The organism is Amycolatopsis sp. CA-161197, from assembly GCF_050942255.1.
GTDB lineage: Bacteria > Actinomycetota > Actinomycetes > Mycobacteriales > Pseudonocardiaceae > Amycolatopsis.
The window spans coordinates 6477952-6535622 of sequence record NZ_CP192059.1 but is presented as its reverse complement, the minus strand read 5'-3'; the positions used below and the strand labels follow the sequence as shown (position 1 = coordinate 6535622).

Here is a 57671-nt window from a genome sequence, read left to right as displayed (position 1 = left end):
TTCGAGCACTCCGTCCACGTCCAGCGCGCACACCGCACCGTCCGAAGTGGCCTGCACTCCGGCCAGCAGCACTTCCCGCAGGTAGTGCTGGACGGCTCGCGCGCCGGCGCGGTGGACGGGGTGGCCCTGGCGTTCACGGTTCCACAGGTGCACGAGTTCATAGAGCAGGAACCGTTCCGGGTCGCACGGCAGCGCCCGGCGCAGCGACTGCGCGAACGCGGGGTCGGTGCTCCCCGGGTCGATTCCGGCCAGGTCGTACACCGGGTCGTAGCAGGCCAGATCGGTGTTGGCGAAGTCGCGGACATCCGCGTCCACTTTGTACAGTCCTGCGGTGCCGCGAAACCAGTGGCCGAGACCGGTCGCACCGTCGACCACGGAGGGCTCGGCCACCTCGCACAGACGGCGGATCAGAGGATCGAGCAGGACGGGCCGCAGCACCACGCCGGCGCGGCCGTAGTTGCGCTCCACCACGCGGCTCGCCGCCTCCCACACCGGTTGCCGGCCGACCAGCCCGGCGGCGTGATCGGCTCCGGCGGGCATGGCGGCCGCCCGGTCGCGGACGTAGCCGGCCAGCCGTTCCGCGTCGGTGGCGTCCGCGTGCCGGAGCTTCTGCTCGGCCGGCAGCCAGTCACGGAACACGATGCCGTCGATGAAGCCGTAATTGTGCGGCAAGTGCTGGGACACCGCGTGTGCGACGGCGAGCGAATGCCTCCCGAAAAACCCCAGGCCGGCCCCGGCGGCCACGATGCGCCGGGATTCTCCGTCAGGCAACCCGACGTCGAACACTGCGCGGGCGTGCTCCCGCCCCCGGGATACTCCGGTGTTCGGCACCCGGCTGACCGAACGAACGGGCCGGCCCAGGAGCGCGGACAGCGACCGCACCACGGCCTCGGTCTCGAGCCGGTCGTGGATCGCCCAGTCGCGATAGGGCAAGGTGATCGAGTCGTAACTGCCCAAAGTGGCCGGCGGGGTGTCGGCGAACAGCGGGAGCAGCAGTGTGACAGCGCTTTCGGGGACTCCGGCCCGGCAGACGGCGGCCGCGACGTCGGCGATGGACTGTCCGGTCTCGGGCGGATCGTCGACCACGGCGATCCTGCCTCCGCGCTGGGCGGCCGACCGCAGCAGCGCGCGCAACCGCGGCCGGAGCCGGTGGCCCGGTCGTACCGAATCGGCGTGGACCTCTCCGTAGCCGGCGTCGCGCAATGCGGCGGCGACGAGCGGGGCGAGGTAGTTGCCTGAAGTGCGCACCCCCAGGACGACGACGGGCCGTCCGCGGTCCGGATACCGCAGCCGCAACCGCGTCGCGAGTGCGACCATGTCGGCCGGCTCCTGATCGAAACTCCGGAAACACGACGGGATCCGGAGGATCGCGCTGGTGAGGTGGCGGTCCAGCGAAGCGAGCGAGGCCCGCAGGCGGACAGCTGCGCTCGCCCACGATTCGAATTCGCCCTCGGGTGTGTCGGTGACCACCTGCAGGGCGGCTGCGTCGCGCAACCTCGCGGCGGCGTCGCGCCAGCGCACGGCCTCTCGCTCGCCGGCGCGTGAGGATCTCGCCATTTCGCCGGCAGCGGCGACCCGGCCCAGCAGATCGGGAACCACCGTGGCTGTGTTCCGCTCGCGAAAGTACTCGCCGGCGCGACGCAGGGCGAGGGTGTCCCGTTGGAGGTGGTCTTCCACGATCTGCACCGCGGCCGCAGCGAGCAGGTAGGTGTCGAGAATGTCCCGTCCGGCCACGCGATCGATCAGCCGGTGCGCGATCTCGGTCAGGTCGGAGAGCAGGTCGGCCACGACGAGCAGGTCACTGTCGAAGGTCGGTTTCCTGTCGTCCGAATGCCTCATCGATGAGCCGCCCAACTTGATGTTCGATGCGTTTATCAACGGAATTCTTCATTACCCGGCATTCGCTCTTCCGGTTCCGGCCGTTACAGCGAAAGCCCGGATCGGACGGACCTTTGTGGAGGAAATATTCAACGATCTTGTGTAACCCTTGCAGTGAACCGGACGAATTACCAGGTACGCCACGTGCCGGCAAAGGTCGTGGGCGAGGAGCGAACGGGGCCGCTTGATGCATAGGCAACGTGTGAAAATTTGGTCGGACCAGCAGGTGGACGTTCCGGCCGTGAACGGTTTGGTGAAGGTGATCAGCCCTGCTCCTCGGGAAGCGTGGGCGACGATCATGCACGGTGATCCGTACGCGTTGGAAAGTCAATCACCGGAATGGGCCGACGCGATGTGCGAAGCTCACCAGTTGCGGGACGTGAGCAGGCTGTACGAAACGGCCGAGGGGCGCACGCTCATCCTGCCGATGCTTCGACGTCCGTTGGCGACCAGGTTGCTCACGGCGGAGGAGTCCAATCCGCCGGCGTGCGGGCTCGGGGGGCTCCTCGCGGTGGGTGGCACACAAGCCGGCGAGGTCAACGCCGTGCTGAGGGACCTGGCGACGCGACGCGTTGTGGTCCAATCCGTGTCGCCGGGCCCGCTCGAGGTGGGCATGTGGCGCGACGCGCACCACCCGCGGGCCGTGGTCCACCAGCACCACGTGCACCTGCTCGACCTGCAGGGCGGATGGGACGAGGTGTGGGCGCGGCGTTTCGCCAAGACCTCCCGGCGTGGTGTCCGGACCGCGGAGCGCAAGGGCGTCACGGTGGAACACGGCACCGGAGCCGAGTTCGTTTCGGAGTTCTACGAGCTGATGGAACGCGGCGTCCTGCGGTGGGCTCGCCGGCAGCACGAGCCGACGTGGCTCGCGAGGCGACGGTTGCACCGGCGGGATCCGCGCGAGAAATTCGAGGCGATCGCCCGTCGCCTCGGCGAGCGCTTCCAGGTGTGGATCGCCCGCGCCGACGGCCGGCCCGCCGCGGCCTGCCTGGTGGTGCGGGGCTCCAATGCACATGACTTCCGCGGGGTCATGGACGAACGGCTGAAGGACTACCGGGCCACCGACTTGCTGCAGGCGCGGGCGATCCAGGACGCGTGCGAGGCCGGGTGCCGCTACTACTACCTCGGCGAATCCGGCACCGGAACGCTCGGCCAGTTCAAGGAACGTTTCGGCGCGCGCCGCATTGTGGCTCCGGAGTTCCGCTTCGAGCGGCTTCCGGTCACCCGGGTCGAACGGGAGATCAAAACGGCGGTCAAGAAGATCATCCGGTTTCAGGATTGACTCTCGGCGTCACAGGTGCCGGATCATCCGAGCGTGGACAGCAATGCGGTGAGCGCGGATTTCTCGGCGTTCGGGTCCGGACTTGTCGCCCGAAGCCGGCGGAGCACGGTGTCGATCTTGCCGTCGATGGCGGTCCAGGTGGCTTCGTCCCGGGGTTTGAGGCGGGCTTCGGCGTTGTCCCAGCCGGTTTCGAGGTCGTCGACGCGGGAAGTCGCGCCGGATTGGTCGCCGGTGTTCAACCGCTGCAGAGTGTCCTGGGTGACGGTCCGGAACTCCGAGAGGTCGCCCAGGGGAGTGAGGTGCGTTGTCCGGCCGCCTGAGGATGCCGGCTGTCCGGCGACCGGTGCGGGCGTGTCGTCCTGGAGTGCGGACTTTCGCACCGAGTACCCGATTCCCGAGGCGACGAGGACGAGGGCGACGACCACGACGGTCTGCCACAGGCCACCTCGGGTCCTCGCCGTGGCCGGGTCAGCGGCTGCGTCGCGGGGAGTGACGTCGGTCTTCGTCACGGACAAGTAGAGGACGACGGCGATGATGCCGGCCACGAAGATGGCGCTCGTCAGCGTCGTTCCGAGGCCCAGACCACCCTGGCCGGGCGACTGGGAGAGGTAGTCGCCGATCGACGCTCCCAGCGGGCGGGTCAGGATGTAGATGAACCAGAACGCCAGGACCGGGTGGAGCCCGAATCGCCATCCGATCGAGAGGACCGCGATCAGGGCCGCGACGATCGCTCCGGTCACCAGGTAGCCGAGGCCGAGCACTTCGGCCATGAGGTCGCCGGTCGCCGTGCCGAGCGCGAAAGTGAAGAGAATCGCGAGCCAGTAGAAGGCCTCGCGGTGCCGAGTGACAATGGAATGGATGGACAACGTTTTCTCGGTGGCGTACCACGCCAGGAAAGTGATGGCGAGCAACGCGCCGAACACGAGTGTGCTGGCTTCCAGCGGTACGCCGATGCTGTCGGTCAGGTTGTCGGTGACCAACGTGCCGAAGACACTCACCAGGGCCACCGTCAGCCAGTACTTGCCCGGCACGTACTGCTTCGCGTTGAACTGGAGCACCAGGGCGACGACCAGGAGGGCGCCCGTGACGAGGGAGACTCCGGTGAGGCCGAAGTTCAGGTTCACGTTCAAGAAGTCGGCCGCGGATTCACCGACCGTGGTGCAGAGGATCTTGACGATCCAGAAATACAGGGTGACTTCGGGAACCTTGTTGAGAAGCCGTTGGTTCGGTGCGAGCGAGCTGTGTGCGGTCATGGGCTCTTTCGGGTCGGTTCGCCGCCGCGGCGGAGATCTGCGCGACCTGAAGGAATCGCGCCGGGAAAAACCGGTCGCGAAATGCAGTATCGCTTCATGGCCCGTAAGATGCTAGGGGAAACCCGATTAAGGACCGGCTGGGACGCGGTTAGCGTCCAGTAAAATCGTCCGGAGATGCGCCCGTTGTTTCGTCCCATTCACATTTACGGGTGTGGGGCCGTGCTCAGGCGGGACGCACCAGGCCGACCTCGTAGGCGAGCACGACCGCCTGGACGCGGTCGCGGAGTTCCAGCTTGTTCAGGATGCGACCGACGTGCGTCTTGACGGTGGCCTCGGACAGCACCAGCTCCTCCGCGATCTCCGCGTTGGAGAGGCCGCGGGCGAGCTTGGTCAGCACTTCCCGTTCGCGGTCGGTGAGCCGGTCCAGCCCACGCTGCGTGACCGCACGGGGGTTCCGGCCGTCCTCGTGCGGTTCGGGGATCCGGTCGGACACCGCGTCGAGCAGGCGGCGGGTCACGGTCGGCGCGACCACCGCGTCGCCGCTGGCGACCGCGCGGATGGCGGACAGCAGGTCTTCGGGCGGGACGTTCTTGAGCAGGAACCCACTGGCGCCGGCCTTGAGCCCGGGAAAGGCGTACTCGTCGATGTCGAAGGTGGTCAGGATGAGGACGCGGGAGCGGGGGTGGTCCTGCACGATCCGGCGCGTCGCGTCGATCCCGTCGACGCCCGGCATCCGGACGTCCATCACGACGACGTCCGGGTCGAGTTCGGCGGTGCGGCGTACCGCGGCGGCGCCGTCCGCCGCTTCGCCGACGACTGTCATGTCCGGCTGGGAGTCGAGCACCAGCCGGAAACCCAGCCGCAGCAGGGCTTCGTCGTCGGCCAGCAGGATCCTGATCACGGGGTCACCTCGGCGGCAGTGTGGCCGGTCTCGAGACGGGCGGCGACCCGCCAGCCCCCGGCGACGCGGGGTCCGGCCACGACTTCGCCGCCGAACACCGCGACGCGCTCCCGCATGCCGCTGAGTCCGTGACCCGGGGCCGGCGTGTCCGGCCCGGGCTTCGTGCCGGCCCCGTCGTCGACGACTTCGAGGATCACGGAGGGTTCGGCGTAGGTCAGGTGCAGGCGTGCTTCCGAGGGGCCGGACGCGTGCTTGAGCACGTTCGTCAGCGCCTCCTGCGAGACCCGGTAGAGGGCCAGTTCCGCCGTGGGCGTGAGGGGGAACGGCTTTCCGGTCACCGTCCAGGAGGTCGGCAGGCCCGCCACCCGGACCTGGTCGACGAGCTCGTCGATCTGGGCGATGCCGGGTTGCGGTGCGCGGGGGCTCTCCTCGCCCCGGCCGCGCAGCACGCCCAGCAGCCGGTGTATCTCTTCCAGTGCCTGCCGGCCGGTCGCCGCGACCAGGCGGGAGGCGGTCTCCGCGTCGCCGGCATCCGTGCGCGCGGCGAAGGCCGCGCCGTCGGCGAGGGCGACCATCACCGAGAGGTTGTGCGCGACGATGTCTTGCATCTCCCGGGCGATCGTCGCCCGTTCCTTCGCCGCCGCGATCTGCGACTGCTGGTCGCGCTCGCGTTCCGCACGGATCGCGCGATCCTGCAGAAAGGCCAGGTAGGCGCGCCGGGTCCGGATGTTGACCCCGAGGACGAACGCCGCGACGACAACCGCGGACACGAACACGAACCGCGCGACGGTCTCGGCGGGCTCGTCGCGGCCCGCCACCTCGAACGCAATCAGGACAGCGAGCACGAGCAACGCGAACCGGGCGCGCCGGCGGTCGGCGTAGGCGCCCACGGTGTAGACCGCCACGAGCACGGTGACCACCACCGGCGGGAACGCCGGCCCGAGCGCGCCCTCTGCCATCGACAGCCCGCTGACCGCGGCGAGCACGGTCAGCGGGTAGCGGCGGCGGAACGCCAGCGTCGCCGTCATCAGCACGCCGACGGCGACGAGCGGTGGCCGCAGTTCGGGATGCACGCCCCGGTGCTCGGTCAACACCGCGAGCGGGAGCAAGACCACGGCCAGCAGCACGTCGACGGCCATCGGGTGGCGCCCGGCCCACGCCCGCAGCTGCTCGGCACCGGGCAGGCTGGAGAGCAGTCCGTGTTCGGACACGGGCCACGCGGCGGCTGCGTCGGTCATCGGTCCATCATCCCCTGGCGCGTCGGCTCAGGCGTCGCGGCGCTTGAGCAGCACCCCGGCCAGCACCAACGCGACCGCGACATATCCGCAGAACACGGCGAAACCGGTCCACGGTGCGAGCATCGTGCTGTCGGGCCGGACGGCCAGCAGGGCCTGGCCGGCGTTGCTCGGCAGGTAGGGCACGACGTGCGGGGCCCAGCTGTCCGGCAGCGCCTCCGCGATGCCCGGCAGCACGAGAAGGAGCCCGAACAGCGTTGCGATGGCACCGGCCGTGTGGCGGATCAGCCAGCCGAGCGCGACCCCGAGCAGCCCGACCAAGGTCAGGTACAGGCCGACGCCGAAGACGGCGCGGAACACGCCCGGTGCCGACAGGGAGGTCTCGATGTGCTGGGAGCTGAGGAACGCCTGGCCGCCCAGGAACGCGGCGAACGAGCTGACCGTGCCGACCACGAAGGCCACGACGGCGAACATGCCGGCCTTCGCCCAGAACACCGGAAGCCTGGTCGGTACGGCGGAGAAGGTGGCCCGGATCATCCCGGTGCCGTACTCGCCGGAGACGATCAGCACTCCGAGCACGCCCAGCACCAGCTGGGCCAGCACGTAGCCGCGCAGGCTCACGTCCGTGGGGTCGAAGTGCAACTTGGCCTGCGGCCGCATCTCCGGCCAGCGCGACGCGTCGGCCGCGGAGAAGATCCAGCCCAGGGCGACCATCCCGACGATGGTGACCGCAACGGCGATCGGTGACGAGCGCAGCGACCGGAACTTCAGCCACTCCGACCGCAGGACGCCGGCCAGGGTCACCTTCAGCCCGGGCAGGGCCGCGGCCTTCGGCGCGCCCGCTTGGGGGGTGACGGGGATCGTCGTGGTCATGACACGCGCCTTTCCTGTGCGGCCTCGACGACCCGGTACTCCAGGGCGTCGTCGGTGAGCTCCATGAACGCTTCCTCGAGCGAAGCCTGGACCGGCACCAGCTCCTCGAGCGGGATGGAGCCGTCGCAGGCGATCCGGCCGATCTCGGCACTGCTGCGGCCACTGACCTCGAGCAGGTCCGGTTCCACGCTGGTGACGGACACGTCGGGGCCGGTCAGCAGGTCGCGCAGGTCGGCCGCCCGGGCGGTTCGCACTCGCACCGCGTTCCCGGAGGCCCGGCCGATGAACTCGCTCACCGACGTCTCGGCGATCAGGCGCCCCTTGCCGATCACGATCAGGTGTTCCGCCGTGAGCGCCATTTCGCTGAGCAGGTGGGAGGACACCAGAACCGTCCGGCCCTCGGCGGCCAGCTCGCGCAGCAGCTTGCGGATCCAGAGAATGCCCTGCGGGTCGAGTCCGTTGACCGGCTCGTCGAGCACGAGGGTGGCCGGGTCACCGAGCAGTGCGGCGGCGACCCCGAGACGCTGGCCCATGCCGAGGGAGAAGCCGCCGACGCGCTTGCCCGCCACGTCGGCGAGGCCGACCAGCCCGATCACCTCGTCGACGCGCCGGCGGGGAATGCCGGTGGTCAGGGCGAGCGCGAGCAAGTGGTTGTAGGCCGACCGTCCCGTGTGGACGGCCTTCGCCTCCAGCAGCGCGCCGACCTCCCGCAGTGGCGCGACGTGCCGGTCGTAGCGCTTGCCGTTGACCGTGACCGTGCCGGACGTCGGCGCGTCGAGACCCATGATCATCCGGATCGTGGTGGACTTCCCGGCGCCGTTCGGGCCGAGGAAACCGGTCACCGCACCGGGCCTCACCGTGAAGGTCAAGTCGTCCACGGCCACCTTCTCGCCGTACCGTTTGGACACTGCCCGTGCTTCGATCATGCCGCCTCGTTCCGTTCCGCATACTGAGCGGATCGAAATCTAGGCCGCGCACCGGCTTCCGGCCGACGCCCGCAGGGCCGATTTCCGGCCGGCCTGGATGCGACTTCCGGCGTAGCTGCTACGCCGGAAGTCGCATCGAGGCTGACCTGCCGGCCCACCCGCGTCCGTCGACCCGCACCCGTGCGCGGGCGTGCCCGAGTTGATGCCCGGCGGAGGTCGCCCGGCCCTGATCACCCGCCTCGTGACTCGCGCTCAGGCGGCCGACGCTATTCGGCAGGGAATGTCGGTGTTCTCGTCCGTGTGGTAACTCGCGCACACCCGGTGGTAGCCGTCAGCGATCTCCAAAGCGATGCCGAGGCGCAGGTCGCCGCGCACCAGCAGGATCGGCGAGAGATCCTTGCGGTCGTGGATCTTGCGCAGGTCGGAGCTCACGTGCGGGTTGTCGACCGGTAGCAGTGCCAGGCCCGCGGCGCGCAGGATGTCCTTGGCCTTGAAGAAGGCGGCGTTGCGGCCGTCCTTCAGCTCTTCGATGAGGTGGTCGACGAGGTCGGTGCCTGCGATCAGGGCGAGGTACGAGGCGGCAGCGGGGTAGTCGTGGTGCTGGGGTTCGTCGAGCCAGGTCACGGTGGTCATGTGTCAGGCCTTTCGATTGTCGAACGCGTCCAGAGCCGCGCCCGCGGTGTCGAAGTAGCTGTCCGCGCCGATCGTCCGGGTCAGTCCGTAGCGGTCCAGTTGCGTGCGGACCTCGGGCAGGACGCCGGAGAGCACGAGGCGGGTGCCGTGCGTGCCCAGGCGTTTGGCGACCGTGGACAGAACGCCTGCCGAGGTGTAGTCGACGTCGCCGACGGCAGCGCAGTCAAGACAGAACCAGGTCACGGTGGGGCCGTCGGTGAGCAGCGTGGCCACGTCGGTGCCCAATCGCATGGCGTTGGCGAAATACAGGCTGCTGCCGAAGCGGTAGACGATCATGCCTTCGGTGGTGCGGCGGCCGGGCGTGACAGGCTCGGGTTGCCAGTGACCTGCCGGAGATTTGACCAGAACGCCGCTGTGCGGGCGGTAGCTGTGCCGCAGGTGATCGACGACGGACACGATGATGGCCAGCACGACGCCCTGCTCGACGCCGGTGAAAACCACGGCGGCCGCGGTCAGCAAAGCCACCACGAATTCCGCGCGCCGAACCCGGAAGATGCGGCGCATCCCGGCGATGTCGATCAGGTCGACGCCGATCAGGAACACCACGGCTGCCAGCGCCGCCAGAGGCAGCGCGCCCAGCGGACCGGTCAGGAAAACGAGCACCACCACGGCGATCACCCCGGCGGCCAGGGGAGCGATCTGGCTGCGCCCGCCCGCGCCGTCCACGATCTGCGTCTTGGTGGGGCTGCCGTTGACGACGAAGGTGCCGGTGAACGCCGCGGCCACGTTCGCCGTGCCGAGGCCGACCAGGTCGGCGTCCTCGTCGACGGTTTCCTCGTAGCGGGCGGCGTAGGCGCGCGAGGTCGCGGAGCTCTGCGCGAGGATCACCACGAACATCGACACCGCGGTGCCCAGCAACGCGGACATGTCGTGCAGGTCGAAGGCGGGCAGCGTGACGTGTGGGATGCCCTCCGGAACCGAGCCCAGGACGGCGACCCCGTGCGCGGACAGGTCGACGAGCTCGCTGACCACGATCGCGCCGATGACGGCGATCAACCCGCCCGGCACTTTCTTCGCCACGAGGCGGACTCCGACGACCACGACGACCACCGCCGCGGACACCAACGCCGCCGCGGCATTGGTCTGGCCGAGCGCGCGAACGAGGTTGATCAGCTTGGGCACGGTCTGGCCGCCGCCGGCGTCCACGCCGAGCATGTCGGGCAGCTGGCCCGCCGCGACCTGGATGCCGACTCCGGTGAGAAAGCCGACCAGGACCGTACGGGACAGGAAGTTGGCCAGGAAGCCGAGCCGGATCAGCCGGGCCAGCAGCAGCATCGCGCCGACCAGCAACGCGGCCGTGCCGGCGAGCCGGACGTAGGCGGCCGAGGCGGGGACGGCCAAGGTGGCCAGACCGGCCGCGAGGATCGCCGCGGTCGCCGAGTCCGCGCCGACCACCAGGTGCCGGGACGCGCCGAACAACGCGAACAGCACCACCGGCACGAGCATCGTGTACAGGCCGGTGACCGGCGGCATTCCGGCGATCTTGGCGTAACCGAGCACCTCGGGGACGGCCAGCGCGGCCAGCGTGACACCGGCCAGCACGTCGGTACCCAGGGCACGCCGTCGGATCGGCAGGATCCCGGCCAACAGCGGGATCCGTCGTGCGCGGCTGGGCGCCGGCCTGTCCTGATCGGTCATCTCCGCGATTGTGGCACGCGGGTTGGCGCGATGAGGAAGATCTTCGCTGCCGCCGGGCGGTCTCCTGTGGCGATCTTCGGTCGGCAGCGCACTGACTCGACGAACGCGCGCCGACGCCGACGAGATCGAGCGTGGCTGAGCGCTGAAGGTCGGCAACCACAACGCGATATTTGCAACAGATGCGCGGTCGCGGAAGAAGAGCCGGGTGCGGAGGCCGGATCGAAGGAGTACACAGTGGACGCTGGCCACGTCGCGGACACGGCCGTCACGGACCACCCGCTGACCGGTCACGCGACGACTGGGTGCTTCGCCACGGGGATGGCGACGGCGAACCCGGTGCCGCGCCGGTGTCCGGCGGCTTGACCCGGAGGAATACTCGCAGGCGTACCCGAGAATCTGCCGATCACCTCGGCCGGGGCTTCAGGATCAGGTCCGTCGTCAGGCGGATGTGATCGGCGAGAGCTGTGACCGGTCTAGGACATTGCACAGCGCGCTCGCACAGTCTCGGGTGACACCTTCAGCGCGTTGCCGATGACCTGCCCGTCAGGCATGCAGGAAGTACAGGATGGTCGTGACCACGGCGGTTCCCAAGAGGACACCGCGCAGCAGCCAGGCGGGAAAACGACGGGCCAGGTAGGCGCCGGCGAAGGCTCCGGCCACGGCGCCGGCCAGCATGGCGGCGAGCAGGAGCGGGGCGCTCAGTGCGTTCGAGGCGATGAGGAACAGCACACTCGAGCTGACAAAGATCGCCGCGAGTTGGGTGACGCGCATCGGGTTGCTGACCGCCGTGTCCAGGCCGAGGCCGATGCTCCACAGGGCCACCGTCAGGATGCCTACGGCTCCGCCGAAGTATCCGCCATAGACGGCGAGGAAGAACTGTGCGATCAGGACCGCTCGTGAACTCATGCCGACCGAGCGGCCCAGCACGCTGCTCACTGCCCTGGAGACGTGGCGGCCGACGGCGAGGGTCACGGTGGCGAAGGCGAGCAGCCACGGCGCCGCGGCGTCGAATGACGATGCGGGCAGCACCAGCACCAGGCCGGCACCGACGCCGCTGCCGATCACGCTGACCGTTGTCAGCTTCTTCGTGGACGTGGGCCCGACGGGGGTGAGGTCGCGTCGGTACATCCACGCGCTGGCCACGGCGCCGGGTGCGAGCGCGATCCGCGCCACCGCGTTGGCCGTCACCGGCGGCATTCCGGCGGCGACGAGCACGGGCAGCGCGACGAAGGTTCCTCCGCCCCCGATGGCGTTCAACGCTCCCGCGGCGACGCCGGCCAGCAGGATGAGGAAAGACTCGGTCACCTGCCGAGCATCAGCCACGGACAAGGGATTCCACAATGCGGAATCGACGTACCCAGCCTAAGGCTGTGGCTTAGGCTGCGGCCATGCGTTACGACTTGGACGACCTGCGGCTCTTTCTCCACATCGTCACGGAGGGGTCGATCACGGCGGGCGCCCATCGCATGCATCTGAGCTTGCCCTCGGCCAGCGCCAGAGTGCGTTCGCTGGAACACCACGCCGGTGTGGCACTGTTGGTCCGCGGTCGGCGAGGCGTGCGGCCCACGCCCGCGGGGACGACCCTGGCCCGCCACGCGCGCGACGTACTGGACCAGACCGTCCGGCTGGAAAACGCCGTCGCGAGCTACACCCGGTCTCCGGCCGCTCCGCTGGTTCTGCTGGGCGGGGGCTCCGCGATGCACCGGCTCGTGCCGCAAGCCCTGATCTCGTTCCTCGGCGCCCACCCGGACATCGATGTCACCGTGGCCGAGAGCCGCACTCCACAGACGGTGCGGATGCTGGCCGACGGAGAGGCCGATCTGGGGGTCGTCCTCGACGACGAGGCCGACGGCTGCGGCCTGCGGGTGGAGCCCCTCGGCGACGACTGTCTCGTCGTGATCGGCCAGGCCGGGGGGATCCTCGCCGGGCGGACTTCGCTGACCTACAGCGAGGTTGCCGAACACCCGCTCGTCGGCCTCGACGCCGACTCCTCGCTGCGCCGCTGGATCGAGAAGCACCTGGGGCCCCACGCCCCGGTGGTGCGCCACCGCACCACCGTCGCCAACCTGAGCGTCCTCGTCTCCCTCGCCGCCGCCGGCGTCGGACTTGCCGTCGTGCCACGTCGCGCCATCGACCCCGGCCAGCCCCTCGACGTGTGCGAACTGCAGGACCCCTGGGCCAACCGCCACCACCTGCTGGCCTGGGCCGTCAAGGAAGGCCCCGCATCGGCGGCCGCCGAAGCACTCGCCGAACACCTGCGCCGCGCTGCCTTGTCCGAACCTTCTCTCCGCAACGTGCACGCAGACCCCGCCGGCCGCCAATCCTTCGACGACGCCTGACGGAGCACCGGTCACAGCCAAGTTCTGCCCTCCGCCGGACCGGACCGGACCGGACCGGACCGGAAGAGCATCGAGCCAGACGACGGACACGAGCCTGCTGGTGCGCCGGCGCACAACACGGGGTGTTGCGACGCCGGCGCCGATGTGCGGGAGGCGAACGGGTTCAGTTATCGGTAAATCGTGGTCAGGTACGAAGGACGACCGGTCCGCCCTTGGTACCGGAGATGGCGTGCTCGAGTGCTGTCGCTGCCTCGGCCAGTGGCAACACGGCGCCCACCGACAGCGTCAGCCGGCCATCGCCCAGCAACGCCGAGAGCTCTACGAGCTGGGTGGCGTCTGGGCGCACGTAGACGTTGGTGACGCCGATGCCGCGTTCGGCCGCCGGCGGGTCGCCGGTGATGGTCGCCATCCGGCCACCTTCCCGCAACGCCGCGATGGTGGCGGTGCTGCCCCCGGGAACCGCGTTGAGGGCGGCGTCGGCGCCGAGGCCGCCGGTCAGTTCACGGACGCGGTCGGGCCATTCGCTGTCGTGGTAGTCGAGGACCTCGGCCGCTCCGGCCTGCGTGACCCGAGCGGCGCTCGACGGTCCCGCAGTGGCGATTACGCGGGCGCCACGCAGCGCGGCGAGCTGCACGGCCAATCCGCCAGTGGTGCTGCCCGCGCCGTGGACTAGCAAGGTCTGGTTCTCGGCGAGCTTGAGCGACTCCGACAGGACCTGCTCCGCGGTCAGGGCGGGAACCGGGAATGCGGCCGCCGTCTCCCACGACACGCCGGCAGGCTTCCGCGCGATCAGGCCCGCGTCCACAACCACGCGCTCGGCCCAGCAACCCTGGTGGCTCAGCGGAAGCGGGTGACCGAGGACCTCGTCGCCCGCCCGAAAGTCCGTGACCTGCGAACCGACCGCGACAACCGTTCCGGCGACTTCCACGCCCAGCGCCATCGGCGGTGTCAGCCCGACGTCCCACGCCCCCGTCCGCACGATGTTGTCCCAGTTGCCGACACCCGCCGCGGCAACCTCGATCACCACCTCGCCCGGACCCGGGGCATCAGGCTCGGGGAGGTCGAATACCTCGACCAGGCCACCGATTTCGCGCACACCAGCGGCACGCATCACATTTTCTCCATTTCATTTTGAACAATCCGATATTTGTCGGACCACTCGGCAACGAGTGCGCCTTCATCGGCACCGCCGAAAGTGTAAGCGGGCGATGTGATCGGTTGGACGTGATCGATGCGGACCAGAACCGCTTCGTGGGCGGGGTAATCCGGTCCGTTCAGGTCGAGCAGCCAGCTGTGCAGCCACTGGTGAATCGACGTTCCACGACCATGAATCGTCGCCCTTCCGGTGAAGCGGTAGCCTCGTCTTCGGAGGAAGTCCACCGCATTCATCTCGAGACGTGGGTCCGCGGTGAGGTTGGCGATCGTCCCGGGTGAGGCAATGTTCATGAACGCGATGTGCTTGTCGTCGTACACCCGTGCCGACCCCTTCGGCGACAGGCTGGGCGAGCCGTCGGGTCGCACTGTCGCGACGATGGTGAGCTTGGCGGCCTCAACGATCAGCCGCATGTCGGCGTTGATCATCTCCTCGACTCCTGTCATTTCGAATGTGCCCCGGTCGGCCACACCCGAATCCGGTTCGAGCGCCTGGCAGCCCACGGCGACACCTGATCGTCGCCTTCGCCGTGCTCCAGTTCACGGAGGTCGACAGTCACCAGCGGGATGTCCGAAAGCACGCTGGTTTCTTCCATGTCAGCAGGCTAGTCAGCATTCGGACCCGGGGTAGAGTCCAAATCCATGACGGATATGGGTACCACTTCCGGGGTGGAACTCTTCTTGCCGATCGAACCGCCGCGGCCTGGACGGCCCCGTCGGGTCCAGCTCGAAAGCGCCCTGCGTGACGCGGTGCGAACCGGTCGGCTCGCGGCCGGCCAGCGGTTGCCGGCCAGCCGCGTACTGGCCGAAGACCTCGGAGTCTCTCGGCGCCTGGTGGTCGAGGTCTACACCCAGCTGACCGCCGAGGGCTATCTGATCAGCCGGACCGGCTCCGGCACCCGCGTCTCCGACCTTCCCCTGCCACCGGTGACCAACGCGCCCGCTCCGCCCCGGACATTCGAGCGCGCGGTGCGATGGGACCTGCGTCCGGGCCTTCCGACGCTGTCGGGATTCCCGCGCCGCTTCTGGAAGCGCGCGTGGACTGCCGCCGTGGATGCCGCCGCGGATTCCGATCTGGAGTACCCCGACCCCGCCGGGCATCCCCGGCTGCGTCGGGTGCTGGCCGGTTACCTCGGCCGGGTCCGCGGAGTGGACGCTGACCCACAGCGGCTGCTGATCTGCGCGGGCTTCACCCAAGGTCTCCACGTACTCGCCCACACCTTGCGTGCCCGGGGCGCCCGGACCGTCGCAATCGAGGACCCAGGATTGCCGCACCGCGCGCCGATCCTGCGCCAGGCTGGTCTCACGGTCCTGCCGGTCCCGGTCGATGCCGACGGTGTCCTCGTGGACCAACTTCCGGAGCGGGGTGTCGACGCGGTACTGACCACCCCGGCGCACCAGTTCCCGACCGGCGCGATCATGGCACCCGCCCGGAGGGAGGCGGTACTGGCCTGGGCCGGGCGGTGCGGTGCGTTAGTCGTCGAGGACGATTACGACGGAGAGTTCCGCTTCGATCGTCGCGCCGTGGGCTGCTTGCAAGGCCGTGCACCCGACCGCGTCGTCTACCTCGGATCCGCCAGTAAGACCCTTGCCCCGGCGGTTCGCCTGGGCTGGATGGTCAGCCCGGCCGAGTTGCACGCCGAGCTGGTGCCCAACAAGTTCCTCGCCGATCACGGCAGCCCGGCCATCGATCAGCTCGCTCTGGCGCATCTCATCGAGGTCGGTGATTACGACCGCCACATCCGCGCTGCCCGGAACCGCTACCGAACCGCGCGGCAGGCACTCGAACAGGCCATCGCCCGCCACAACGCGCCCTTGAGGCTTGTCGGGACACCAGCCGGTGTGCAGACTCTCGCCGCCCAGCTCGACGACACGCACCCCGATCAGTTGACCGCGCGCGCCCGTGCGGTCGGGATCGCATTCGACTCCATCACCCGCTACCAGCTCAACCCCGATGCAAACCCGCACGGTGTAGTGATCGGTTACGGCAACATCAGCCCCCACGCGATCGACGAGGCCATCGCCCTGCTTGCCACCCTCACGTTCCGGTGACCTCAGGCTCGAACTCCGACAGGTTGCCGGGAGCGGCGAGGCTGGGTCCGGCTCTCGATCCGGCGCCGTCGGCATCACTCTTGCCGCCGGCCGCGGCCGGCATCCCGCGAGAGCTTGTCCGAGCACGGTGATATGCCGGTCCTGGTATGTCCAACGACAGAAGGTGCATTGGCACGTTCTGTCGCCGGTGCTGCATGCTGCCTCACATGGCTGCCGCCGGTCGGACATAGGACGTTCGAAGTATTTCGAGCTGCGCGAAAACATTCCTTGCGGAGACGCGAAGTAGTTTTGATTCTTGCGCCGAGCGCCACGATGTGGCGCTGCACGGCCCGGCAGCGCATCCGCGCGCCCAAGTCCCGAACCGCGAACCTTCGGCTGCGCCCGGCCCACGCCCGTGCGGATCGACGGCCGGTTCGGGCCGGCCGGTTCCACGGTGTGCGCGGTGCCGATCGGTTTGGCCGACTGCAACGTCACTGATTGACAAAGCGTTGTCGGACAACGGCAACTGCTGCCGTTCCGCTGCGTGGCGGACCACTCCGCGTCGAGCGGGAGATCACTTCGAAACGCGTTCCGCCTGACCGACGTCAAGCGCGTGGCGAGGTCCACTGCTTCCGCCGAACCCTGGGCCGAAACGTCGGAACCGTCACCCGGACGCGCGGTGTTCTCTGCCAGGCAGAAACTCGCACTGGACAACAGAGCACGCGGCTGTCTACCGTGTCTCCATCCCAAGTGGAGCTCTGGTCAATGTCGAGTAGAGGGAGCAATCCGTGGCGTACGTGATAGGCATCGATATCGGGGGCACGTTCACGGACGCCTTCGCCGCCGATGAGGCGGGACGGGTGGCCGCGACCAAGACTCCGTCCACTCCGCCCGACTTCTCCCGGGGGTTCCTCGCGGTTCTGGACGAACTAGCCGGAGCGCTCGAGATCGAGACCGCCGAGCTGCTCGCCGACACCCACTACATCGTGCACGGGACGACCTCGACGTTGAACGCATTGGTCACCGGGGACGTGGCCACGGTCGGTTTCCTCACCACGCGCGGGCACGCGGACTCGATCGCGATCATGAACCTCGAAGGGCGCTACGCGGGACTCGGCTCGGACCAGGTCCAGGACATGGTGCTGACGAACAAGCCGAAGCCGCTGGTGCCGCCGCAGTTGATTCGCGAGCTCGACGAGCGCATCGACCACAAGGGACACGAGGTCGTGGCCCTGGACGAAGCGGCAACCCGGATCGCGATTCGCGAGCTCGTCGCGGCCGGCGCACAGGCCATTGCCGTGTCTTTGTTGTGGAGCTTCCGAAACGACGCGCACGAACGGCGGGTGGGCGAGTTGATCGCGGAGGAGGCGCCCGGGTTGTACGTGGCGCTGTCCTGCGATGTGAGCCCACGGATTCGCGAGTACGCCCGCAGCGCCACCACGATCATGAACACCCAGGTCGGCCCGCGGCTGCGGGACTACCTGCGGCCATTGGAGGCCGAGCTGCGCTCTCTCGGCTTCGGTGGTTCGCTGCTCGTGATGCAGGGTTCGGGCGGCTGCGTCGATTCCGGTGACGCCCCGTCTCGGGCGATCACCACGATCGGCTCCGTCCTGACCGGAGGTGTGGTGGGCTGCACCCGCCTGGCCGACGCCCTGGGGCACCGCAACGTGATCTCCACCGACATGGGCGGAACCACGTTCCTCGCGGGGCTCGTCGTCGACGGTGAACCGGTGGCCACGACGAGCACGGTGCTCAACCAGTACCAGCTGAACGTGCCGATGGTCGACGTGCACACCATCGGCGCCGGCGGCGGCGCGATCGCCTGGGTCGACCCGGGGCGCAACCTGCGCGTCGGTCCGCGCAGCGCCGGTGCGCGGCCGGGCCCGGCGTGCTACGGCGAGGGTGGCACCGAACCGACCGTCAGCGACGTCGACCTGCTGCTCGGCATCATCAACCCGGACAACTTCCTCGGTGGCCGCAAAAAGCTGTCCAAGGACCTCGCGGCCGAGGCCGTGCGGACGCACATCGCCGAGCCACTGGGCCTGTCCGTCGACGACGCCGCGGCCGCGATCTACGCCATCCAGAACGCCCAGACCGCCGACCTCGTCCGCAAAGTCGTCGTCACTTCCGGGCAGGACCCACGCGATTTCGCGCTCTACGCCTTCGGCGGCGCGGGCCCCATGCACTGCGCCAGCTATGCGGCCGACCTCGATGTCGCGGAAGTGGTGGTCCCGCTCGGACCGACCGCCGCGGTGTTTTCCGCCTACGGCCTGGCCGCGTCGGACATCGTGCTCACCGCCGAGCTGTCGTCGCCGAGCAACTTCCCCAACCCGGCGGAGGACTTCAACGCGGCGTTCGCGCAGTTGCGTTCGGAGCTGGACAGCCGGCTGGGCGTGCAGAAGCTGGCGTTCGGCAACGTCATCTACCGCAACGAGGCCGACCTTCGTTACACGATGCAGCTCGCCGAAGTCCCGACACCGGTCCCGGCCGGCGCGATCGACACGGCCGGGCTGGAGGACGTCTCCACCGCCTTCGGTGAGCTCTACGAACGCTTGTACGGCAAGGGGTCCGGGTTCGCCGAGGCGGGTTTGCAGCTGATCACCTACCGCACGCAGGCGGTCGGCGAGCTGCCGATCCGACCTCGGCTGGCAGAGGTCGGCGTCGCGACCGAAGCGCCGGTCCCGTCCAGCACCCGCCAGGTTTTCCTCGACGCGCGCCGCGGCTGGCAGCGCGCCGACATCTTCGACTACCGCGCCCTCGGGGCCGGCCAGGAAATCAAGGGCCCCGCCGTCGTCGAGGCCCCGACCACGACGGTCGCCCTGCCCGAAGGCTGCATCGGCCGTGTCGATCGGCTCGGCAACCTCGTCATCAGCTACACCAAGGCCTGAGAGGAACGCGCCGATGCCCGTCATCCCCGTTTCCGGTTCCGAGGAATTCGCGAACCTGCCCACGTCTCCCGCCGAGACCCGCCGGATCGTCGGCGACGCCGTGCGCCTGCACGACGTCGAGCAGTCCGTCGTGGACGGCCTCGACCCCCTCACCTACGAGGTGATCCGCCACCGCCTCACCTCGATCACCGAGGAGATGGGGGAGGCCCTCAAGCGCATGTCCGGCTCGGTCGTGGTGACCGACTGCAACGATTTCGACGCCGCGATCATGGACGAGGTCGGTGACGTCGTCCAGGTCGGCCTCTACAACACCGAACTGGCCGCGTCACTGGACATGGCGGCGAACTGGACACTGCGGCACCGCGCCGCACGTCCCGGAATTCGCCCGGGGGACATGTTCCTGTGCAACGACCCCTGGGTCGGCGGCGGCCTTCACCAGAACGACGTCAGCCTGTTCGCGCCGCTGTTCGTCGACGGCGAGCTCTTCGCCTGGACCGGAGCGGTCGCGCACCAGGTCGACCTCGGCGGCGTTTCGCCGGGCAGCTGGTCCGTCGGCGCGACCGACGTGTTCTGGGAGTCCGTGCCGACCCCTCCGGTCAAGATCGTCGAAGGCGGTGAGATCCGTGCCGACATCGAGGACATGTACCTGCGGCGCTCGCGCGTGCCCAAGCTGGTCGCGCTCGACCTGCGGGCCAAGATCGGGGCCAACAACGTCGCGCACGAACGGCTGCGCGCGCTCTGCGACAAGTACGGCGCCGCCACCGTCAAAGCCGTCATGCGCCGCGTGCTCAACGACGCGGAGTCGCGGCTGCGCACGAAACTGTCCGAACTCCCGGACGGTTCCTGGACTTCGGTCGCACACCAGGACTCCGCCCGCTCCGGTGACCGCGGCATCTACAAGATCGTCTGCACCCTCACCAAGACCGGCGACCAGCTGACCTTCGACTTCACCGGCACCGATCCTCAGGTCGACGGCCTGATCAACTGCACCTACGCGGGCCTGCGCGGGGGCATCATGCCGGTCCTGCTGACCACGCTGTGCGGGGACATCCCCTGGGCACCCGGCGGCCTCTACCGCTGCCTCGACATCGTCAGCGAACCCGGCACGATCAACAACTGCACCTTCCCGGCGGGGATCGGCAAGGCCTCGGTCGCGTCCGCCTGGGCGACCACCAACGTCGTCACCGAATGCCTGGCCGGGCTGCTCGACGCCCACCCCCGGCACCGCGAGCGCCTGATGAGCGTCTGCTGCGGCACGTGGGACTTCGCCTTGCTCGCGGGCGTCGACCAACGCGGCGGTGGTTTCGTCACGATGCTGTGCGACTCGATGGCCGGCGGCCTTGGTGCGCGGACCCACTCCGACGGCGTCGATACCGGTGGCCTGGCGTGCATCCCGATGGGCCGCGTCGCGGACGTCGAGATGAACGAGTTCAGTTTTCCCATGCTCTACCTGTGGCGCCGAGAAGAGGCGGACTCGGGTGGCCCGGGTCGCTACCGCGGTGGGGTCGGCGCTTCGAGCTGCTTCATCCCCTACGACAGCCCGCTGGGCGGCGTCCACCTCGTCGTCTCCGCACCCGGCAAGGCTCTTCCCCTGGCCGGCGGCCTCGCCGGTGGGCTCCCCGCGGGAACCCAGCACGACGTCCTGTTGAGGTCCACCACCGTCCACGCCGACTTCGCCGACGGGCGCATCCCGTCGTCGCTTGCCGAGCTCGGCGGCGAGCCGGACGTGCTGCCCACGCACCACGAGACGGAGCTCGGCGGCAGCGACGTCTACTTCACGCACTGGCAGGGCGGCGGCGGATACGGGGACCCGATGCTGCGTGATCCGGAGGCGGTCGCGGCCGATGTGATCGCGCACAAGGTCTCGCCGGCCGGAGCGGCGGACGTCTACGGCGTCGTCCTCACGGCAGACGGCACCGTCGACACCAAAGCGACGCGAACCCGCCGCGCAGCACTCCGGCGCAGCCGTGCCGGACTGGACGAAGACCGCCAGGAGGCCAACGCATGACGCTCTTCCTCGACGACAACCTCGAACAGCAACCGGACGGGCAAGTCGTCTGCCGGCACTGCGCACAGGTTCTCGGTGATGCCGCGGCACCGATGCGCGACGCCTTGGTCCGGGAAACCCTGCCCGCCAGCGCCGGACCGTCCGTCCGGGAAGACGCGGCCCGGTTCACCGACCGGCCCGTGGTCTTCCGGCAAACTTTCTGCCCCCAGTGCCTGACCCAGCTCCAGGCCGAAATCGTGCCCGGCGACGAACCGTCCTCACGGCACCGCTCCCTGGTGGTGGGCGCATGAGTACCTCTCTGGAGGGACGCACCGTCGTCGTCACCGGCGGAGGGCAAGGATTGGGGCGCGCCTACGCCCAGCGCGTCGCGGCGGACGGTGGGACCGCCGTCATCGCCGACATCAACACCGAGTCCGGGGAGAAGGTCGCGGCCGAGATCACCGAAGCGGGTGGCAATGCGCGCTTCCACTACCTCGACGTCGGCGACCAGGCTTCGTGTCGCGCCTTCGCCGAGTTCGTCGACCGTGAGTTCGGCAGCCTGCACGGCCTGGTGAACAACGCGGCCATCTTCTCGACGATCGTGATGCGCCCGTTCTGGGAGATCCCGGTCGAAGAGTGGGACCGCCTCATGGCCGTCAACCTGCGTGGGCCGTTCCTGCTGACCACGGCGTTACTGCCCGCCCTGAGGCTGGGCGGTGACTCGAGCATCGTCAACGTCTCCTCCGACGCCGTGTGGCTGGGCCGCGCCGGGTACCTGCACTACACCGCGAGCAAAGGCGGCGTGACCGGGATGACCTACTCGATGGCACGCGAACTGGGTGGCGACGGAATCCGCGTGAACGCGATCTCGCCCGGCCCCACTTACACCGAGGTGCCCCGGGGGACTGTCTCGGCGGCTCAAAAGGAAGCGATGCACGCCGCGCAAGCACTCCATCGCGACGCCGGACCCGAGGACATGGTCGGTGTTGTCGCGTTCCTGCTCTCCGACGACAGCCGTTTCATCACCGGACAAGTCCTCTCCGTCAGCGGTGGGTTGCTTCACCGATGACTCCTCCGACAAGTGAAGGACTCCCCACATGACCACGCGGGACCTGCTCTCCACCGTCGTCGACCGGTCTTGGGAGGTGCAGCTTCACGGCCGCCCGATGCCGACGCGGAACCGGTACGAGATCGAAGACCCCACGACCGGCCGGCGCCTGACCGACGCACCCGACTGCTCGGCCGGAGAAGTGGACGAGATCGTCCGCGCGGCAGCCGAAGCTCAGCGTGAATGGGCAAAACTACCTGTGCGTGCCCGCGCCGCGAAGGTTCGCGCGTTCGCCGAGCTCCTCCGCGCTCATGAGGAGGAACTGGCGACGATCGACACGATCGACGCCGGCTTCCCGCTGCCGGTGATGCGGGCGGATGTCGGCGCCGCGGCGACGATCGTCGACATCATGGCCGACCACGCACTGCAGCTCGGTGGGTCGACCTATCCGTTGTCGGGCAACCTGCATTACAGCCTGCAGGAGCCCTACGGCGTCGTCGCGCGCATTGTGCCGTTCAACCACCCGCTGTTCTTCGCCGCCTCCAAGGTCGCGGCGCCACTGGTTGCAGGCAACGCGGTCGTGCTCAAGGCTCCCGACCAGACGCCTCTGTCCGCATTGAGAATGGCGGAGCTGGCAGCCGAAGTCTTCGGCCCCGATCTCTGCGCGGTCATCAGCGGGCGCGGCGCGGTCAGCGGAGCCGCGCTTGTCGCGCATCCACTGATCCGGCGCATCGGTTTCATCGGTGCTCCCGACACCGGCCGGATGATTCAACGCTCAGCCGCCGAGGCCGGTGTCAAGTACGTCAGCCTCGAACTGGGCGGCAAGAACGCCCTTGTCGTGCTGCCCGACGCGGATCTGGACCGAGCTGTCGAGAGCGCGGTGTTCGGGATGAACTACACGGCCACGGCCGGTCAGTCCTGTGGCTCGACCAGCCGGCTGCTGCTCCACGAATCGATCGCCGATCAGGTTCTCGAAGCGGTCGTCGAACATGTCCGATCGATTCGCGTCGGCCACCCGCTCGACGCGGACACTCAGATGGGTCCCGTGATTTCCTGCAACCAGTACGACAAATCCCTGGACGCCATCGCTGCGGCAACCTCTGCGGGCGGCAAGGCGCTCGCGGGAGGCGGTCGACCCGACACTGTCGGACCGGACGGGTGGTACGTCTCTCCCACGGTGCTGGCGGGAATTTCTCCCGACAATCCGGCCGCGGTTGCCGAGATCTTCGGTCCGGTGCTGTCGGTGCTGACATTCCGCGACGAAGCCGAAGCGGTGGCCATCGCCAACAGCAGCGAATACGGACTTACCGCGGGAGTCTTCACCAGTGACGTCACCCGCGCTCACCGGATCGCGAGCGAGTTGCAGGCCGGCTACGTATGGATCAACGGAAGTTCCCGGCATTACTGGGGCCTCCCGTTCGGCGGCGTGAAGTCGTCGGGCGTCGGCCGTGAAGAGTCGGTGGACGAGCTGCTGTCTTACACTGAAACCAAAGCAGTGACCGTTGTGATGGAGTGAAAGCGGTACGTCGCAGGCCCCACCCTGAGCACTCCCTGCACTCGCAAGTGCACAGGGTGGGGCCGTGAAATGTGACGATCGTGAAGAGGGCCGCGTCGGCGGCCAGGAGCAGCGCCGCGGCGGTGTCGGGACCGACGCCGTATCGCTGCAGCAGCCCGGGTGTGTGGGCGTTGACGGCGTCGGTGATTCGCCGGCCGAGTTGCTGCACCGCATTTTGTGCCATGATCGAGTGTCATGACGACCCGTATCGATGTGCGGCAGCTGCCTCAGGACGTCGCGGACCTCATCATCGGCGGCGAGGACCTCGTGATCACGAGGGACGGCGAACCGATCGCGACCGTGACAAGCACCGCGTTCGACGTCGATCCCGGCACGCGGGAAGGCTACGACAACCCGACGGTCGTGGCCACCACGATGAAGCTGTCCCGTGCGGCCCGTGCGGCGCTGTCCGAGCAGTTGGGGTCGGACTACATCGTGCTGGACTTGCACTCCGCGCCGAAGACCGCGGATGTGGTGCTGGTGCCGCCGGTGAGCCCGCAGCTGATCAGCGCCTTGCGCGAGACGTACCCGAAGGCGCGTGTCGTTGTCGCCGAGATCGAGGACCCGGAATGGGGCATCCGCTACGAGGGGCCGATCCGCCGCATGATCGACGCGGGCGCCGAGACCTACCTGGCATCAACGACGATCCCGCGCCTGGCGGCGCAGCTCGACCACGTCGTTGTCCAACAGAAGCGTCACATCGCGGGCCCGACGCAGCTGACAATCGAGGAATAGCCCACCGAATGCTCAGCAGGTCCTCGATCAACGCCCACTGATCGTCTGACAGCAACTGGAACCGCGACGCACGGACTGCATGGCGTCACACGCCAAGACCCTTTGTCAGACAAGCACTAGTGCAGTAGCAGGACCGCTTGGGCGATCGTCTCTTTGAGACGCTGGCCGACATGCCGGACCTCCACGCGCGACAGGCGTCCCACGGGTACGGAAACGTTGATCGCGAGCCGGGCCGGGAGGTTGCCGGCGGGGAAGGCGGCGGCGATCGATGCCACGCCGTCCTCGCTCTCCTCGTTGCTCGTCGCGTACCCGCGCCGCCGGACCCGTTCGATCTCTCGCTTCAGTTCGCTGCGCGTTCCCACCGAATTGACGGTCAGGGTTTCGAGCTGCTCGTCGGGATACATCCGGTGCAGGTCTTCGGTCGAGAACTCCGCCAACAGCGCCTTGCCGGTCGATGTGCAGTTGGCCGGCATCGCCTGGCCCAGCCGCGACGCGACGCGGACCGCGCGCGTACTCTCGAAGGCGTCGATGAACCGCACCGTGGTGCCGTCGAGGATCGCCAGATGGACGGTCTCGGCGAACTCGTTCTTGAGTTCCTCGAGAAATGGACGGAGCGTTTCGCGCACGTCGAACCGCTGCATGACGGAGAACGCCACGGCAGTGAGCGACGTGCCCGGCCGGTACGCTTTGGTTCGGGGGTCTTGCCGGATGAAACCGTGGTATTGCAGCATCGCCAGCAGCCGGTGTGCGGTGGAAGATGCCACCTCCAAGTACTCGGCCACCTCTGTCATCCGCAGCTCGGGACGATCCCCCAGCAGCAACAGGACCCGAAGAGCCTTGTCGACCGAATCAATCGGGTACTGTGGCGCCGGCGAATGAGCCCGGGCGGGGTCGAGAGCGGGCTTCTTCATGATAAAAGCTTACGGCACGGGGCTGGTCCGGTGAACCGTAATCGCTGGTTTCCACTCCAAGCTGTCCCACTCACTGCCAGCTTACGGTTGTCGAGTTTGCCGCCCATGAACGCCGCGTGGGATTGTGGAAGAACGGTGACCGACAATGGCCGACCTTCTCCTTCCGTGGCGCACAGTGGCCCCGGTAGATCTCTATCGGGGCCACCGCGCCTCAGCGTGACGAACGTGAGTCTCAGAATGGCAGGTGACGGGTACCCAGCTCCACGCTCATCCATCGCAGCTCACTGAAGTCGTTGAGCGCGTCAGGCCCTGAACGTCCCCAACCACTCTCCTTGGTGCCACCGTTGGGCAGGTGCGGTTCGTCGTCGATCGTCGGGCCGTTCACGTGCACGGCACCGCTGTTGATCCGCGATGCCACTGCCATCCCGCGGCTCGTGTCGCCGGTGACCACGGAGAACGACAACCCGTAGCGGCTCGCGTTCGCCAGCTCCACGCCCTCGTCGTCATTATCGATCGGCCGGACGACCACGACCGGCCCGAACGTCTCTTCACACGAAAGATCGTTCTCATCGGGCGCGTCGACGATGATGGTGGGCTCGAACATCCGACCGTCATTGACGCCGCCGGAGAAGATTCGAGCGCCGGCATTTACCGCGTCATCGATCCTCGCGCGTACGGCGCCCGCGGCTCGGTCGTTGATCAACGGGCCGAAGATCGTGTCCGGTTCGCTCGGGTCTCCCATCGGCATGGACCGGGCCACCGCGGAGAACTTGGCGAGGAACTCGTCGTAGACCGAGCGCTGAACGAGAATCCGGCGGGCACTCATACAAGTCTGGCCTTGGTGGAAGAATGAGCTGAATGCCGCCAGCTTGGCCGCGTGGTCGAGGTCGGCATCGTCGAGGACCATCATGTGGTTGTAGCCGCCGAGCTCAAGCACTGTTCGTTTCAACGCGGCCCCTGCGCGGGCCGCGATTATCTTGGCGGTGGCAGCCGATCCGGTGAAGTACAGGCATCGCACTGCGGGGTTCTCGTAGAACTCCTCCGAGACGGCAGCGGCGTCGGCCGCGGCATGGGTGACGACGTTGATCACCCCGGCGGGGAATCCGGCGTCGTGCAGAACCTGCGCGATCAGCACACCACCGGTCACCGGGGCTTCCTCCGATGGCTTGAGCACCACAGTGTTCCCGGCCGCGAGCGGCGCGACCACGGCGCGCCAGGCCAGCAGGTTTGCGCCGTTCCACGGAGAGAAGCTGGCAACAACCCCGAGTGGCTTTCGTTCCGCGAACTGCATCGTGTGGGGGTGGTCGGTGGTGAGGATCTTGCCTTTGCTTTCGAAGACCCAGCCGGCGGCCAGCCGCAGCAGCTGGGCGGACCACGTCATCTGGTACATCGCGAAGCCAAAGCCGGCCCCGGTCTCCGCAGCCAACGCCCGCACAACCGCTTGGCTTCGCTGCTCGAGAAGTTCGGCCGCGCGGAGGAACAACGCCTGTTTGGCGGAGGGTGACATCGCTGACCACTTCGGCTGGGCCCGATCGGCGGCGGCGACCGCATCGGCCATGTCCGTGCGAGAGCTGGCCGGTACCCGCGCGAACACGGACCCGTCGAGTGGGTTCAGAGAGTCGAACGTGGCGCCGCTCCGCGCTGAGGTCCAAGTCCCGTCGATCAGCTGGTCGTATTCGCGGACGCCGAGATCGATCTCGGGTGAGCTGGTGAGCGTCATGAATCGTTCCTTCGGAGGTGAATGATCCGGCCAGGGGAGTCAAGTCAAGAACCGATGAGGTCGGAGGCCTTTTCCCCGATCATCATCACTGCCGCGTTCGGGTTGACGACGGGAAGGCGTGGCATGATCGATGCGTCCGCGATCCGCAGCCCGCGGATCCCGTGGACGCGCAGATCGGGGCCGACCACTGCCGTTGGTCCCACACCCATCGCGCAGCTGCCACTCGAGTGGTTGTAGCAGCCCGTTCCACGGGTGACGTAGTCGCGAAGAGCGGCGCCGTCAGTTGCCGCGGGGCCGGGGAGCGATTCCTGTTTTATCAGGCCGGCGAACGGTTCGGTTGCGGCTATTTCGCGGATGACACGAATTCCGTGCATTAGCCGGCTTACGTCGTGTTCGTCGGCGAGCAAGTTGAGATCGATTTGCGGGGGAGTCTCAGGGTCGGCGTTGACGATGCGCAGCGAGCCGCGGCTCTTCGGAACGACCGTGACGCCGATGGTGAAACTGTTGGCAGGGGCCCGCAGCTCCGGTTGATGGAACGGAACCTCGATGAACACCAACTGCATGTCGGGTGCTTCGAGAGCCGGATTGCTGCGGAAAACCATGGACGCCTCGGTGTGCGACCCGAGGCTGTCGGCGGCCGGTTCGGCGAGCTCGAACACGACGCTGCACAGCGGGTGCTCGTGGAGGTTCGCGCCGACGCTCGGAAGGTCGAAGGCCACGTCGACCCCGGCCGCCGTCAGCACGTCGGCGGGCCCTGCACCGGAGAGCATCAGGAGACGGGGGGTGTCGATGGCGCCCGCGCTGAGGATGACCTCGCTCGAGGCCTCGGCCGACACCAGCCTCCCGTCCTTCACGAACTCGACGCCTGCACATCGATCACCGTCGAAGACCAGCTTCCGAGCTCGTGAATTCGTCGCGACGGTGAGATTCGGACGGGTGTCCATGATCGGGTGTAGGTAACCGTCGGCGCTGCTTTGGCGGCGCCCGTTGACGATGTTGAGATCGTGCAGGCCGACCCCCTCCTGGTGCGGGCCGTTGAAATCGTCGGTGCGCGGATGTCCCGCGGCGACCGCCGCGTCGATGAAGACCTGTGCCAAGGGATGCGGGTTCTCCGCGACGGCCGGCCGCATCGGACCGCTGTCGCCGCGGTACTTCGGGTCACCGTCGGGTACTGATTCGAGTCGTTTGAAGTAGGGCAGCACACCTTCGTAGTCCCAGCCGCCGCAACCCGCGGCGGCCCATGCGTCGAAGTCCGCGCGGTGTCCTCGGAGCCACAGCATGGCGTTGATGGCGCTCGAACCGCCGAGTGTCCGTCCCCGGGGCACGTACTTCTCGACGCCGCCGGCGTGGTACTGAGGTACCGTCCGATATGCGTAGTCGACGGCTGTTCCCCACAGCGCCGGCCATGCTGCCGGCACGCTGATGTCGGGCAGCGTGTCGGGCGGGCCGGCTTCGAGCAGCAGAACGGTTGCGTCGGGGCGTTCGGACAGCCGCGCCGCGACCACAGAGCCGGCGGAACCCGCACCGACGACGATGTAGGTGTAACAGTTTTCCGACACTGCCCTACCCTTCTTCTTCGTCCGGTGTTCCACCGGGGTTGGGCTGGTTGACCGCTAGTAGACGCCATGAAGCCGCGTCGCCGGTTGTCGATTTGCGCCACGGTGTAGGAGGTTTCCGCCGATGTCACAGCCAGTCGGACAGAGGTCACCGGACCGACGTGACGTCTTGAAAGGTGATTCCTGGCGCGCGCATGTGCAGTCGGTGTTCGCGGGAACGACGCCCGAGAGGGTCGGGACCCGCGAGCCGCTCGGGAACGTCTGCCAAGCCAAGCTGGGCCTGGTCGAAGCGTTCAACGTCGCGGGCAACCCGCAGGTATTCGTCCGGTCGGCGGCCGATATCGGTCGGATCGGCAGTGATCACCTCAAGGTCTGTTTGCAGCTGCGTGGCAGCGCGATCGTCTGCCAGGGCGGTCGTGAAGTTGCCATCGAACAGGGCCAGTTGGCGGTGTACGACACGGGGAAGCCGTACTCGCTGAGCTTCGGTGGAATGTGGTCTTGCGCTGTGCTGACGCTGCCTCGGCATGCCCTCGGCATGCGTCACCAGGCTGTTGCCGCCGCGATGGACCATCCGTTCCCCGCTTCAGACGGGGCCGGCGCCGTGCTGGCTGAATTTCTGGTGAGCAGCGTGGCGCAGCGTGACCGATTGCAGCTCGATACGGCTGCACGCATGGGTGATGCCGGCCTCGCGCTCCTGGGTGCGACGCTGGCAAACGCTGAACCTGCTGCCCCCGCACCAGCATCGACACTTCGCCTGGAGATCCTCGCGTTCGTTCGTGCTCACCTGGCCGATCCGCATCTGTCCCACGCGTCTGTCGCCGCAGCTCACCACATGTCGGCCCGAACTCTCGATCGGTTGTTCGCTGACGAGCCTTGCACGGTCGCTGACTACATCCGGCATCTGCGGTTGGAAGGTGTGCGTCGAGATCTGGGCGACCCGTCGCAGGCGCACCGGACGATCGCATCCTTGGCCTCCGGCTGGGGATTCGCGGACCCGGCACATTTCAGCCGGTTGTGTCGCGCCAAGTACGGTCTCAGTCCGTCACAGCTGCGAGCTGACCTCGCGGCCGGATCGGTAGCTGCTCGGGCGGCACTCGCGCCGGAAACACCCCCGTTTGGGTGAAGTGAACGCCGTCTATTGTGGATCTGACCGCTGTCCGACGCGATGGCGAAGACGTCCTCCGGCGGAGCTACTGCGATATGCCGGTTTGGACATAGGCGAGCCGCATAACAGCATTTGTCCTCCCTTGCACCCACCCGCAAGATGTGCGTAACGCGGCGGCCGAACAAGCCGGCCCCGCGGCACCTCGCGGTCGGGTTGGCAGGTTCTTCCGGCGACGGCCATGATGGACTATATCGTCCACAATGAGTGGCACGACGGCTGAACGAAGAGAGAAGGGTGCCGGATGAAGGCGATCACGGTGACGGACGAGGCCGCGGGACGGGCCGGGATGACGCTCGCTGAACGACCCGATCCGGATACCGCGAAGCTCGCCGACCTCGCGGGCGCGAACTACGGCGATGTCGTCGTTCAGGTTCACGCTTCGGGCTTTACCTGGGATGAGCTGTCGTGGCCGTCCACGTGGATCGATCGGCTCGGGCGTGACCGCACGCCGTCGATCCCAGGGCACGAAGTTGCCGGAGTGGTCACTTCTCTCAGCTACGGCGCGGCCGGCCTGTCCGTCGGTCAGCGCGTGTTCGGCCTCACGGACTGGACCCGTGACGGCACCCTCGCGGAATACGTGGTCGTCGAGGCGCGCAACCTCGCACCGTTGCCGGGCGATGTCGACTTCACCACCGGCGCGGGCCTGGTGATGTCGGGTTTGACCGCGTGGCAAGGGCTGATCGAACACGGCCGCCTGCAAGCAGGGCAAAGCGTTCTCGTCCACGGTGCGGCCGGCGTGGTCGGATCGATGGCAACGCAGCTCGCGCGGGAAGCGGGTGCCTACGTCATCGGTACCGGGCGCGCCTCCGGCCGCCAGGCGGCACTCGACTTCGGCGCACAGGAGTTCGTTGACCTCGAGAACGACACGCTGGAGGACGTCGGCGGAGTCGACCTGGTGTTTGACGTTTTCGGCGGCGATATCGGGAAGCGGTCCGCGGCGCTGGTCCGAGATGGCGGATCGCTGGTGACCGTCGCCGGACCGCCGGAGGCACGGCCCCGTTCCGGTCTGGCGGTCGACTTCGTTGTACAGCCCGATCGCGCCCAACTCGGCGAGATCGCCCAGCGGGTGCGCGCCGGGAGGGTGCGGACGAACATCGGCAATGTCGCGCCCCTCGATGACGCCGTCGCGGCCTTCAACCCCACTGTGCCGCCCAAGGGCAAGACGATCATCCAAGTCCGCTCGTAAGGGTTCGGCCACAGTGGCCGATTCTGTTTTTTGTCGGATCCACGTCAGCAGCATGGCCATCGTTGAAGAGGGTGGATTCGCTTTCTGGAGATTGCGGAGATCAACCAAGTAGACGAATGTCCTGGTCGCCGCGCCGGCCGCGTCGAACGCCCCTGTCAGCAAGGGATCCTTGCCGACAGGGGCGTTTCACCTTCTGGGCGAACATTCCTACCCTCAGTCGCCGCCTGATGCCGGTTCGTCCGTGCCGTCTTCGTCGTCGGCGTGGGCCAGCAGATGGTCGCGGAGTGCGCGGGCCGTGTCCGAGAGATCGCGGTCGCTGGTGAAGCAGGCGAGCAGCCGCCGGTCCGCCCACGGTTCGGCGAGGGGGACGGCGGCCAGGGTGCCGCTGGTGAGCCAGCGCCGCACGCTGTACCAGGGCAGGATGGCGATGCCGATTCCCCCGGCCACGGCGTGACAGGCGGCGTCGATGCTGGGCAGCCGGACGCGATACCTCGGCTGGGTGCCGAGCGGCTGGGCGTGCGTCTCCAGGTGCTCTTGCAACGGGCTGGCGACGTTCAGGCCGACGAACGCGCGACCCAGCACGTCGGCGTACGGTACCCGGGACAGGCGGGCCAGCGGGTCGTCGGGCAGCGTGACGACCACCAGCGGATCCGGGCGGATCACCCGGGTTTCGAGCTGTCCGAGTTCGTGGGAGTCGGCGACGATTCCGATATCGGCGCGGCCTTCGGCCACCGCTGCGACAATGCGGTGGCTCGGGCGTTCCTCCAGGTCGATGCGGGCGTGCGGGTACCGGGCGAGAAACGAGACGGCGGCGGCCGGCATGAGGCTCGCGGTGCCGGCGGCGTTGGCCCGGACGCGGACGGTGGCGCCGTGTCCCTGCGCATATTCGTCAAGTTCTGTGGGCAGCCGGCCGACCGCGTGGCACACGGACCTGGCGTGGCGGACCAGCACCTGTCCCGCCGGGGTGAGGGCGACTCCGCGACGGCCACGGTCGAAGAGCGTCACGCCCAGGGTGCGCTCCAGATTGCTGATGCGCCCACTGGCCGAGGGTACGGACAGCCGGGCCCGGGCCGCGCCGTGCGTGATACTGCCGGTCTCCGCGACCGCCGTCACGAGGTCGAGATCGATGAGGTCCACTGACAGTTCCTGTCTTGGTGATACGTGCACGGCACGTTCAGACTTCGTGTTTTCCGAACCCTGACTGAAGATATCTCGAATTTACAGGGTATTTCTTCATGGCCATAATAGGTCTCGATGGCTGTGCAGCATTCTCACCCGAGCATGACGACCCGCACCGAGCATGGCGGCGGGTTCGCGCCGACGGAGGTACCCGTGCGCACCTACCGGAGGCTGATTTCCCATGCCCCGCGATGGTCTTAAATATGTTCGGGACGAAGCCGAGCTGCGCTCCGATCTTGTCGGGGACACTCCGTGTGCTCGCCGGCGCGTTCCTACGCGCTGCTGGTGAGCTTCTGACGGTGCCGTTCAGCCACTTCGTTGACGTCGGCAGCGCTCCCTCCGCGCGCGCCCTGTGACAGGAGAAGGACGTCACCGCGGTGAACACCCCCGCATCAGGCGCGTTGCGCGGACAAGGCGGCCGGTCGTCGTGGCCGGCACGGACTCCCTGTCCCGTGTGGTGCGCGTACGTGACCAGCCACTGCTCGAGAAAGCATCAGGAGAGATGAAGTGGATTTTGAGATGGATGCACAGAGGAATGCCGAAAATGGTTCGTATGAGGCTGTCGTGGACGGGCAGGTGGTCGGCATGATCGTCTACCACACGCCGCGTGGTGATCAGCGGGTGACGCTCAGCCATACGATTGTCGAGCCCGAGTATCGCGGTCGTGGGATCGCGACGCGGCTGGTGAAATATGCTTTGGACGATCTGCTGGCGCGGGACCTGAAGCTCACCAATTACTGCACCTTTGTGGCGGACTACATTGCCGATCACCCTGAGTACAAGGGGTTGGTTGATGGCCGGTTCCCGGGCCGTGCGGTGGTGCCTGATCGCGCGCCGCGCGAGCGCACCAATTGACGGACGTGCCCGACCGTCGCTGACCCCTCACCCGCTGGTTGCAAGAACAAGGCAGATTTACTTGAACCTCGACAAGCTCATGAGCAAGCATCTCACCAGGTATTTCGACCCCAGCAAGACCGTTCCGGAGGAAACCCTTCAGCAGTTGCTGAGGTTCCTTCGCTCGACGCCCACGTCGACGAACATCCAGCCCAACCATTTCTACGTCGTCGCCACACCCGAAGGCAAAGAGCGGCTGGCCGGCAACCTGGGCGAACAATTCGAGCACAACAACGAGAAAATCCTGAACGCGTCGCACGTCATCATCCTCACCTCCCGGGCAGATCTGCCCGAGAGTCATGTCGAGGCGGTGTTCTCGAAGGAGAGAGCCGACGGCCGGTTCCCGGACCCGGTAAAGCAGGGGCTGCGGGAGTCGAAGAGCCGCGACTTCCTCGACCTGCACATCTACCGCTACAACGACCTGAACCACTGGATGGACAAGCAGGCGTACATGGCGCTGGGCATGACCATGATGGCGGCCGCTGAGCTCGGCGTCGAGGCCATGCCGCTCGAAGGGTTCGACCCGACCAGTGTCGACAAGGCGTTCATGATCCGCGAAACCGGTCACACCACGACCGTGCTGCTGGCTCTCGGCTACCCCGACCGGGCGAAAGTGAACAACGGCCCGATTTCGCGCTTCGAAGCCGACCAATTGTTCACCTTCGTCTGAACAATCACGGCATTGGAAACGACCATTAAATGGTCCCGATTATAGATTATCGTTGTGACACCACAGTTCGCCGACACGAACAGGAAAATCCTGATGTCCGAGTCCTGCTCACTGCCCACCAAGCCCGAAGACATTGTCACGGCGCTGGTCGAGCGATTCAATTCCGGCAAGATCAGCGAGCTGATGCCCTTGTACGAGGAGGAGGTCGTGCTCGTCAAGCCCGACGGTCGGACCGTCACCGGCCACGCCGGGATCGTTGACGATCTCGAGCCTTTCCTCACGCTCGGCCTGTCGCTGACGGCCAAGACACGCCACGTGTTCGTCGCCGGCGACACCGCCGAGATCATCCTGGACTGGTCGATCGACGGCACCGGCCCCGACGGCGAGAAAATGCACTTCCATGGCTCGGCAAGCGATGTCCTGCGCCGCGGCGCGGACGGAGTCTGGCGCTACCTGATCGACAACAACCAGGGGACGGCGGTCCGGCGGCCCGCCTGACCCGTGTCCGCCACGGTGGCCCCTCGGCGAGAGCCCGCTCTTCAGCGTGGCGTCGACGAGGGGCCGCCGCAGTACTCGAGAAAATCGGGCGGATCTGGCTGAGCAGGCTCTTGGCTTGGAAATCTCTGGGCATTGGCGGGAGGTTGCCGGTGTTCACCGACGGGGTGCTGGAGAGCCTGCGACGATTCCCAGAGACCGGCTGGGGCGGATCTCCTCGACGAAGCGTCGGGCGCCAGCGCGACGTTCGGCACGAGGACCGGACTGTCCACATCGGACAGCTTCCGGTCCTCCGTTCGAAAGCGACGATCAGGTGGCGCGGATCAATGATCGAGACCAGCGTGGGCGCTTGCCGCTATCCGGCCTGGCCAAGGGTTTCCTCGGCCGGCTGTCCTGCGGACGGCGGTCCGGAAGGCGATGGCGGGGCGGGGTGGGCGGGTACCGGGTCGGCGCCGCCCTGGTCGAGTCGGAACGGCGGATAGCGGTCGGTCATCAGTGCGGTGTAGGCGGCCACGCGCAGCGCCCAGCGGTTGATGCCGAGCACGAAGTCGTAGAGGGACTTCGGGTACCGGCCGGTGAACAGCAGCACGATCGCGGCGATCAGCAGGAGCAGCGTGATGAGGCCGGCACCGCCCGCGACGGCGTTCCAGCCAGGGTCGGTGGTCGCACCGGAGCTTGCCCACAGCCCGCCGCCGACGAGGATCGACAGCACGATGTAGTGCGGCAGGGCCAGGAGCCACCACTTGACCAGCACCAGGCCGCGGGACAGCCGCTCGGGGTAGGGCACGTCGAGGTGCGCCGGGTAGTCGGCCGCGTCGGCGAGACTGAAGGGCGGATAGCGGTCGGTGCCCAGGGCGCTGTAGCCGTAGTAGTTCACCCGCCAGCTCCATCGCAGCACGCCGACGTTGAAGTCGAACAACGGTCGCGGATAGCGCGCGGTGATCAGAATGGCGAAGAACGCGATCACGCTGACTACGCAGAAGGCGATCCACAGGAAGAACAGCACGACGAAGTGCGGGATCAGCAGCAGCCATTTGACCAGCCACAGGCCGCGGGAGCCCGACGGCTCGAGCGCCGCGTCGACGCGGACGGGGTAGGACGTGCGGGGATCGGTCATGGTGTGCTCCCGGTGGCGGGTGCCTGGGGGAGGACGGAGACGACGAGCTTGCCTCGGGTCTTCCCGTCGAGCAGGTGGCGGATGGCCGCGGCGACCTCGGTCAGTGGGTAGGTGCGCTCGATCGCGGGGGTGAGCTTTCCGCCCTCGATGAGCGCGCCGAGCGCGATCAGGTCGCCGGCGTTCTCCTTCGCGACGAAGGTGCCCAGCTGCTGGTGGACGAACGGCGAAAGCAGCTTCGCCCGGATCTGGCGGTCGCTGCCGCTGAGCAGCCGGCCGCCGCTCTCTCCGCCGACGATGACCAGTCGTCCCCGTGGTGTCAGAACCCGCCGTAGATCGGACAGCCGGGCGTTGCCGCCGATGTCGAGGACGACGTCGTAGTGGTGTCCGCCGTCGGCGAGGGCGGCACGGGTGTAGTCGATGACGTGGTCGGCGCCCAGGGCGCGAACCATCTCCACCTTGCCGGCGCTGCAGACGCCGGTGACGTCCGCGCCGAACGCCTTCGCGATCTGCACGGCGAACGTCCCGACACCGCCCGAGGCGCCGATGATCAGCACCTTCTCACCGGCCCGGACGCGTCCATGGTCGCGGACCGCCTGCAGGGCCGTTACCCCTGAGACCGGGACAGCGGCAGCCTGTTCGAACGAGAGGTTCGCCGGCTTCGGGGCGAGCTTGCCGGGTCGGGCGGTCGCATACTGCGCGAAGGTGCTGGTCGACATCCCGAACACCTCGTCGCCGGGGGTGAAGCCCGTGACGCTGCGGCCGACCGCCTCGACCGTTCCCGCCAGGTTCCGGCCGGGGTTGGAGTACTTCGGGCGGCGCAGTCCGAAGCCGGCGAGCCGGATCGGATACGGCAGGCCGGACATGATGTGCCAGGTGCCCCGATCCACACTGGCCGCGCGCACCTTCACCAGGATGTCGTCGTCTCCCATGGTCGGTATGTCGATCTGCGCGACCCGGAAGAGGCCCTCGGGAGCGGCGCCGTAGCGGTCCTGCACGGCCGCCGTCATCGTTGACCCTCCGGTCTCGCGAGGGGGACCCCTCAGGCTGTCGACGTGCGTGGTGCGCATCGTGACCTTCCTTGTTGATCTCTGAACGGTGTACATGATTTGTACGCCGTACAAAGAACCGTCTACCCTGCTGGTACCGAAGTCAAGGGGAGGAAGGCACCCGTGTCCGAATCAGGTGGGCGACGCCCTCGCGGTCCGCGACGCGCCCTCACCGAGGACGAGATCCTCGACGCGGCGCTGAGCCTGCTCGACCACGGCCCGGACGCGGCGTCCGTGCGGGCGATTGCCGCGCGGGTGGGCGTGGTCCCGAACGCGATCTACACCTACTTCCCGGACAAGGCCGCCGTGATCGATGCACTCGTCGAGCGGCTGCTCAGCGAGGTGGACCACGACGTCTTCGCCGACCGTGCGCAGCCCTGGCGCGAGCGCGTGGAGGCGCTGGCCCTGGAACTGCGAGCAAAACTGTCCGCCCATCCGGGCGCGGTCAGCCTGATGGTCGGCAGCCGCATGGACGGCCCTGTCGCGCAGGCCCTCACCGAACGGCTCCTGCAACTGCTGGCCGACGCCGGACTCGACGCCACCGACGCCGCACGGGCGTCCTACCTGCTGTTCGTCTACATCTTCGGCTCCCTCGCCCTGGAAGTCGCCGATGTGCGGCACAAGGTCCCGATGCCGGCGGAGTCGGAACGGATCGCCACCCGCCAGCTCGCCTTCTCTGCGAGACCGCCCGACCAGTTCCCGCTCAGCGCCGCGGCGGCGGCAACAATGGCCGGCTACATCTCCACCGAGCAGTACCTCTGGGGCCTTCGCCGGATCCTCGAGGGCCTCACCGCCCGCGTGGCCACGGGACGCAAGTCCGCCGGATCCGACTGAGCCACACCCGATGATCACCGGTCCGCCCGGTCTTCGCCCCCGCCGGGCACCGAATCCGAGCGGACAAGAGGAGACCGGTCGAACACACTCTTTCTAGCGGCGTCGGAACCCTTGAGGAAATACCCGGCCACCTGACGCGGCCAGACCATCCGGCTGGACGTTGTGTCGCAGCCCATGCGGCTTCGGCTCGGCACCGCCGACGGCGTCCGTGAGCACAGCCCGGGCTTCTTCGCTCTCGCCGACCGCAGCTACTGGCTCGTCGACGTGCGGCCCGCCCGGGTCGTGAGCATGCCCGCAGTCCCGTTCCGGCCACGCGTGACACGTGGCCTTATGAGGTCGCACTGGAGAAGATTGCCCGAAGCCTGGGCCTGAACGACCACAACGACATCTGACCCGCCGCGGTGTAACCGCGGCTTACGGTGAAGGAAACGCAAGCCGCACTGGAGATCATCTCCGCCGGGGCCGACACGAGCCTTGGATAACGGAGAGCTTGCACGACGAGAAGGGCATCCTCCGGTGCGGCTTTTCTTTGTGCAGACGCTGGCTCAGGTCGGTTGCGCGGCCTCTGGTGTCCCGGGATGGGTTTCGCCGCTTCTCGGGCTGGCCTTTCCGGTAGGTGCCTGGGGCGTCGCCAAGGTCCGAGGACGCAGGAATCCGTCGAACGGCGGTAGCCAGGACGACGAGTGCGGGGCGGAGTCATGATCTTCGCAACGGAGTCTCGTTCACCGCGGTCGGCATCCGCTGCACGGCGAGTGCCGGCGGCCGGCCATTGGCACGAACATCTTGGTGTGGATGCTCAGCCGACGCGGTCGTGTGGACCGCGCGTAGCCGGTCTCCGCCGGTCGCCGTCACGCGCCACCGGTCGACACAAGATCGGCCACTGACCGGGTTTCGCCTGGTCAGTGGCCGATTTGTGCTGGTCACTGCTCGTGCCCCCGGAGAGATTCGAACTCTCACTGGACGGGTTTTGAATCCGTTGCCTCTGCCAGTTGGGCTACGGGGGCGAGCGCGGGGAACTTTACGCGATCACCGGTGACGCGCGTGTGGCGGGGCGGGGTGTCGCGGTCGCCACTTCGTGGTGAACGCCATCTTGGGAACTGGATCGTTCCCGGTAGGCTGACCTTTCGCGGGTCACCGCGAGTCAACCGTCCCGCCGAGCCTTCAGGAGGACCCCGGTGACCGAACAGGCTACCGAGGCCAACGGTGCCGCCACCGTGCCGCAGCGTCGGGTGCTCGTCGCCGAGGACGAGGCGCTCATCAGGCTCGACCTGGTCGAGATGCTGCGTGAGGAGGGCTACGAGGTGGTCGGCGAGGCCGGCGATGGTGAAGAAGCCATCAATCTGGCCACCGACCTCAAGCCCGACCTCGTCATCCTCGACGTCAAGATGCCGAAACTCGACGGTATCGAGGCCGCCGCCAAGATCACGAGCGACCGGATCGCGCCGGTCGTCATCCTCACCGCGTTCAGCCAGCGCGACCTCGTCGAGCGGGCCCGCGACGCGGGCACGATGGCGTACCTGGTGAAGCCGTTCGCGAAGCGTGACCTCGTGCCGGCCATCGAGCTGGCCGTGAGCCGCTTCTCCGAGCTGCAGGCGCTGGAGGCCGAAGTCGCGGGCCTCACCGACCGGCTCGAGACCCGCAAGGTCATCGACCGCGCGAAGGGCCTGCTGATGAGTCGCCAGGGGCTCACCGAGCCAGACGCGTTCCGGTGGATACAGCGCACCGCGATGGACCGCCGCACGACGATGAAGGCGGTGGCCGAGGCCGTGGTGGAGAGCATCGGCTAGGTCTCACCCATCCGAGTGGCAAAACGGGCGTGACCAGGGGGTCGCGCCCGTTTTGGTGTGGTCTTCCGTCGCTGTGCAGGGTCCGGGAGGGCAAGTTTGCTACCTTCGAGTCTGATCTTGGCCCGTTGCTTCTTCCCCTGCTGAGCGGAGTCCCTAGACTGTCTACATCGATCTGGCCGTAAGTCAAGTGCCCCGATCGAGGCGTGATCCGAGTACTCAGTGTCATCACCCGGTTGTCAGATTGCGACAATCGGGTGGAGAACATCCATTACTGCCGGTGACGACCGTCACGATGTGGATACAAGACAGTGGGTAACTCTGTGCAACACCTCGCGGGGCGGCTACTTTCAGCGGCCAGTCAGTTCCCACATAGGGACGAGCCGTTCACTTCGAACGGTTGGGTGGCATTTGGAGGAAGAGTGCAGAGAGCACGACTCACGAAGATCTTCGTGCTGGCGGCTGCGGGGGCCATCTCCCTGAGCGCGTGCGCGGCGCGTACCGACAGCGGATCCGGCGGATCCGACAGCAGCGCGCCGCAGGCCGCGGCCCCGTCGGCCGCCGCCGACGCCGCCGACCCGGCGGGTGACGGCAAGGCGCAGTGTTCGCCGACCTCCATCGCCTACGCCGGCACCATCAACGGCGCCAACGCGGCCCTCGGCATCAACATCCTGAACGGTGCCAAGCTCGCGGTCGACCAGCACAACAAGGCGAACCCGGGCTGCCAGGTCAAGCTGGAGCAGTACGACACGGAGGGCACGCCCGACAAGGCGCCCGGCATCGTGACCCAGATCGTGAACACCCCGGGCATCATCGGCGTCGTGGGTCTCCCGTTCTCGGGTGAGTCCAAGGCCGCGGGCAACATCTTCAACACCGCGGGCCTGGTCACGGTCACCCCGTCGGCCACGAACCCGACGCTGAGCGAGAACGGCTGGAAGACCTTCTTCCGCGGTCTCGGCAACGACAACACGCAGGGCCCGGCCGCCGCGAAGTTCATGACCGGTGAGCTCGGCGCCAAGAAGGTCTGCGTCATCCAGGACGACTCCGACTACGGCGTCGGCCTGGCCACCTCGACCAAGGCGGCCCTCGGCGGTGCCCTGTCGTGCGAGGACAAGGTCAAGACGAAGCAGACCGACTTCTCGGCCGTGGTCAACAAGATCAAGGCCAACGCGCCCGACGCGGTGTTCTACTCCGGTTACTACCAGGAAGCCGCTCCTTTCGCGCAGCAGCTGAACGACGCCGGCGTCACCGCGAAGTTCGTGGGCCCGGACGGCGTGAAGGACGACGAGTTCGTGAAGGGCGCCGGCGAAGCCGCCAAGAACGCCTACTTCACCTGCCCGTGCGTGCCGGCGGACCAGTTCACCAAGTTCACCGACGCGTACAAGGCCGCCACCGGCAAGGACCCGGGCACCTACTCGCCCGAGGCCTACGACCTCGCCACGATCCTGCTGAAGGGCATCGACTCGGGCAAGACCACGCGCCCGGCGCTGCTCGACTACGTCAAGACCTACGACGGCCAGGGCATCACGAAGCACTTCAAGTGGAACGACAAGGGTGAGCTGTCGTCGACCACGGTGTGGACCTACAAGGTCGACAACGGGAAGATCGTCCGCAACACCGAGATCAAGTAGCTCCAGCTTCCGTTCCAGTTACCGGGGTGCGTGTCCGGCGGCTAGATCCCGCCGGACCCGCACCCCGGACCCACATGGAGAACTAGTGTGTCGATGACCCATGACCTGAGCTCGCTCGTCCTCGCGCAGGGCGACAGCTGGATCACCTTCGACGTGAAAGGCTTCGTTGACCAGTTCTGGGCCAACACGATCGACGGTCTTGCCTACGGCAGCATCTACGCGCTCGTGGCGCTGGGCTACACCCTCGTCTACGGCGTCCTGAAACTCATCAACTTCGCCCACTCCGAGGTGTTCATCTACGGCGCCTACGCGGTGTGGTTCACCTTCTTCGGCCTCGGTTTCCGGCCGGGCGACACGCCCACCCTCGGGGTGTTCGAGCTGATCGGCTTCCTGCTGCTCGCCCTGCTGGCGGCGATGGCCGTCTCGGGCGGCACGGCCGTGCTGCTCGAACGCGTGGCCTACCGTCCACTGAGGAAACGCGGAGCGCCGAAGCTGGTCTTCCTGATCACCGCGATCGGCGCGTCGTTCGTGCTGCAGCAGATCCTCTTCATCTGGCGCGGCGGCAACGCCGAGCAGGGCATCCGCCTGATGCGCAACGAGCCGGTGTTCCAGATCTTCGGCGCCGACGTCACCAACGTCACGATCATCACGATCGTCGCGTCGGTCGTGCTGATGATCGCCGCCAACGTGTTCGTGAACCGCACCAAGTTCGGTCGCGGCATCCGCGCGGTGGCGCAGGACCCGGACACCGCCACGCTCATGGGCGTGAACAAGGAGCGCGTCATCACGCTCACGTTCCTCATCGGCGGCCTGCTCGCCGGCGCGGCGGCCCTGTTCTACATGATGAAGGTGCCGCAGGGCGCTTCGTACCAGGGCGGGTTCATCCTCGGCATCAAGGCGTTCACCGCCGCGGTGCTGGGCGGCATCGGCAACCTGCGCGGCGCGCTGCTCGGCGGCCTGCTGCTGGGTGTCGTCGAGAACTACGGCCAGACGCTGTTCGGCGGTGGCTGGCGCGACGTCGTCGCGTTCGTGCTCCTGGTGCTCGTGCTGATGGTGCGCCCGACCGGCATCCTCGGCGAATCGCTCGGAAAGGCACGGGTATGACGGTGACCTCGACGCCGCCGGCCGCGGCCGTCCCCGCGAAGCGCAAGCGGCCGATCTCGGACTGGTGGAACAACCTGCCGCGCGTGCAGCAGTGGCTCGTGCTCGTGCCGCTGGTGGTGCTGATCTACCTGCTGCCCGTGCTGAACCCGCCGATCATCAGCACGCAGCCGGGCTACAACTTCCCGATCGCGATGTTCGAGGTGTCCCGCTACGCGCTGGTCGCGATCGGGCTCAACATCGTGGTCGGCCAGGCCGGCCTGCTGGATCTCGGCTACGTCGGCTTCTTCGCGGTCGGCGCGTATGTGATGGCGCTGTTCACGAGCCCCGACTCGTCCCTGCACCACCTGCCGTTCCTCGTCGTGCTCCCGATCGCCATGGTGGTCACGATGATCTTCGGCGTGATCCTCGGGACACCCACGCTCCGATTACGCGGGGACTACCTCGCGATCGTCACGCTCGGGTTCGGCGAGATCGTGCGCCTGCTGGCGGACAACGTCGACCCGTTGCGCGGCAACAGCGGGTTCCAGTCGGTGGGGCACCCGCCGGGCACCAACGCCGACGGGACCGCCCTGTTCAACAACTCCGACGGCACGCCGTGGTACTGGCTGTGCGTCACGCTCATCATCCTGGTGCTGTTCCTCGTCGGGAACCTGGAACGCAGCCGGGTCGGCCGGGCCTGGGTCGCGATCCGCGACGACGAGGACGCGGCCGAGATCATGGGCCTGCCGACGTACAAGTTCAAGATCTGGGCGTTCGTCTCCGGCGCCGCGATCGGCGGCCTGTCCGGAGCGCTGTACGCGGGCCAGCTGGGCTTCGTGAACAACCAGAAGTTCGACGTGGTCACGTCGATGCTGTTCCTCGCCGCGGTGATCCTCGGCGGCGCGGGCAACAAGGTCGGGGTGCTGCTGGGCGCGATCGTGGTGGCGTACATCCCGCTGCGGTTCCAGGCGATCGCGAACTACAAGTACCTGATCTTCGGGCTGGCGCTGATCATCCTGATGATCTTTCGTCCTCAGGGCCTGCTGGGCGCGCGGCAGCGGCTGCTCACGTACGGCAGGCAGGCGTACCAGCGGCTGCTCGGCCGCGGCGAGCAGATCTCGAGCGACGGTTCGCTGGCCTCCGAGACCCCGGGAGAGAAGGCATGACGTCCCCTGGCAGCGGCACGGGCCCGGAGGTCCCGGCCGAGGGCGGCCTCGTGGCCGAGGTCGCCCGGATGAACGAGGAACAGCTCGCCGAGCACGAGGCGGAGGTCGCCGAGGTCGTCGCAGCGGACCGTGAGATCGACGTCGCGGTCGGGCAGACGCTGCTGAAGGTCGACGACGTCACCGTGCGCTTCGGCGGTCTCGTGGCGCTCGACGGCGTGTCGTTCGACATCCGCCGCGGCGAGATCCTGGGCCTGATCGGGCCCAACGGCGCCGGCAAGACCACGTGCTTCAACGCGATGACCGGTGTCTACCGGCCCACCTCGGGCCAGGTACTGCTGGAGGACAAGCCGCTGGGCAAGGCCTCGCGCCACGCCATCACGCAGCTCGGCATCGCGCGCACGTTCCAGAACATCCGGCTCTTCTCCGAGATGACGGCGCTGGAGAACGTGGTGGTCGGCACCGACGCCCGCCACAAGACCAGCCTCGTCGGCGCCCTGCTGCGCACGCCTCGCCACCACCGCGAGGAGAAGCAGGCGATCGAGAAGGGCATGGCGCTGCTGGAGTTCGTCGGCATCGCCGACCGGGCGGCCGACCGCGCGAAGAACCTGCCCTACGGTTACCAGCGGCGCCTGGAGATCGCGCGGGCGCTCGCGACCGAGCCGAAGCTGCTGTGCCTCGACGAGCCGGCCGCCGGGTTCAACCCGGCGGAGAAGGAAGAGCTCATGGGGCTGATCCGGACGATCCGCGACGACGGCTACACCGTCCTGCTGATCGAACACGACATGAAGCTGGTCATGGGTGTGACCGACCGGATCGTGGTGCTGGAGTTCGGCAAGAAGATCGCGGAAGGGGTGCCTGCCGAGATCCGGGAGAACCCCGCCGTGATCGCCGCCTACCTGGGGGTGCCCGACGATGACGTTGCTTGAGCTGTCCGAGGTCTCCGTCCACTACGGCCGGATCCAGGCCGTGTCGGACCTGTCCATCAGGGTCGACGAGGGCGAGATCGTCACGCTGATCGGGGCCAACGGCGCGGGCAAGTCCACCACCATGCGGGCCATCTCCGGCATCCGGCCGATCTCGGGCGGCGCGATCCGCTTCGACGGCGAGGACATCTCGCGGCTGCGCGGTGACCTGCGTGTGGTCCGCGGGATCTCGCAGTCGCCCGAGGGCCGGGGGATCTTCCCCGGCATGACGGTGCTCGAGAACCTCGACATGGGTGCGTACGCGCGCAAGGACCGGAAGAACCTGCAGCCGGACTTCGACCGCGTCTTCGAGCTGTTCCCGCGGCTCGCGGAACGCAAGACCCAGATGGGCGGCACGATGTCCGGCGGCGAGCAGCAGATGCTCGCCATCGGGCGCGCCCTGATGGCGAAGCCGCGGCTGCTGCTGCTCGACGAGCCGTCGATGGGGCTCGCGCCGCAGTTCATCCAGCAGATCTTCCGGATCATCACGGAGATCAACCGCCAGGGCACCACGGTGCTGCTGGTGGAGCAGAACGCGCAGCAGGCCCTTTCGCGGGCGCACCGCGCGTACGTGCTGGAGACCGGGCGCATCACGAAGTCCGGTACCGGCAAGGAACTGCTGGCCGACACCAGCATCAAGGAGGCCTACCTCGGCGTCGGCTGAGGGAGGCGACCCGATCCACGGACCGGCCCCGCGCGCTTCGGCGCTCGGGGCCGGTTTCCTATTTCGCGCCCGGCGGCTTGTCCCGGACGACGCACGTAAGGCGGGCCGTGCAGGTGCGCCGGCCCTGGTCGTCGGTGAGCACGATCTCCGCGGTGATGGTGCCGCGCCCGACGTGCAACGGGGTGGCGACGCCGGTGACGACGCCCGACCGGACGGCGCGGTGGTGGGTGCAGGACAGCTCGAGTCCCATCGCGGCGCGGTCGGCGCCCGCGTTGAGCGCGGCGACATACGAGCCGAGCGCCTCGGCGACGGTGGCGTTGGCTCCGCCGTGCAGGAGGCCGTAGGGCTGGAGGTTGCCCTCGACGGGGATCGTGCCGACGACGCGCTCGGGCGTGGCCTCGAGGATCTTCAGCCCGATCTTGTCGTTCAGCTGCTGGTCGGCGGCGGCGGGGTCGATCCCCGCGCGGGTTTCCAGCGCCAAGTCGCCGGCCTGCTCGGTCACGCAATGCTCCTCAACCTATGCGACACGTAAGAGTGTCGGACCCTCACCTTAGACTCGCTCCCGTGAGCCCGAGTGAGAACCGAACCGTAGTGAACGCCACAGCAGCCACGACCACGGCGGAGCGGCTGAAAAGCACGGCCGAGCGGCCCCGCCTGCTGCTCATCGACGGTCATTCGATGGCCTACCGCGCCTTCTTCGCGCTGCCCGCGGAGAACTTCAAGACGAAGACCGGCCAGGTCACCAACGCGGTGTTCGGGTTCACCTCGATGCTCATCAACCTGCTGCGCGACGAGGAGCCCACGCACCTCGCGGTGGCGTTCGACCTCTCGCGCAAGACGTTCCGGTCGGAGACGTTCGCCGACTACAAGGCCAACCGCAGCACTACGCCCGACGAGTTCCGCGGCCAGGTCGACCTGGTCAAGGAGGTGCTCGACGTGCTGGGCATCCCGTCGCTGGTGAAGGAGAACTTCGAGGCCGACGACATCATCGCCACCCTCACCACGCAGGCCGGCGCGTCGGACTTCGACGTGCTGATCTGTACCGGTGACCGCGACGCGCTGCAGCTGGTCAACGAGCACGTCACCGTGCTCTACCCGAAGCGCGGCGTGTCGGACCTGGTCCGCTTCACGCCCGACGCGGTGGAGGAGAAGTACGGCCTCACGCCGGCCCAGTACCCCGACTTCGCGGCACTGCGGGGCGACCCGTCGGACAACCTGCCGGGCATCCCCGGCGTGGGGGAGAAGACGGCGGCGAAGTGGATCCGCCAGTTCGGCACGCTGGCCGACCTCATCGACCGCGTCGACGAGGTGAAGGGCAAGGTCGGCGACGCGCTGCGCGAGAACCTGACGTCGGTCACCCTCAACCGCCAGCTCACCGAGCTGGTGCGCGACGTGCCGCTGGACCTGGTCCCCGACCAGCTGGAGCTGCGGCCGTGGGACCGCGACGCGGTGCACCGCCTGTTCGACGAGCTGGAGTTCCGCGTGCTGCGCGACCGGCTCTTCGCCACGCTCAGCAGCGCCGAACCGGAGGCCGAGGAAGGCTTCGACGTCTCCGGTGAAGCGCTCGCGCCCGGCGCGCTCGGCGCCTGGCTCGCCGCGCACGCCGGCGAGGGCGAGCCGGTGGCGCTCGCGTTCCGCGCCACGGGCACGTCGATCCGCTCCGACCTGCGCGCGCTGGCCTTCGCGTGCGCTGACGGCGAAGGCGCGTACGTCGACGTCACGGCGATGGACGAAGCCGACGACAAGGCGCTCGCCGCGTGGCTGGCCGACGAGAAGATCCGCAAGATCGGCCACGACCTCAAGGTGGCGCTGCACGCCGTGCGCGCCCGCGGCTGGACGCTCGCGGGGCTGGTGCTCGACACCGCGCTCGCGGCCTACCTCGTGCGGCCCGGCCAGCGCACCTTCGAGCTCGACGACCTGGCGCTGCGCTACCTGCACCGCGAGCTGCGCTCCGAAGCCGCCGAAGGCGACGGCCAGCTGTCGCTGCTCGACGGCGGCGCGGAAGGCTTGGAGCAGAAGGAGATCTCCGACGAGCTGGTGAAGGCCCGCGCGATCTTCGAGCTCGCCGGCGCGCTCGGCAAGGAGCTGGAGGACCTCGGCGGGGCGAAGCTGCTCGCCGAGCTGGAGCTGCCGCTGCTCGAGGTCATCACCGAGCTGGAGGCCGCGGGCATCGCCGTGGACGTGGAGCAGCTCACCGAGCTGGAGGCCCACTACCTCAGCCGGGTCACGCAGGCCGCCGAAGAGGCGTACAAGGTGATCGGCAAGCAGATCAACCTGGGTTCGCCGAAGCAGCTGCAGGTCGTGCTGTTCGAAGAGCTCGGCATGCCGAAGACCAAGCGCACCAAGACCGGCTACACCACCGACGCCGAGGCGCTGCAGAGCCTGTTCGAGAAGACCGAGCACCCGTTCCTGCAGCACATGCTGGAGCACCGCGACGCCACGCGGCTGCGCACCACCGTCGAAGGCCTGATCAAGTCGGTCGCCGACGACGGGCGCATCCACACCACGCTGCAGCAGACCATCGCCGCGACCGGACGGCTGTCGTCGGTCGACCCGAACCTGCAGAACATCCCGGTGCGCACGGAAGAAGGCCGGCGCATCCGCGACGCGTTCGTGGTCGGCGAGGGCTACGTCGAGCTGATGACCGCGGACTACAGCCAGATCGAGATGCGGATCATGGCGCACCTGTCGAAGGACGACGGTCTGATCGAGGCCTTCAACAGCGGCGAGGACCTGCACACGTTCGTCGCGTCGCGGGCGTTCTCCGTGCCGGCCGACGAGATCACGGCGGAGCAGCGCTACCGCGTCAAGGCGATGTCCTACGGCCTGGCCTACGGGCTGTCGGCCTACGGGCTTTCGCAGCAGCTGCGCATTTCGACCGAGGACGCGAAGTCGCAGATGGAGGCGTACTTCAACCGCTTCGGCGGCGTGCGCGACTATCTGCAGTCCGTGGTCGGCGAAGCCGGGAAGACCGGTTACACGGAGACGATCTTCGGCCGCCGCCGCTACCTGCCCGACCTCAACAGCGACAACCGCCAGCGCCGCGAGATGGCGGAGCGGATGGCGCTCAACGCGCCGATCCAGGGCAGCGCGGCCGACATCATCAAGGTCGCGATGCTCAACGTGCACCGCGAGCTGGTGCAGGCGAAGCTGCGCAGCCGCGTGCTTCTGCAGGTGCACGACGAGCTCGTGCTGGAGGTCGCCGAAGGCGAGCGCGCCGAGGTCGAGAAGCTCGTGCGAGAGGGTATGGGGTCGGCCTACGACCTGGCTGTGCCGCTGGAGGTTTCCGTCGGCTACGGCCGTTCGTGGAACGAAGCGGCGCACTAGGACTCCGAACGGACCAGAGAGGCTCCTTCCCCGCGGGGGAGGGGCCTTTTTGGTTACTTCGCGTCACTAACGAAATCACCGGGTCGGGCCGGGGGAGAACCCGGGTGCCGGTGCAGGTGATCTTGAGTCGCGACAACGCTGAGCTTCGCCCACGGGGTCCCCGGCCAAGGGGGATCAGAGAAAGGACGGCGAACGATGGCGAGTGAACTGCAGAGACGCAAGATCTCCACGGTGTTCGGGGCGATGGACGTCGACGGCGACGGATTCCTGACCGAGGCCGACTTCCAGGCGCTCACCGACCGCTGGACGAAGGCGCGCGGCCTCGCCCCCGACTCGCCGCAGGCCGCCCGTCTGAGCGAGATCATGATGGGCTGGTGGACCACGCTGCTCGCCGCGTCCGACATCGACCGCGACGAAAAGGTGACACTCGACGAGGTCCTGCTCGTGGTGGACCAGCTGGGGGACATGCCCGACTCGGTGCGCGGCACCGCGGCCGCGATGTTCGAGGCCATCGACGAGAACGGCGACGAGCGCATCTCGCGCGAGGAGTACCGGCGGCTCATCGAGACCTGGAGCGGCACGGCCACCGACACCGACACCGTGTTCCCGGTGCTGGACCTCAACGGCGACGGCTACCTCACGGCCGACGAGTTCACCGAGCACTGGCTCGAGTTCTGGGCCGGCGACAACGCCGACGCCCCGGGCACCTGGGTGTTCGGCCGGTTCGACCTGCCGCTGGCCGCCCGCTGACGACCCGCGCGCCGCGGCCGCACCTGCGGCGGCCGCGGCCCGCGAACGGGGAGACACGATGTACGAGATCTCCGACATCGCGGACAACGGCGCGGCCTCCGGCGCCGGTTTCTGGCTCCACCAGGCGGCCCTGGCCTGGCGCGCCGCGCTCGACGTCCGGCTGCGCCCGCTGGGCCTGACGCCCACGCAGTTCCTCCTGCTGTCCACGGCCGCCCGCCTCGAGCGCACCGCCGGCCCCGCCACCCAGCAGGAAGTGGCCGAGCACGCCGGCGCCGATCGCATGATGACGTCGAAAGTCCTGCGGGCGCTGGAAGTCCGCGGCCTGCTCACCCGCACCGCCCACGAACGCGACGCCCGCGCCGTCCGCGTCTCCCTCACCCCCGCGGGCCGCGACCTGGCGGCCGACGCCGCGGCCATCGCGACCGAGTTCGACAGCGCCTTCTTCGGTCCCGCCGCGGAACGGCTCGCCCGCGAGCTCCGCTCCGTCACGGAACGCCGCGGGAGGTCCGGACCACTCACCGCCGAGGAAGCGTTGCGGGCGGCGCCGCAGGAGTGAGTGCGCGGTGATCGTGAAGGCCCGTGTGGAGGGGCAGCGCGAGACCAAGCACCAAATGGCGCCGCCACGGTGCAGACCGAATGTCCGGTGTGGACAGTGCGGCTCAGAACAACGTCGGCGGTCCCACCGGCATCGGTTCGGCCAGGGGCTCCAGCTCGGGCACGCGCGCCCGCACGTCGTCGTGGAAGCGGCGGGCCAGCAGCAGCGCGTCGGCGTTGTCCGGGGTGTGGAGGAAGACCGTGGGGGAGCGTCCTTCGCGCAGCCAGTGCGCCACGGCGTCGGCCCAGGGGTGCCAGCCCGCGGCGGTCTCCTCGGGGTCGTCGCGGCCGAGGTAGCGGACGACGGGGTTCGCGGTGAGCGCGCGGATGCGCCGCGGCATGCGGGGCTTCTTCAGGCACGCCTCTTGTTCGGCTTCGGACGTCGGCGGCCGGGAGAACAACACCGTGGTGTCGAAGGTGATCCACTCGGCTGCGGCGCCGGCGAGGACGCGTTCCAGAGCCTGGGCGGCGCGTGCGTCTTCGAAGAACGCGCGGTCGCGGACCTCGACGGCGTAGCGGTACTCGCGGGGCAAGTGCCGCAGGAACCCGGCGAGGGCGCCGAGGGCCTCCGGTGAGAACGACGGCGGGAGCTGGATCCACAGCGTGTGGGCGCGTTGGCCCAGCGGCTCGATCGCCGCGAGGAACGGGGCCAGCACCGCGTCGACGTCGCCGAGACCGCGCTCGTGCGTGATGGCCTTCGGCAGCTTGAGCACGAACCGGAAATCGGCCGCCGTCTGCTCGGCCCAGGTCTCGACCGTGGCGCGCGACGGCGTGGCGTAGAACGTCGTGTTGCCTTCGACCGCGTTGCACCACGTCGCGTACGCGCGCAGGCGCTCGCGGGGTGCCAGGGGGTGCGGCAGGAGCCGGCCCTGCCAGGGCGCGTGCGTCCACATCGCGCAGCCGACGTGGAGTTTCACGGCGCCAGCCTAGTGGGGCACCACGGTGGGGTGATTCACCCGTGTCACCCGCCCGGTCAGCGGTACCCGCGTCACGGTCGCCTCACTTAGCGTGACATGCGTTGGTGTCGATCGATAGCGGAGGACCGAGAGATGATCAAGCGGCTCTTCAAGTTCGTCATGCGCCACGGCTGCTGCGCCGCGTGCACCGGCAAGGGCTGCGGCTGCTGCGCCAACTGCGGCTGACCCGGCGCGCGGAAAAACCGTCCGGGGTCTCAGCCACGGCCGAGGCCCCGGATCAGCACCATCACCGAGTCGCGCACGTCGGCCCGGGTGCGGGTGGGCTGGAAGACCTGCCAGTCGAGCGCGACGACGAGCATCGTGCCGAACAGGCCCGCCGCCGCGGTCTCGATGGCGACGCCCGCGGGCAGCCGGCCGGCCTCGTCGAGCCGGTGCAGCTGCCCCTTCACGATCGAGATGATCTCCTCGCGCAACAGCGCCAGCGTGTCGTGCCACTGGCCCGGCGTACGCCACAACTCGCTCACCACGATCTGCGAGAACCCGGGGTACTCGGCGATGAACTGCAGCGTCGTGTCGACCTGCGCCTCGATCACGTCGAGCGGCTCGCCGTCCGTCACGGCGGCGCGCAGGCGCCCCGCCAGCAGGTCGACGCCGAACCGGAGCAGGCTGTCGACCAGCCCGTCCTTGGACCCGAAGTTGTAGTACACCGTGCCCTTGGCGACGCCGGCTTCGGTCGCGATCTCGTCCACCGTCAGCCCCACGAGGCCCCTGCTGGCCGAAAGCCGCAGGGTCGCCTCGAAGAGCTTCCGCTTGGTCGTCTCCCTCACAGGCTGAGCTCGGGTTTGAGCGCGGACACCGTCCAGACCCGGTGCTTGCGCGCCGCCAGGGTCGACAGCACGATCCCGCCGACGAGGTAGGCCAGCAGCACCCCGACGTCGCCGAGGATCTGCAGCGACGCGCCGCTGTAGAGCAGGTGCCGGAAACCGTCGATGGCGTAGCCCATCGGCAGCACGACGTGCAGCGGGTAGAGGGCGTCGGGAATCGTCTGCCACGGGAACGTGCCGCCCGCGCTCACCAGCTGCAGCACCAGCAGCACCAGGCCGAGGAACTTGCCGACGGCGCCGAAGAACGCGTTGAGCGCGTGCACCACCGAGGTGAACGCCAGCGAGACGAGGATCGCGAACCCGATGGCGCCCAGCGGATGCGCGATGTGGATGCCGACCAGCCACGTCACCGCGGCGAACAGCACGATCACCTGCGCGATGCCGAGCACGGCCGAGGACAGCCAGCCGCCGAGCGCGACCCGCAGCGGCGCGGCGCCCGCGGTGAGCGCCCGCGTGGACAGCGGCCGGATGAGCAGGAACAGCACGAACGCGCCGATCCACGTGGCCAGCGAGATGAAGAACGGGGCCAGCCCCGCGCCGTACGTGCCCGCCGAAGCGACGCCGTTGGCCGTGACCGCGACCGGGTCGGCGATGGTGTTCGCCGTGGCGGTGCGCGTCGGGTCGTCCGGGTTCGGGATCTGCGACAGGCCCGACGACAGCCCGTCGCGCAGCTGGTTCGCCCCGCTCGCGAGCTGGTCGGTGCCGGTGACGGCGGTCTTCTCCCCGTCGTCGAGCTTGGCCGCGCCGTCGCGCAGCTGGTTCGCGCCGTCGGACGCCTGCGCGATCCCGCTGGTCAGCTGCGGTGTGGCCGAGGCGAGCTGGTGGGCACCGTCCGAAACCTGGCGGGCGCCGCTCGCGAGCTTGGCGAGGTCGCCGTTGGCGGCCTGGATCTTGGTGTTCGCCTGGTCGACGGGCGAGCGCAGCTGGTCGAGCTGCGCCAGGATGCCGTCGACCTGGGTGTCGGACAGGCCCGCGTTGTGCAGGTCGGTGTTCAGCTGGGCGCGGTAGCCGTCGAGCTTGCCCTGGATGTCGGCCGACGCGGACGCGGCGAGCGAGGCGGCGTCGGCCACCTGCTGGTTGCCGTCGGCGACCTGGCCGGCGCCGGTCGCGAGCTGCTGCGTCTGGCTCGGCAGCTGCGCGGTGCTCGTCTTCAGCGTGTTCAGCCCGGTCGCGAGCGTGCCCGAGCCGGTGGCCAGCCGGCTCGCGCCGTCGGCGAGCTGGTGCTGGCCGGTCTGCAGCTGCGCGGCGCCGTCGGCGAGCTGTTTCGCGCCGTTGGCGGCGTCGGAGATCTTGCCGTAGATCGTGGAGAAGCCCACGAGGAACCGGTCGGCCGCCTCGCCGCCCACCTTCTCGGCGATGGTCTTGCGCACCTGGTCGGCCACCTGCTTCGCGATGGTGCCCGCGAGGTAGTTGTTGGCGTCGTTGGTGGTGAGCGTGATCGTGGCCTGCTGCGGCGTGAAGTTGCCCGACGACAGCAGCGCGGTGGAGAAGTCGCGCGGGATGCCGATGGCGAAGGAGTACTTGTCGTCGCGCACGCCGTCGCGAGCGTCCTGTTCGGACACTTCGTGCCACTGGAAGGTGCCGGACTTGACCAGCTCGTCGGTCACCTCACGCCCGACGTTGCGCGTGGCGCCCGTCGAGTCCTTCGCGCCGGCGTCGCTGGTGAACACGGCGGCGGGCAGCTTGTCGAGGCGGCCGTACGGGTCGTAGTTCGCGTACAGGTAGAAGGACGCGTAGAGCAGCGGCACCAGCACGAGCGCGGCCATCGCCAGCTTCGGCAGCGTGCCGGCCGAGAGCCGGCGCAGCTCGTTGAGCGCGATGCGGAAGGCGTTCAGGCCGCCGGCACGCTTGTCGGGGGCGGTCATGCCGGTTCTCCTTCAGCGCTGACGTGTTCGGCGACGGGCTCTTCGACGGCGGGATCTTCGGCAGCCGGCTCTTCCGTGAGGGCGAGCAGGCGCACCGGCGCGGGCTGGTCGGTCGACCCGATGCGGGCCGGGGGATACGGGAGGGCGGACGCGGGTGTCGTCGCGGTGAGCACGGCGACGGCGAGGCCGCGCTTCGCGTGCTCCTCGGCGACCGCGGTCCACGTCTCGACGAGGCTCGTGTGGCGGTCGGGGGTGTCGAGCACGAGCACGCGCACGCCGGTGCGCTCCGCGGCCAGCTCGGCGAGCAGCCGCGTGCGCATCGCGGGCTCGAGGTTCTCGAAGCGGGTGCCGGCGAAGGGGGCGGCGTCGTGCTCGGTGAGCCAGCGCGCCACGTCCTGTTTGCCCGCGGGCCGGTGGGCCAGCGTGAGCTCCTCGCCGGCGACCACGCGCAGCGTCAGCGCCTCGTCGGGCTCGCTCACGCCCGGGGCGTCGACCACGGCGACGAGGTCGCGCAGCAGGCCGGGGACGTCGGCGGTGACCGTGCCGGTGCTCGGCTTGACGCGGCCGGCCAGCGCGAGGCCCAGCGCGGTGATCCCGACGCCGGGCTCGCCGTGGACCAGCGTCACGCAGCCGTCCTCGACGGTCAGCGAGGTGGGTGGCAACAGTGTGCCGTGGGGTCCCTCCAGGGACACCCGGTCGGCTCGTACCTGCACGGGGACTCCAATTTCTCCACTGACCGGACTTTTGAACTGACCGGTCAGTGCAAAAAGTTAGCGCACATGATCAACGGGCGGCAAGGCGGGTGGTCGCACGTCACACGACGGGGTGGTGGTGTCCCGGTCAGCGGTGCCGATCGGCGGTCCTGGTCAGCGCAGCGCGGTCGCCGGGTGGGCTTCCCACGACGTCCACAGTGGACGATAGCCCTGCCGGTGCCAGAACACCGAGGAGAGGGGGTTCATCGGGTTGTAGTAGAGGTACGCGCCGACCGTGCCGGGACGCAGCAGTTCGCGGTGTACGTGGTCCATGAGGACGCGCCCGATCCCGCCGCCGCGGTGGCCGGGCGCGGTCACGACGTTGTTCACGTACGCCCACAGCCCCGGCGGCAGGAGCTCGGCCGCCTCGGTACCCGGCGCCGAGTCCACCCACGCGCACTGGGCGAGGGCCACCGGCCGCCCGCCGGCTTCCGCGAGCCAGGTGGCCGGTTCGTCGAGCGCGCGGCGTAACGCGGGCGCGAGCAGTTCGGCGGTCTGGTCCCGGCGGCGGTGCGCCACCAGGCCGGTGTAGTCGAACGTGGCCGCGCACAGCCGGAGCACGGTGTCGAAGTCGGCCGGCCCGGCCAGGCGCACGGCGATCCCGTCGGTTCCGGCGGGCGTGCGGGGCGGCGGGTCCGTCCGCACGGCGAGCGCGGACATCGGGGCGAGCCCGTGGTCGAGGAACGCCCGGATCGCCTCCGCGTCGCGGCTCGGCCAGTTCACGACGCACGCGGAGTCGGCTTCGGCCGGTTCGGTGTCCACGAGGGACCGCAGCTCGCCCAGCAGGAGGTCGAATCCCTCGGTTCCGGCGGTGTCCGCGTCGGGGAACAGCTGCCACACCTGCGCGGCCGACCACAGCAGGGGAGTGTCGCCCGGGCCGTGGCGATGGCGCTGCACGATCCCGGACACGCGTTCGCCCGCCCCCGTCACCGCGCTGACGCGCTCGCCCGCGGTGTCGGCGAGCGACGGCGCGGGCGGCGGCAGCAGCGGGTCGAGCGCGGCGAACCGCGCCGCGGGTTCGGTGGTGGCCACGGAAGCGCAGCGTAGCCGCTCAGGAGCGGCGCGTGCGGAAGATCGCCGTGCCGGGGAAGAGCTTGCCGCGCAACGGGCTCCACTGGCCCCAGGTGCGCGTGTGGCCCTCGGGCCACTCGGGCTCCAGCAGGTCCTCGAGCGCGAACCCGCAGGCGGCCAGCGCGCGCACGTAGTCGCCGAGCGTGCGGTGGTATTCGACGTAGGTGGCCTCGCCTTCGTCGTCGACCTCCACGTACGGCGTGCGGTCGAAGTACGGCTGCGTGACGGTGAGGCCCAGCGGGCCCGGGTCGTCGGGGAAGATCCACCGCATCGGGTGGGTCACCGAGAACACCCAGGGCGAGCCGGGGCGCAGCACGCGGTGCACCTCGGCGAACACCGTCGCCGGCGAGGGCACGAAGGGCAGCGCGCCGAACGCCGAGCACGCGGCGTCGAAGCTGCCCGAGGCGAACGGCAGGTACTCGGCGTTGGCCTGGACCAGGGGCACGGCGACGCCGGTGCGCTCGTTGCCCTCGCGCGCGTGGCGCAGCATCCCGCCGGACAGGTCGGTCGCCACGGCGTCGGCCCCCGCCGAGGCGAGCCAGCGCGAGCACGCCGCCTGGCCGCAGCCGACCTCCAGCACGCGCCGGCCGCGGACGTCGCCGAGCAGCCGCACGTCCTCCTCGCGCACGCCCTCCGGGCACCACACGAAGTCGGCGTCGCCGAGGAACTCGCCGTGGGTGGCCTGGTAGTCGTCGGCGTCGGCGTCCCACCAGGCGAGGTTCGCGGCCGCCGCTTCGCCGCCGCCGACCGCGCGGTACGCGACGCCGGCCGTGCCGAGCTGCAGCTCGGCGTGCGCGTGGCGGTCGGCTGTGCCCGCGGGGGCGGCCGAGTGGTCGGACATGCGGGGTCCTTCCGGGAATGACGGGGAATGCCGGCACCGGCCGAAACGTCGCCGGAAGGGTACCGGGAGCTGTGGGGACCCTGATTGTGTGCCCTACCGGGGCCCGCGTACGATACGTGTTAGCGCAGTGGGTTCGCGCTGCCTGGGTCTTCACTTGCCGGGGGAGCGCACCGTTTGCGGGTCATGCCGCGGTCGTTCACTGGTGGACGTTGCTCGTGGGGTCGTCGCATGTTCCCGTCTCACGCCCCATCGCGCCGCCAACTGGACACCCTACGATCCCATCCACCGGAGCAACCCGCCTAATGACCACCGACACCGCCACCGCCCCGACCGCCCCCATCGGGGCCCCGCAGGTCGCCATCAACGACATCGGGTCGGAGGAAGACTTCCTCGCGGCTATCGACAAGACCATCAAGTACTTCAACGATGGCGACATCGTCGAGGGCACGATCGTCAAGGTCGACCGCGACGAGGTCCTGCTCGACATCGGCTACAAGACCGAGGGCGTCATCCCCTCGCGCGAGCTTTCCATCAAGCACGATGTCGACCCGGCTGAGGTTGTCTCCGTCGGCGATGAGGTCGAAGCTCTCGTTCTCCAGAAGGAGGACAAGGAAGGCCGCCTGATCCTGTCCAAGAAGCGCGCTCAGTACGAGCGCGCCTGGGGCACGATCGAGGAGCTCAAGGAGAAGGACGAGCCCGTCAAGGGCACCGTCATCGAGGTCGTCAAGGGTGGTCTCATCCTGGACATCGGCCTCCGCGGCTTCCTTCCCGCCTCGCTGGTCGAGATGCGCCGCGTGCGCGACCTGCAGCCGTACGTCGGCCGCGAGCTCGAGGCGAAGATCATCGAGCTGGACAAGAACCGCAACAACGTGGTCCTGTCCCGCCGCGCCTACCTCGAGCAGACGCAGTCCGAGGTTCGCAGCGAGTTCCTCAACAACCTCGCCAAGGGCCAGGTCCGCAAGGGCGTCGTGTCCTCCATCGTCAACTTCGGTGCCTTCGTGGACCTGGGTGGCGTCGACGGCCTGGTGCACGTCTCCGAGCTGTCCTGGAAGCACATCGACCACCCGTCCGAGGTCGTCGAGGTCGGCCAGGAGGTCACGGTCGAGGTCCTCGACGTCGACATGGACCGCGAGCGCGTCTCGCTGTCGCTGAAGGCGACGCAGGAAGACCCGTGGCGTCAGTTCGCCCGCACCCACGCGATCGGCCAGATCGTGCCGGGCAAGGTCACCAAGCTCGTCCCGTTCGGTGCGTTCGTGCGCGTCGAGGAGGGCATCGAGGGCCTGGTGCACATCTCCGAGCTGGCCGAGCGCCACGTGGAGATCCCGGAGCAGGTCGTGCAGGTCAACGGCGACGTCATGGTCAAGGTCATCGACATCGACCTCGAGCGCCGTCGCATCTCGCTGTCGCTGAAGCAGGCCAACGAGGGCGTCACGCCGGACACCGAGTTCGACCCGACCCAGTACGGCATGGCCGCCGAGTACGACGCCGAGGGCAACTACATCTACCCCGAAGGCTTCGACCCGGACACCCAGGAGTGGCAGGACGGCTTCGACAAGCAGCGCGAGGAGTGGGAGCGGCAGTACGCCGAGGCCCTCACGCGCTACGAGGCCCACATGGCGCAGGTCAAGAAGGCTGCCGAGGCCGACGCCGAAGCCGCTGCCGACGCCGCCACCGGCATCGAGGGTGGCAGCGGGGGCGACCAGACCTACACCTCCGCTCCGGCCGAGGCCAAGAGCGGTGGCACGCTGGCCAGCGACGAGCAGCTCGCGGCTCTGCGCGAGAAGCTGTCGGGCGGCCAGGGCTGAGTCAAGCCTGACGCCGAGCAGCACTGAGCTCTGACACCGCGGCCCCGGTCCAGTTCGGACCGGGGCCGCGGTGTTTCGCGTGTGAGGTGTGCGAAGTGGACGACCCCGAGGGGTTGCCGGAAGGCCGGCGTGGGGCGAGGTCAGTTGTGGAGGCCGAGCCCGGTGATCATCGACAGCACACCGGTGCGGTACATGGCCTCGTTGGCTTCGTCCGTCGGCTCGATGAACCAGTCGCTCAGCGGCGTCTGCGAGCGGATCGTGAGCTCGACACTCACGAGGCCGTGCATGGCCGTCCACAGCAGATAGCCGTAGTCACGCGAGTCCGTGCCGGGATCGCTGACGCGGCGGATCTTCCCGACGAACATCGCGAACGTCGTGCGCAGCACCG

51 protein-coding genes and 1 tRNA gene (2 of these 52 only partly in view) are annotated in these 57671 nt (G+C 68.5%); 25 read left to right on the top strand and 27 right to left on the bottom strand.

Annotation, left to right across the window (positions count from 1 at the left end; all coding sequences use genetic code 11):
* On the bottom strand, positions 1-1839 hold the 5' portion of the coding sequence (locus ACQPXB_RS30460) for an HAD family hydrolase (protein ID WP_432845308.1). The gene continues 819 nt to the left of window position 1, outside the view; the window shows 1839 of its 2658 coding nt (coding positions 1-1839); the start codon lies at positions 1837-1839; the stop codon falls past the left edge of the window.
* Positions 1840-2065: 226 nt separating this feature from the next.
* Here ACQPXB_RS30460 and ACQPXB_RS30455 point away from each other — a divergent pair, with 226 nt between their 5' ends.
* Entirely contained in the window at positions 2066-3160 is a 1095-nt protein-coding gene (locus ACQPXB_RS30455) for a GNAT family N-acetyltransferase (protein WP_432845307.1), read from the top strand.
* Between the two features lie 23 nt (positions 3161-3183).
* On the opposite strand, the gene ACQPXB_RS30450 is transcribed toward ACQPXB_RS30455, so the two are convergent.
* From ACQPXB_RS30450 to ACQPXB_RS30415, 8 genes are all read right to left on the bottom strand, one after another.
* Positions 3184-4413, bottom strand: a complete 1230-nt coding sequence (locus ACQPXB_RS30450; RefSeq protein WP_386949729.1) for a COG4705 family protein — start codon at positions 4411-4413, stop codon at positions 3184-3186.
* Between the two features lie 223 nt (positions 4414-4636).
* Positions 4637-5314, bottom strand: coding sequence for a response regulator (locus ACQPXB_RS30445; protein WP_432845306.1), 678 nt, complete (start codon positions 5312-5314; stop codon positions 4637-4639).
* Complete coding sequence (locus tag ACQPXB_RS30440) at positions 5311-6552, bottom strand: sensor histidine kinase (RefSeq protein ID WP_432845305.1); 1242 nt, start codon at positions 6550-6552, stop codon at positions 5311-5313. The genes ACQPXB_RS30445 and ACQPXB_RS30440 overlap by 4 nt, the downstream gene beginning before the upstream one ends.
* Before the next feature lie 27 nt (positions 6553-6579).
* Positions 6580-7422, bottom strand: coding sequence for an ABC transporter permease (locus tag ACQPXB_RS30435; RefSeq protein WP_432845304.1), 843 nt, complete (start codon positions 7420-7422; stop codon positions 6580-6582).
* Positions 7419-8348: an ABC transporter ATP-binding protein gene (locus ACQPXB_RS30430; RefSeq protein ID WP_432845303.1), complete on the bottom strand. Its 930-nt coding sequence runs from the start codon at positions 8346-8348 to the stop codon at positions 7419-7421. The genes ACQPXB_RS30435 and ACQPXB_RS30430 overlap by 4 nt, the downstream gene beginning before the upstream one ends.
* A 252-nt stretch (positions 8349-8600) precedes the next feature.
* Positions 8601-8981 carry a hypothetical protein gene (locus ACQPXB_RS30425; RefSeq protein ID WP_366581404.1) on the bottom strand — a complete coding sequence of 127 codons (381 nt, stop codon included), beginning with the start codon at positions 8979-8981 and terminating at the stop codon, positions 8601-8603.
* A 3-nt stretch (positions 8982-8984) separates the two neighbouring features.
* Entirely contained in the window at positions 8985-10970 is a 1986-nt protein-coding gene (locus tag ACQPXB_RS30420) for a SulP family inorganic anion transporter (RefSeq protein WP_432845302.1), read from the bottom strand.
* A gap of 252 nt (positions 10971-11222) precedes the next feature.
* The gene (locus ACQPXB_RS30415) at positions 11223-11984 is read right to left on the bottom strand and encodes a sulfite exporter TauE/SafE family protein (protein WP_432845301.1); all 762 of its coding nucleotides are present in this window, start codon (positions 11982-11984) and stop codon (positions 11223-11225) included.
* A gap of 83 nt (positions 11985-12067) precedes the next feature.
* Here ACQPXB_RS30415 and ACQPXB_RS30410 point away from each other — a divergent pair, with 83 nt between their 5' ends.
* Entirely contained in the window at positions 12068-13018 is a 951-nt protein-coding gene (locus ACQPXB_RS30410) for a LysR family transcriptional regulator (RefSeq protein ID WP_366581410.1), read from the top strand.
* 184 nt (positions 13019-13202) lie between these two features.
* On the opposite strand, the gene ACQPXB_RS30405 is transcribed toward ACQPXB_RS30410, so the two are convergent.
* The 3 genes from ACQPXB_RS30405 to ACQPXB_RS30395 are packed head-to-tail and all read right to left on the bottom strand — an operon-like array spanning position 13203 to position 14766.
* The gene (locus ACQPXB_RS30405; protein WP_432845300.1) at positions 13203-14129 is read right to left on the bottom strand and encodes a quinone oxidoreductase family protein; all 927 of its coding nucleotides are present in this window, start codon (positions 14127-14129) and stop codon (positions 13203-13205) included.
* Complete coding sequence (locus tag ACQPXB_RS30400) at positions 14129-14599, bottom strand: pyridoxamine 5'-phosphate oxidase family protein (protein WP_432845299.1); 471 nt, start codon at positions 14597-14599, stop codon at positions 14129-14131. Before ACQPXB_RS30400 ends, ACQPXB_RS30405 begins: the two co-directional genes overlap by 1 nt.
* A 14-nt stretch (positions 14600-14613) precedes the next feature.
* Positions 14614-14766 carry a hypothetical protein gene (locus tag ACQPXB_RS30395; protein WP_386949707.1) on the bottom strand — a complete coding sequence of 51 codons (153 nt, stop codon included), beginning with the start codon at positions 14764-14766 and terminating at the stop codon, positions 14614-14616.
* Positions 14767-14839: 73 nt separating this feature from the next.
* On the opposite strand from ACQPXB_RS30395, the gene ACQPXB_RS30390 reads away from it, so the two are divergent.
* From ACQPXB_RS30390 to ACQPXB_RS30360, 7 genes are all read left to right on the top strand, one after another.
* The gene (locus ACQPXB_RS30390) at positions 14840-16222 is read left to right on the top strand and encodes a PLP-dependent aminotransferase family protein (protein ID WP_432845298.1); all 1383 of its coding nucleotides are present in this window, start codon (positions 14840-14842) and stop codon (positions 16220-16222) included.
* A gap of 767 nt (positions 16223-16989) precedes the next feature.
* Positions 16990-19089, top strand: a complete 2100-nt coding sequence (locus ACQPXB_RS30385; RefSeq protein WP_432845297.1) for a hydantoinase/oxoprolinase family protein — start codon at positions 16990-16992, stop codon at positions 19087-19089.
* A gap of 13 nt (positions 19090-19102) precedes the next feature.
* Positions 19103-21097, top strand: coding sequence for a hydantoinase B/oxoprolinase family protein (locus ACQPXB_RS30380; RefSeq protein WP_432845296.1), 1995 nt, complete (start codon positions 19103-19105; stop codon positions 21095-21097).
* Positions 21094-21387 (top strand): hypothetical protein, encoded by a 294-nt coding sequence (locus ACQPXB_RS30375; protein ID WP_432845295.1) that lies wholly within the window; start codon positions 21094-21096, stop codon positions 21385-21387. The genes ACQPXB_RS30380 and ACQPXB_RS30375 overlap by 4 nt, the downstream gene beginning before the upstream one ends.
* Positions 21384-22145 carry an SDR family NAD(P)-dependent oxidoreductase gene (locus ACQPXB_RS30370; protein ID WP_432845294.1) on the top strand — a complete coding sequence of 254 codons (762 nt, stop codon included), beginning with the start codon at positions 21384-21386 and terminating at the stop codon, positions 22143-22145. The genes ACQPXB_RS30375 and ACQPXB_RS30370 overlap by 4 nt, the downstream gene beginning before the upstream one ends.
* Positions 22146-22173: 28 nt before the next feature.
* Positions 22174-23640: an aldehyde dehydrogenase family protein gene (locus tag ACQPXB_RS30365; protein WP_366581427.1), complete on the top strand. Its 1467-nt coding sequence runs from the start codon at positions 22174-22176 to the stop codon at positions 23638-23640.
* A 234-nt stretch (positions 23641-23874) separates the two neighbouring features.
* Entirely contained in the window at positions 23875-24414 is a 540-nt protein-coding gene (locus ACQPXB_RS30360; protein ID WP_432845293.1) for a hypothetical protein, read from the top strand.
* 116 nt (positions 24415-24530) lie between these two features.
* Here ACQPXB_RS30360 and ACQPXB_RS30355 read toward each other — a convergent pair whose 3' ends face one another.
* From ACQPXB_RS30355 to ACQPXB_RS30345, 3 genes are all read right to left on the bottom strand, one after another.
* Positions 24531-25325 carry an IclR family transcriptional regulator gene (locus ACQPXB_RS30355; protein ID WP_432845292.1) on the bottom strand — a complete coding sequence of 265 codons (795 nt, stop codon included), beginning with the start codon at positions 25323-25325 and terminating at the stop codon, positions 24531-24533.
* Between the two features lie 232 nt (positions 25326-25557).
* Complete coding sequence (locus tag ACQPXB_RS30350; RefSeq protein WP_432845291.1) at positions 25558-27045, bottom strand: aldehyde dehydrogenase family protein; 1488 nt, start codon at positions 27043-27045, stop codon at positions 25558-25560.
* A gap of 44 nt (positions 27046-27089) precedes the next feature.
* Complete coding sequence (locus tag ACQPXB_RS30345) at positions 27090-28604, bottom strand: GMC family oxidoreductase (protein ID WP_432845290.1); 1515 nt, start codon at positions 28602-28604, stop codon at positions 27090-27092.
* A gap of 166 nt (positions 28605-28770) precedes the next feature.
* Here ACQPXB_RS30345 and ACQPXB_RS30340 point away from each other — a divergent pair, with 166 nt between their 5' ends.
* Positions 28771-29724, top strand: coding sequence for a helix-turn-helix domain-containing protein (locus ACQPXB_RS30340; protein WP_432845289.1), 954 nt, complete (start codon positions 28771-28773; stop codon positions 29722-29724).
* A 283-nt stretch (positions 29725-30007) separates the two neighbouring features.
* Entirely contained in the window at positions 30008-30952 is a 945-nt protein-coding gene (locus tag ACQPXB_RS30335) for an NADP-dependent oxidoreductase (protein ID WP_432845288.1), read from the top strand.
* 213 nt (positions 30953-31165) lie between these two features.
* Here the strand turns inward: ACQPXB_RS30335 and ACQPXB_RS30330 are convergent, their stop codons facing one another.
* Positions 31166-32089: a LysR family transcriptional regulator gene (locus ACQPXB_RS30330; protein ID WP_432845287.1), complete on the bottom strand. Its 924-nt coding sequence runs from the start codon at positions 32087-32089 to the stop codon at positions 31166-31168.
* A 549-nt stretch (positions 32090-32638) separates the two neighbouring features.
* Between ACQPXB_RS30330 and ACQPXB_RS30325 the strand changes: the two genes are divergently transcribed.
* From ACQPXB_RS30325 to ACQPXB_RS30315, 3 genes are all read left to right on the top strand, one after another.
* Positions 32639-32986, top strand: a complete 348-nt coding sequence (locus tag ACQPXB_RS30325; protein WP_432845286.1) for a GNAT family N-acetyltransferase — start codon at positions 32639-32641, stop codon at positions 32984-32986.
* 61 nt (positions 32987-33047) lie between these two features.
* A complete protein-coding gene (locus ACQPXB_RS30320; RefSeq protein WP_432845285.1) occupies positions 33048-33695 on the top strand; it encodes a nitroreductase family protein in 648 nt (215 codons plus the stop codon).
* 54 nt (positions 33696-33749) lie between these two features.
* Positions 33750-34193 (top strand): YybH family protein, encoded by a 444-nt coding sequence (locus ACQPXB_RS30315; RefSeq protein WP_432845284.1) that lies wholly within the window; start codon positions 33750-33752, stop codon positions 34191-34193.
* 352 nt (positions 34194-34545) lie between these two features.
* Here ACQPXB_RS30315 and ACQPXB_RS30310 read toward each other — a convergent pair whose 3' ends face one another.
* Entirely contained in the window at positions 34546-35307 is a 762-nt protein-coding gene (locus ACQPXB_RS30310) for a DUF4389 domain-containing protein (RefSeq protein ID WP_432845283.1), read from the bottom strand.
* Entirely contained in the window at positions 35304-36314 is a 1011-nt protein-coding gene (locus ACQPXB_RS30305) for an NAD(P)-dependent alcohol dehydrogenase (RefSeq protein WP_432845282.1), read from the bottom strand. Before ACQPXB_RS30305 ends, ACQPXB_RS30310 begins: the two co-directional genes overlap by 4 nt.
* A 162-nt stretch (positions 36315-36476) precedes the next feature.
* On the opposite strand from ACQPXB_RS30305, the gene ACQPXB_RS30300 reads away from it, so the two are divergent.
* Positions 36477-37187, top strand: a complete 711-nt coding sequence (locus ACQPXB_RS30300; protein WP_386949671.1) for a TetR/AcrR family transcriptional regulator — start codon at positions 36477-36479, stop codon at positions 37185-37187.
* A gap of 930 nt (positions 37188-38117) precedes the next feature.
* On the opposite strand, the gene ACQPXB_RS30295 is transcribed toward ACQPXB_RS30300, so the two are convergent.
* A tRNA-Leu gene (locus ACQPXB_RS30295) sits at positions 38118-38191 on the bottom strand.
* A 171-nt stretch (positions 38192-38362) separates the two neighbouring features.
* Between ACQPXB_RS30295 and ACQPXB_RS30290 the strand changes: the two genes are divergently transcribed.
* From ACQPXB_RS30290 to ACQPXB_RS30265, 6 genes are all read left to right on the top strand, one after another.
* Positions 38363-38974, top strand: coding sequence for an ANTAR domain-containing response regulator (locus tag ACQPXB_RS30290; RefSeq protein WP_220242049.1), 612 nt, complete (start codon positions 38363-38365; stop codon positions 38972-38974).
* Positions 38975-39423: 449 nt separating this feature from the next.
* The gene (locus ACQPXB_RS30285; protein WP_386950508.1) at positions 39424-40602 is read left to right on the top strand and encodes a branched-chain amino acid ABC transporter substrate-binding protein; all 1179 of its coding nucleotides are present in this window, start codon (positions 39424-39426) and stop codon (positions 40600-40602) included.
* A 93-nt stretch (positions 40603-40695) separates the two neighbouring features.
* Complete coding sequence (locus ACQPXB_RS30280; protein WP_386949668.1) at positions 40696-41706, top strand: branched-chain amino acid ABC transporter permease; 1011 nt, start codon at positions 40696-40698, stop codon at positions 41704-41706.
* Positions 41703-42851: a branched-chain amino acid ABC transporter permease gene (locus ACQPXB_RS30275; RefSeq protein WP_386949665.1), complete on the top strand. Its 1149-nt coding sequence runs from the start codon at positions 41703-41705 to the stop codon at positions 42849-42851. Before ACQPXB_RS30280 ends, ACQPXB_RS30275 begins: the two co-directional genes overlap by 4 nt.
* A complete protein-coding gene (locus ACQPXB_RS30270) occupies positions 42848-43777 on the top strand; it encodes an ABC transporter ATP-binding protein (protein ID WP_432845281.1) in 930 nt (309 codons plus the stop codon). Before ACQPXB_RS30275 ends, ACQPXB_RS30270 begins: the two co-directional genes overlap by 4 nt.
* A complete protein-coding gene (locus ACQPXB_RS30265) occupies positions 43764-44477 on the top strand; it encodes an ABC transporter ATP-binding protein (protein ID WP_432845280.1) in 714 nt (237 codons plus the stop codon). Before ACQPXB_RS30270 ends, ACQPXB_RS30265 begins: the two co-directional genes overlap by 14 nt.
* 58 nt (positions 44478-44535) lie before the next feature.
* Here the strand turns inward: ACQPXB_RS30265 and ACQPXB_RS30260 are convergent, their stop codons facing one another.
* Positions 44536-44979 carry a PaaI family thioesterase gene (locus tag ACQPXB_RS30260; RefSeq protein WP_366581461.1) on the bottom strand — a complete coding sequence of 148 codons (444 nt, stop codon included), beginning with the start codon at positions 44977-44979 and terminating at the stop codon, positions 44536-44538.
* Between the two features lie 62 nt (positions 44980-45041).
* Between ACQPXB_RS30260 and polA the strand changes: the two genes are divergently transcribed.
* The 3 genes from polA (at position 45042) to ACQPXB_RS30245 (ending at position 49110) form a co-directional block, all read left to right on the top strand.
* Positions 45042-47804 carry a DNA polymerase I gene (gene polA / locus ACQPXB_RS30255; protein ID WP_366581463.1) on the top strand — a complete coding sequence of 921 codons (2763 nt, stop codon included), beginning with the start codon at positions 45042-45044 and terminating at the stop codon, positions 47802-47804.
* A gap of 195 nt (positions 47805-47999) precedes the next feature.
* Positions 48000-48554 (top strand): EF-hand domain-containing protein, encoded by a 555-nt coding sequence (locus ACQPXB_RS30250; protein WP_366581465.1) that lies wholly within the window; start codon positions 48000-48002, stop codon positions 48552-48554.
* Between the two features lie 58 nt (positions 48555-48612).
* Positions 48613-49110, top strand: coding sequence for a MarR family winged helix-turn-helix transcriptional regulator (locus ACQPXB_RS30245; protein ID WP_432845279.1), 498 nt, complete (start codon positions 48613-48615; stop codon positions 49108-49110).
* Positions 49111-49213: 103 nt separating this feature from the next.
* Here the strand turns inward: ACQPXB_RS30245 and ACQPXB_RS30240 are convergent, their stop codons facing one another.
* The 6 genes from ACQPXB_RS30240 to ACQPXB_RS30215 all read right to left on the bottom strand — a co-directional run bounded on the left by ACQPXB_RS30240 (position 49214) and on the right by ACQPXB_RS30215 (position 55478).
* The gene (locus tag ACQPXB_RS30240) at positions 49214-50041 is read right to left on the bottom strand and encodes a DUF72 domain-containing protein (protein ID WP_432856850.1); all 828 of its coding nucleotides are present in this window, start codon (positions 50039-50041) and stop codon (positions 49214-49216) included.
* A gap of 278 nt (positions 50042-50319) precedes the next feature.
* Complete coding sequence (locus tag ACQPXB_RS30235) at positions 50320-50892, bottom strand: TetR/AcrR family transcriptional regulator (RefSeq protein ID WP_366581468.1); 573 nt, start codon at positions 50890-50892, stop codon at positions 50320-50322.
* Positions 50889-52784, bottom strand: a complete 1896-nt coding sequence (locus ACQPXB_RS30230; protein WP_432856847.1) for a YhgE/Pip family protein — start codon at positions 52782-52784, stop codon at positions 50889-50891. Before ACQPXB_RS30230 ends, ACQPXB_RS30235 begins: the two co-directional genes overlap by 4 nt.
* A 26-nt stretch (positions 52785-52810) precedes the next feature.
* Positions 52811-53527: an ATP-binding cassette domain-containing protein gene (locus ACQPXB_RS30225; RefSeq protein ID WP_432845278.1), complete on the bottom strand. Its 717-nt coding sequence runs from the start codon at positions 53525-53527 to the stop codon at positions 52811-52813.
* Positions 53528-53680: 153 nt separating this feature from the next.
* Entirely contained in the window at positions 53681-54598 is a 918-nt protein-coding gene (locus ACQPXB_RS30220; RefSeq protein WP_432845277.1) for a GNAT family N-acetyltransferase, read from the bottom strand.
* A gap of 19 nt (positions 54599-54617) precedes the next feature.
* Positions 54618-55478 (bottom strand): class I SAM-dependent methyltransferase, encoded by an 861-nt coding sequence (locus ACQPXB_RS30215; protein ID WP_432845276.1) that lies wholly within the window; start codon positions 55476-55478, stop codon positions 54618-54620.
* A 302-nt stretch (positions 55479-55780) separates the two neighbouring features.
* On the opposite strand from ACQPXB_RS30215, the gene rpsA reads away from it, so the two are divergent.
* A complete protein-coding gene (gene rpsA, locus ACQPXB_RS30210; protein WP_364060441.1) occupies positions 55781-57283 on the top strand; it encodes a 30S ribosomal protein S1 in 1503 nt (500 codons plus the stop codon).
* Between the two features lie 140 nt (positions 57284-57423).
* On the opposite strand, the gene ACQPXB_RS30205 is transcribed toward rpsA, so the two are convergent.
* Positions 57424-57671, bottom strand: partial view of a TetR/AcrR family transcriptional regulator gene (locus ACQPXB_RS30205; RefSeq protein WP_432845275.1) — the final stretch only. It continues 385 nt past the right edge of the window; only the last 248 of its 633 coding nucleotides appear in the window; its start codon lies off the right edge, out of view; it ends in the stop codon at positions 57424-57426.

Bases quoted from the DNA above. Each gene is read 5' to 3' on its own strand.
- ACQPXB_RS30455 (WP_432845307.1), top strand. From the start codon at position 2,066: ATGCATAGGCAACGTGTGAAAATTTGGTCGGACCAGCAGGTGGACGTT.
- ACQPXB_RS30450 (WP_386949729.1), bottom strand. From the start codon at position 4,413: ATGACCGCACACAGCTCGCTCGCACCGAACCAACGGCTTCTCAACAAG.
- ACQPXB_RS30440 (WP_432845305.1), bottom strand. From the start codon at position 6,552: ATGACCGACGCAGCCGCCGCGTGGCCCGTGTCCGAACACGGACTGCTC.
- ACQPXB_RS30435 (WP_432845304.1), bottom strand. From the start codon at position 7,422: ATGACCACGACGATCCCCGTCACCCCCCAAGCGGGCGCGCCGAAGGCC.
- ACQPXB_RS30430 (WP_432845303.1), bottom strand. From the start codon at position 8,348: ATGATCGAAGCACGGGCAGTGTCCAAACGGTACGGCGAGAAGGTGGCC.
- ACQPXB_RS30425 (WP_366581404.1), bottom strand. From the start codon at position 8,981: ATGACCACCGTGACCTGGCTCGACGAACCCCAGCACCACGACTACCCC.
- ACQPXB_RS30410 (WP_366581410.1), top strand. From the start codon at position 12,068: ATGCGTTACGACTTGGACGACCTGCGGCTCTTTCTCCACATCGTCACG.
- ACQPXB_RS30405 (WP_432845300.1), bottom strand. From the start codon at position 14,129: ATGCGTGCCGCTGGTGTGCGCGAAATCGGTGGCCTGGTCGAGGTATTC.
- ACQPXB_RS30400 (WP_432845299.1), bottom strand. From the start codon at position 14,599: ATGATCAACGCCGACATGCGGCTGATCGTTGAGGCCGCCAAGCTCACC.
- ACQPXB_RS30395 (WP_386949707.1), bottom strand. From the start codon at position 14,766: ATGGAAGAAACCAGCGTGCTTTCGGACATCCCGCTGGTGACTGTCGAC.
- ACQPXB_RS30380 (WP_432845296.1), top strand. From the start codon at position 19,103: ATGCCCGTCATCCCCGTTTCCGGTTCCGAGGAATTCGCGAACCTGCCC.
- ACQPXB_RS30375 (WP_432845295.1), top strand. From the start codon at position 21,094: ATGACGCTCTTCCTCGACGACAACCTCGAACAGCAACCGGACGGGCAA.
- ACQPXB_RS30370 (WP_432845294.1), top strand. From the start codon at position 21,384: ATGAGTACCTCTCTGGAGGGACGCACCGTCGTCGTCACCGGCGGAGGG.
- ACQPXB_RS30365 (WP_366581427.1), top strand. From the start codon at position 22,174: ATGACCACGCGGGACCTGCTCTCCACCGTCGTCGACCGGTCTTGGGAG.
- ACQPXB_RS30360 (WP_432845293.1), top strand. From the start codon at position 23,875: ATGACGACCCGTATCGATGTGCGGCAGCTGCCTCAGGACGTCGCGGAC.
- ACQPXB_RS30355 (WP_432845292.1), bottom strand. From the start codon at position 25,325: ATGAAGAAGCCCGCTCTCGACCCCGCCCGGGCTCATTCGCCGGCGCCA.
- ACQPXB_RS30350 (WP_432845291.1), bottom strand. From the start codon at position 27,045: ATGACGCTCACCAGCTCACCCGAGATCGATCTCGGCGTCCGCGAATAC.
- ACQPXB_RS30335 (WP_432845288.1), top strand. From the start codon at position 30,008: ATGAAGGCGATCACGGTGACGGACGAGGCCGCGGGACGGGCCGGGATG.
- ACQPXB_RS30310 (WP_432845283.1), bottom strand. From the start codon at position 35,307: ATGACCGATCCCCGCACGTCCTACCCCGTCCGCGTCGACGCGGCGCTC.
- ACQPXB_RS30305 (WP_432845282.1), bottom strand. From the start codon at position 36,314: ATGACGGCGGCCGTGCAGGACCGCTACGGCGCCGCTCCCGAGGGCCTC.
- ACQPXB_RS30280 (WP_386949668.1), top strand. From the start codon at position 40,696: ATGACCCATGACCTGAGCTCGCTCGTCCTCGCGCAGGGCGACAGCTGG.
- ACQPXB_RS30275 (WP_386949665.1), top strand. From the start codon at position 41,703: ATGACGGTGACCTCGACGCCGCCGGCCGCGGCCGTCCCCGCGAAGCGC.
- ACQPXB_RS30270 (WP_432845281.1), top strand. From the start codon at position 42,848: ATGACGTCCCCTGGCAGCGGCACGGGCCCGGAGGTCCCGGCCGAGGGC.
- ACQPXB_RS30265 (WP_432845280.1), top strand. From the start codon at position 43,764: ATGACGTTGCTTGAGCTGTCCGAGGTCTCCGTCCACTACGGCCGGATC.
- ACQPXB_RS30250 (WP_366581465.1), top strand. From the start codon at position 48,000: ATGGCGAGTGAACTGCAGAGACGCAAGATCTCCACGGTGTTCGGGGCG.
- ACQPXB_RS30245 (WP_432845279.1), top strand. From the start codon at position 48,613: ATGTACGAGATCTCCGACATCGCGGACAACGGCGCGGCCTCCGGCGCC.
- ACQPXB_RS30240 (WP_432856850.1), bottom strand. From the start codon at position 50,041: ATGTGGACGCACGCGCCCTGGCAGGGCCGGCTCCTGCCGCACCCCCTG.
- ACQPXB_RS30215 (WP_432845276.1), bottom strand. From the start codon at position 55,478: ATGTCCGACCACTCGGCCGCCCCCGCGGGCACAGCCGACCGCCACGCG.
- rpsA (WP_364060441.1), top strand. From the start codon at position 55,781: ATGACCACCGACACCGCCACCGCCCCGACCGCCCCCATCGGGGCCCCG.